The 41,596-nt window shown below is 73.4% G+C and carries 32 protein-coding genes and 1 pseudogene (1 of these 33 running past the window's edge); 17 read left to right on the top strand and 16 right to left on the bottom strand.

Annotated features, from left to right (window positions below; all coding sequences use genetic code 11):
• Window positions 1–90: 90 nt before the first annotated feature.
• The 3 genes from ACZ5FU_RS17330 to ACZ5FU_RS17320 all read right to left on the bottom strand — a co-directional run bounded on the left by ACZ5FU_RS17330 (window position 91) and on the right by ACZ5FU_RS17320 (window position 3,708).
• Complete coding sequence (locus ACZ5FU_RS17330; protein ID WP_451530094.1) at window positions 91–1,356, bottom strand: NAD(P)/FAD-dependent oxidoreductase; 1,266 nt, start codon at window positions 1,354–1,356, stop codon at window positions 91–93.
• A 177-nt stretch (window positions 1,357–1,533) separates the two neighbouring features.
• Window positions 1,534–2,787, bottom strand: a complete 1,254-nt coding sequence (locus ACZ5FU_RS17325; protein WP_451530095.1) for a deoxyguanosinetriphosphate triphosphohydrolase — start codon at window positions 2,785–2,787, stop codon at window positions 1,534–1,536.
• Window positions 2,788–2,877: 90 nt separating this feature from the next.
• Complete coding sequence (locus ACZ5FU_RS17320) at window positions 2,878–3,708, bottom strand: sirohydrochlorin chelatase (RefSeq protein ID WP_469045513.1); 831 nt, start codon at window positions 3,706–3,708, stop codon at window positions 2,878–2,880.
• A 420-nt stretch (window positions 3,709–4,128) separates the two neighbouring features.
• Between ACZ5FU_RS17320 and ACZ5FU_RS17315 the strand changes: the two genes are divergently transcribed.
• Both ACZ5FU_RS17315 and ACZ5FU_RS17310 read left to right on the top strand, forming a co-directional pair.
• Window positions 4,129–4,815 (top strand): SanA/YdcF family protein, encoded by a 687-nt coding sequence (locus ACZ5FU_RS17315; RefSeq protein WP_451530096.1) that lies wholly within the window; start codon window positions 4,129–4,131, stop codon window positions 4,813–4,815.
• Between the two features lie 177 nt (window positions 4,816–4,992).
• The gene (locus ACZ5FU_RS17310) at window positions 4,993–7,326 is read left to right on the top strand and encodes a molybdopterin oxidoreductase family protein (RefSeq protein WP_451530097.1); all 2,334 of its coding nucleotides are present in this window, start codon (window positions 4,993–4,995) and stop codon (window positions 7,324–7,326) included.
• A 109-nt stretch (window positions 7,327–7,435) separates the two neighbouring features.
• Here the strand turns inward: ACZ5FU_RS17310 and ACZ5FU_RS17305 are convergent, their stop codons facing one another.
• Window positions 7,436–9,082 carry a M4 family metallopeptidase gene (locus tag ACZ5FU_RS17305; RefSeq protein ID WP_451530098.1) on the bottom strand — a complete coding sequence of 549 codons (1,647 nt, stop codon included), beginning with the start codon at window positions 9,080–9,082 and terminating at the stop codon, window positions 7,436–7,438.
• A 597-nt stretch (window positions 9,083–9,679) separates the two neighbouring features.
• Here ACZ5FU_RS17305 and ACZ5FU_RS17300 point away from each other — a divergent pair.
• Window positions 9,680–10,222 (top strand): hypothetical protein, encoded by a 543-nt coding sequence (locus tag ACZ5FU_RS17300; protein WP_451530099.1) that lies wholly within the window; start codon window positions 9,680–9,682, stop codon window positions 10,220–10,222.
• Between the two features lie 117 nt (window positions 10,223–10,339).
• Window positions 10,340–10,957: a class F sortase gene (locus ACZ5FU_RS17295; RefSeq protein ID WP_451530100.1), complete on the top strand. Its 618-nt coding sequence runs from the start codon at window positions 10,340–10,342 to the stop codon at window positions 10,955–10,957.
• A gap of 151 nt (window positions 10,958–11,108) precedes the next feature.
• On the opposite strand, the gene ACZ5FU_RS17290 is transcribed toward ACZ5FU_RS17295, so the two are convergent.
• The 3 genes from ACZ5FU_RS17290 to ACZ5FU_RS17280 all read right to left on the bottom strand — a co-directional run bounded on the left by ACZ5FU_RS17290 (window position 11,109) and on the right by ACZ5FU_RS17280 (window position 13,621).
• Entirely contained in the window at window positions 11,109–12,101 is a 993-nt protein-coding gene (locus ACZ5FU_RS17290; protein WP_469045506.1) for a DUF1648 domain-containing protein, read from the bottom strand.
• On the bottom strand, window positions 12,098–12,445 hold the full coding sequence (locus ACZ5FU_RS17285) for a GntR family transcriptional regulator (RefSeq protein ID WP_451776255.1): 348 nt from the start codon (window positions 12,443–12,445) through the stop codon (window positions 12,098–12,100). Before ACZ5FU_RS17285 ends, ACZ5FU_RS17290 begins: the two co-directional genes overlap by 4 nt.
• A 393-nt stretch (window positions 12,446–12,838) precedes the next feature.
• Window positions 12,839–13,621, bottom strand: a complete 783-nt coding sequence (locus ACZ5FU_RS17280) for a sulfite exporter TauE/SafE family protein (protein WP_451530103.1) — start codon at window positions 13,619–13,621, stop codon at window positions 12,839–12,841.
• Window positions 13,622–13,849: 228 nt separating this feature from the next.
• Between ACZ5FU_RS17280 and ACZ5FU_RS17275 the strand changes: the two genes are divergently transcribed.
• Genes ACZ5FU_RS17275 through nirD form a run of 3 tightly spaced genes read left to right on the top strand, consistent with a single transcriptional unit; the run spans window position 13,850 to window position 18,063 of the window.
• Window positions 13,850–15,106 (top strand): NAD(P)/FAD-dependent oxidoreductase, encoded by a 1,257-nt coding sequence (locus ACZ5FU_RS17275; protein WP_468642770.1) that lies wholly within the window; start codon window positions 13,850–13,852, stop codon window positions 15,104–15,106.
• The gene (gene nirB, locus ACZ5FU_RS17270) at window positions 15,107–17,713 is read left to right on the top strand and encodes a nitrite reductase large subunit NirB (protein ID WP_468836001.1); all 2,607 of its coding nucleotides are present in this window, start codon (window positions 15,107–15,109) and stop codon (window positions 17,711–17,713) included. It abuts the gene before it with no gap.
• Window positions 17,710–18,063: a nitrite reductase small subunit NirD gene (gene nirD, locus ACZ5FU_RS17265; RefSeq protein ID WP_451530106.1), complete on the top strand. Its 354-nt coding sequence runs from the start codon at window positions 17,710–17,712 to the stop codon at window positions 18,061–18,063. The genes nirB and nirD overlap by 4 nt, the downstream gene beginning before the upstream one ends.
• A gap of 27 nt (window positions 18,064–18,090) precedes the next feature.
• Here nirD and ACZ5FU_RS17260 read toward each other — a convergent pair whose 3' ends face one another.
• Window positions 18,091–19,011 carry an oxidoreductase gene (locus ACZ5FU_RS17260; RefSeq protein ID WP_451530107.1) on the bottom strand — a complete coding sequence of 307 codons (921 nt, stop codon included), beginning with the start codon at window positions 19,009–19,011 and terminating at the stop codon, window positions 18,091–18,093.
• Window positions 19,012–19,163: 152 nt separating this feature from the next.
• On the opposite strand from ACZ5FU_RS17260, the gene ACZ5FU_RS17255 reads away from it, so the two are divergent.
• Complete coding sequence (locus ACZ5FU_RS17255; protein WP_469045505.1) at window positions 19,164–20,321, top strand: alkaline phosphatase PhoX; 1,158 nt, start codon at window positions 19,164–19,166, stop codon at window positions 20,319–20,321.
• 129 nt (window positions 20,322–20,450) lie between these two features.
• On the opposite strand, the gene ACZ5FU_RS17250 is transcribed toward ACZ5FU_RS17255, so the two are convergent.
• The 4 genes and pseudogenes from ACZ5FU_RS17250 to ACZ5FU_RS17235 form a co-directional block, all read right to left on the bottom strand.
• Window positions 20,451–20,789, bottom strand: coding sequence for an XRE family transcriptional regulator (locus ACZ5FU_RS17250; protein ID WP_451530109.1), 339 nt, complete (start codon window positions 20,787–20,789; stop codon window positions 20,451–20,453).
• Window positions 20,786–21,172: pseudogene (locus ACZ5FU_RS17245) on the bottom strand (type II toxin-antitoxin system RelE/ParE family toxin). The gene ACZ5FU_RS17250 and the pseudogene ACZ5FU_RS17245 overlap by 4 nt, the downstream one beginning before the upstream one ends.
• Window positions 21,173–21,353: 181 nt before the next feature.
• Complete coding sequence (gene ppdK, locus ACZ5FU_RS17240) at window positions 21,354–24,101, bottom strand: pyruvate, phosphate dikinase (RefSeq protein ID WP_469045504.1); 2,748 nt, start codon at window positions 24,099–24,101, stop codon at window positions 21,354–21,356.
• Between the two features lie 551 nt (window positions 24,102–24,652).
• Window positions 24,653–25,873, bottom strand: coding sequence for an ROK family protein (locus ACZ5FU_RS17235; RefSeq protein ID WP_469045503.1), 1,221 nt, complete (start codon window positions 25,871–25,873; stop codon window positions 24,653–24,655).
• Between the two features lie 132 nt (window positions 25,874–26,005).
• Here ACZ5FU_RS17235 and ACZ5FU_RS17230 point away from each other — a divergent pair, with 132 nt between their 5' ends.
• From ACZ5FU_RS17230 to ACZ5FU_RS17220, 3 genes are all read left to right on the top strand, one after another.
• Window positions 26,006–27,505, top strand: a complete 1,500-nt coding sequence (locus tag ACZ5FU_RS17230) for an MGH1-like glycoside hydrolase domain-containing protein (protein WP_469045502.1) — start codon at window positions 26,006–26,008, stop codon at window positions 27,503–27,505.
• The gene (locus tag ACZ5FU_RS17225; protein ID WP_469045501.1) at window positions 27,502–29,439 is read left to right on the top strand and encodes an amylo-alpha-1,6-glucosidase; all 1,938 of its coding nucleotides are present in this window, start codon (window positions 27,502–27,504) and stop codon (window positions 29,437–29,439) included. Before ACZ5FU_RS17230 ends, ACZ5FU_RS17225 begins: the two co-directional genes overlap by 4 nt.
• Window positions 29,440–29,593: 154 nt before the next feature.
• Window positions 29,594–31,411: an alkaline phosphatase family protein gene (locus ACZ5FU_RS17220; RefSeq protein WP_469045500.1), complete on the top strand. Its 1,818-nt coding sequence runs from the start codon at window positions 29,594–29,596 to the stop codon at window positions 31,409–31,411.
• 66 nt (window positions 31,412–31,477) lie between these two features.
• On the opposite strand, the gene dusB is transcribed toward ACZ5FU_RS17220, so the two are convergent.
• A complete protein-coding gene (gene dusB, locus ACZ5FU_RS17215; RefSeq protein WP_468836022.1) occupies window positions 31,478–32,620 on the bottom strand; it encodes a tRNA dihydrouridine synthase DusB in 1,143 nt (380 codons plus the stop codon).
• 81 nt (window positions 32,621–32,701) lie between these two features.
• Between dusB and ACZ5FU_RS17210 the strand changes: the two genes are divergently transcribed.
• Both ACZ5FU_RS17210 and ACZ5FU_RS17205 read left to right on the top strand, forming a co-directional pair.
• Complete coding sequence (locus ACZ5FU_RS17210; protein WP_469045499.1) at window positions 32,702–34,147, top strand: MFS transporter; 1,446 nt, start codon at window positions 32,702–32,704, stop codon at window positions 34,145–34,147.
• 212 nt (window positions 34,148–34,359) lie between these two features.
• A complete protein-coding gene (locus tag ACZ5FU_RS17205) occupies window positions 34,360–35,451 on the top strand; it encodes an endonuclease/exonuclease/phosphatase family protein (protein WP_468836026.1) in 1,092 nt (363 codons plus the stop codon).
• 77 nt (window positions 35,452–35,528) lie between these two features.
• Here the strand turns inward: ACZ5FU_RS17205 and ACZ5FU_RS17200 are convergent, their stop codons facing one another.
• Window positions 35,529–36,911 carry a glycine--tRNA ligase gene (locus tag ACZ5FU_RS17200; RefSeq protein WP_451530118.1) on the bottom strand — a complete coding sequence of 461 codons (1,383 nt, stop codon included), beginning with the start codon at window positions 36,909–36,911 and terminating at the stop codon, window positions 35,529–35,531.
• Between the two features lie 219 nt (window positions 36,912–37,130).
• Between ACZ5FU_RS17200 and ACZ5FU_RS17195 the strand changes: the two genes are divergently transcribed.
• The 4 genes from ACZ5FU_RS17195 to ACZ5FU_RS17180 are packed head-to-tail and all read left to right on the top strand — an operon-like array spanning window position 37,131 to window position 40,276.
• On the top strand, window positions 37,131–38,111 hold the full coding sequence (locus tag ACZ5FU_RS17195) for a metal ABC transporter substrate-binding protein (protein WP_469045498.1): 981 nt from the start codon (window positions 37,131–37,133) through the stop codon (window positions 38,109–38,111).
• Window positions 38,108–38,905, top strand: a complete 798-nt coding sequence (locus tag ACZ5FU_RS17190) for a metal ABC transporter ATP-binding protein (protein WP_451530120.1) — start codon at window positions 38,108–38,110, stop codon at window positions 38,903–38,905. The genes ACZ5FU_RS17195 and ACZ5FU_RS17190 overlap by 4 nt, the downstream gene beginning before the upstream one ends.
• On the top strand, window positions 38,905–39,807 hold the full coding sequence (locus ACZ5FU_RS17185) for a metal ABC transporter permease (protein ID WP_451530121.1): 903 nt from the start codon (window positions 38,905–38,907) through the stop codon (window positions 39,805–39,807). The genes ACZ5FU_RS17190 and ACZ5FU_RS17185 overlap by 1 nt, the downstream gene beginning before the upstream one ends.
• Window positions 39,808–39,865: 58 nt before the next feature.
• On the top strand, window positions 39,866–40,276 hold the full coding sequence (locus ACZ5FU_RS17180) for a Fur family transcriptional regulator (RefSeq protein WP_451530122.1): 411 nt from the start codon (window positions 39,866–39,868) through the stop codon (window positions 40,274–40,276).
• Between the two features lie 84 nt (window positions 40,277–40,360).
• Here the strand turns inward: ACZ5FU_RS17180 and ACZ5FU_RS17175 are convergent, their stop codons facing one another.
• Window positions 40,361–41,215: an isoprenyl transferase gene (locus ACZ5FU_RS17175; protein ID WP_451530123.1), complete on the bottom strand. Its 855-nt coding sequence runs from the start codon at window positions 41,213–41,215 to the stop codon at window positions 40,361–40,363.
• 35 nt (window positions 41,216–41,250) lie between these two features.
• Window positions 41,251–41,596: the final stretch of a DNA repair protein RecO gene (gene recO / locus ACZ5FU_RS17170; protein ID WP_451530124.1), read on the bottom strand. Its footprint extends 401 nt past the window's final position; 346 of the gene's 747 nt are visible here — the last part of the coding sequence; its start codon lies beyond the right edge, outside the window; its stop codon occupies window positions 41,251–41,253.

Below are 41,596 nucleotides of genomic sequence, written 5' to 3'. Positions count from 1 at the left end.
CCACCCGCTACGACAAGACCGCCGAGTCCTACCAGGCAGCCGTCACCCTCGCATCGCTCCTGATGTGGGCGTGACATTTGAAGACAGAACCTAGGAACCGAGGGTGTCCAAGGGGACCCGCGGATCGGCCAGTGCCTCCGTGTCGACCCGTTCGCGGGAACGGACGAGCCGCTGGATCTGCTCTGTGACGTCCCACACGTTCACGTTCATCCCCGCCAGCACCCGTCCCTCCTTCACCCAGAACGCGATGAACTCCCGTTTCCCCGCGTCCCCGCGGATCACCACCTCGTCGTACGTCCCCGGCGGCGCCCACCCGCTGTACTCCATCCCCAGGTCGTACTGGTCGGAGAAGAAGTAGGGCACCCGGTCGTGGGTGACGTCCTTGCCGAGCATGGCGCGGGCGGCGGCCGGTCCGCCGTTGAGGGCGTTGGCCCAGTGCTCGACGCGCAGGGTGGTGCCGAACAGGCCGTGCGGGAAGGACGCCACGTCGCCGGCGGCGTGGATGTGGGGGTCGGAGGTGCGCAGCCGGGTGTCCACCGCGATGCCGCCGCCGTGGGCGCGGTCGGCCAGCTCCAGTCCGGCGGCCTCGGCGAGGGCGGTCCGCGGGGCGGCGCCGATCGCGGCGAGCACGTCGTGCGCCGGGTGCTCCTCGCCGTCGTCGGTGCGGGCGGCGAGGACCATGCCGTCCTGGCCGACGATCTCGGTGAGCCGGACGCCGAAGCGGAAGCGGACGCCGTGCTCACGGTGCAGTTCGGCGAAGACGTTGCCCAGCTCGGGGCCGAGGACGCCGTGCAGCGGGGTGGGCTCCGGTTCGACGACGGTGACCTCCGCCCCGTACTCGCGGGCCGCCGCCGCGATCTCCAGGCCGATCCAGCCGGCGCCGGCGATCACGATGTGGCCGTTGTCACGGCCGAGTGCGGCCAGGACCCCCTTGAGGCGCTCGGCGTGGGCGAGGCGGCGCAGGTGGTGGACGCCCGCGAGGCCGGTGCCGGGGATGTCGAGGCGACGCGGTTCGGAGCCGGTGGCCAGCAGCAGCTTGTCGTAGTGGACGAGGGTGCCGTCGTCGCCGAAGCGGACGGTTCCGGCCGTGCGGTCGACGGCGTCGACGGTCTGGCCCAGGTGGAGCTCGACGTCGTTGCGCGCGTACCAGGCGGGCTCGTGGACGAAGACGCTCTCGCGGCTCTCCTTGCCGAGCAGGAAGCCCTTGGAGAGGGGCGGGCGCTCGTAGGGGTGGTCCCGTTCGTCGCAGATCAGTATCACGCGGCCGGTGAAGCCCTCGGTCCTGAGTGTCTCGGCCGCCTTGGCGCCGGCCAGGCCTCCTCCGACGATGACGAACGTCTGATCCGCGTCGACCACGTGATGCCTCCTCGTAACGGTGCCGCCACCCGAGCGTCCCGCACGCGACAGGCCGGGGGAAGGGGGGCTGACCCGATCAGGCCACGGAGTGTCACCTCCGGGCCCGTCCGGCCGGCCCCCCGACCCGGCCCGCCCGGCTGCCCCGCCCGACCGGTCCGGGGCCCGGTCCCGCCCGGTTCAGGGCCGGGTGGTGAGGCGGGCGTGCAGCGAGCGGGCCGAGGCGTCGGTGAGCGAGGCGATCTGGTCGACGATCACCCGCTTGCGGGCGCGGTCGTCCCCGGCCCGGTCGAACAGGGAGCGGAACTGGGGGTCCAGCCCGTCGGGGGCGCGGGCGGTGAGCGCCTCGGCCAGCTCGCCGATGACCACGCGCTGGTCGGCGCGGAGCAGCTCCTGCTCGGCGCGCTGCATGACGTACCGGTCGGCGACGGCCTTGAGGACCGCGCACTCCAGGCGGGTCTCGCGGGGCACGACGAGTTCGGCGCCGTAGCGGGTGAGGCGTCCCGTGCCCCACCGCGCGCGCGTGGCGCCCTCGGCGGCCAGGCAGAAGCGGCCGATGAGCTGGCTGGTGGCGTCCTTCAGACGGGCCTGGGCCACGGCCGTGCCGTCGTAGCCGTGCGGCCACCACGGCTGGTCCTGGAGGCGGTCGAGGGCGGCGGCGAGTTCCGCCGGGTCGGTGTCCGCGCTCACGTAGCGGCCGACGGCGACGCGGAAGACCTCCGCGCGCTCCGGTTCGGCCTGCAGGCAGCCGGGGTCGATGTGGCCGGCGTGCAGGCCGTCCTCCACGTCGTGCACCGAGTAGGCCACGTCGTCCGACCAGTCCATGACCTGCGCCTCGAAGCACGTGCGCGTGCCGGGGGCCTCCTTCCGGACCCAGTCGAAGACGGGGCGGTCGTCGTCGTAGACACCGAACTTGGGTGACGCCGGGTCGACGGGGTGGGCGCCGCGCGGCCAGGGGTACTTGGTGGCGGCGTCGAGGGTGGCGCGGGTGAGGTTGAGGCCGACGGAGCCCTCGGGGGTGAAGCGCTTGGGCTCGATGCGGGTGAGCAGGCGCAGCGACTGGGCGTTGCCCTCGAAGCCGCCGCAGTCGTGGGCGAAGTCGTTCAGCGCCTGTTCGCCGTTGTGCCCGAACGGGGGGTGGCCGAGGTCGTGGGAGAGGCAGGCCGCCTCGACCAGGTCGGGGTCGCAACCCAGGGCCGCGCCCAGCTCCCGGCCGACCTGGGCGCACTCCAGGGAGTGGGTGAGGCGGGTGCGGGGGGTGGCGTCCCAGGCCCGGGCACGGGTGCCCGGGGTCACCACCTGGGTCTTGCCGGCGAGCCTTCTGAGCGCCGAGGAGTGCAGGACGCGGGCGCGGTCGCGCTGGAAGGCGGTGCGGCCGGGGCGCTTGTCGGGCTCCGTCGCCCAGCGTTGTGTCGACAGCTCGTCGTAGGACATGCCCCGACAGTAAGCGGCGGCGGTGACAATCGGACGCCGTGGGGCCGCCGGGTCCCCGGGGGTGCGCGGCGGCCTTCGTGGCGCGCGTCCTCAGGCGGCGCTGCTGCCGGCGGTCGCCGCGCGTGCCTGGTCGTAGCGGTGCAGGACCAGGCGGGCCATCGCCTCGTGGGGGCCGAGGGGGGCCGCGGCGATCCAGGGCGCGGCCTGCGCGCACTCGGTGGCGAAGCGGCCGGGGGCGGTGAAGTACGAGGCGACGGCCACCCGGTGGCGGCCCCTCGCGGCGAGCGCGCGGACGGCGTCGGGGACGGTGGGCGCGGCCGTGGAGGCGTACGCCGCGACCACGGGGACGCCGAGGCGGGCCGCGAGGAGGCGGGCCGTGCGGCCGGTGTCGACGGCCGAGTCCGGGTCGCGGGAGCCCGCCGCCGCGAGGACCACCGCGCTCGTGCGGCGCTCGGCGTCCGTCATCCGGGTGCGCCAGCCGGCCTCGACGAGACGGGCGTGCAGCGTCTCCACGAGGAGGGGGTGCGGGCCGAGCGGCGCGGCCACGCGCGTGCGCACCCGTGCCGCGGCGGCCGCCTCGGGGATGTCCCGGCGCACGTGGTAGCCGCGGCTCAGGAGCAGCGGCACGAGGACGGCACCCGCCGTGTCCGCGGCGCCCGCCGTGCCCGCGGTGTCCGCCGCGTCGAGGCCGGCGAGGGTGTCCGACAGCAGCGGCTCGTTCAGTTCGATGTGCCCGAGGTGCACGGGCAGGCCGGGGCGCAGGTCGCGGACGCCGTCCAGGAGGGTGCGGACGGTCCGCAGGGCGCGCGGGTCGCGGCTGCCGTGGGCGACGACCACCAGCGCGGGCGGGCCGGGGCGCCGGCGGCGGTCGAGCGGGACGGGGCCGGGCCGGCCGGCGGGCCGGGAGCGGATCCGGTTCATGGGGTGCGCCGTCCTGTCGGGGTGGGCGCCATCGGGCAGCGGGCTGCCGGGGCGGTGGGGGGACTCGTCGTACGTCCCGTCGTACATCTCGTGGTCCGTGGAGGGCGACGCCGTCATGGACCGATCGTGGCGGTGCGAGGTTGCACCCCCGTTGCACGACCGTCACGGGTGTTTTCCGGGGGTTCACGGCGGGCGCGGCCGCGCTGTGAGGTGCCGCGCGGGCGGCGGGCGGGGCGGATGTGACCGGAGTGACGCGCGGACGGCCGAACCGGACCGCCTCCCGTCGCGTCTTTCCCGGGCGGAACCGGCGGAACTGGCGGGGCCGTCCGGGAGAGCCCGCGGGAAGGCGCTCCGGGAGGGTGGTCCGCGCGACCGGTCCGCAAGGGCGGCAAGGACGGCAAGGGCAGCAGGGGGCACCTCATGAGGATCCGTCGACCGCGGCTGCCGCGCACCCGTACCGGGTGGCGGCGGCTGGTGCAGGGGGTGATGGCCGGGTGTGTGCTCGGGCTGCTGCCGGCCACGTGGCTGTTCGTGTCGACGGCGGACCGGCTGGGCACGACGGCCGGCGCGCCGCGCACCGACGTCGCGGTGGTGTTCGGTGCCGGTCTGTGGGACGGGGAGCCGTCGCCGTACCTCGCGCACCGGCTGGACGCGGCGGCGACGCTGTACCGGGAGGGACGCGTCAGGGTGGTGCTCGTCACCGGGGACAACAGCCGTGCGGACTACGACGAGCCCGACGCCATGCGCGCCTACCTGACGCGGCACGGCGTCCCGGACGCGCGGATCGTGAGCGACTACGCGGGGTTCGACACGTGGGACTCCTGCGTGCGCGCCAAGAAGATCTTCGGGGTCGACCGGGCCGTCCTGATCAGCCAGGGCTTCCACATCCGGCGGGCGGTCGCGCTGTGCGAGGCGGCGGGCGTCGAGTCGTACGGCGTCGGCGTCGCCGCCGAGCACGACGTGACCTGGTACTACGGGGGCGCGCGGGAGATCCTCGCGGCCGGCAAGGCGGCGCTGGACGCGGTGTTCGAACCGGATCCGCGCTTCCTCGGACCCGAGGAGCCTGGGGTGAGCCGGGCGCTGGCGTCGGCCGGACGGGACGGATGACGTCCGCGGCGGCTCTCCGCGGGCCCTCGCGCCCGCGGCCTCCGGACCGGGCGGGCCCGGCCCCGCCCGGTCCGGGTGGCGCCTCACGCCGGGCGGGCGGCCGCCGGGAGGGCACCACCACACCGCCGTAACAGGAGGCCGCACGGCGCGTAACACGGCCGAAGCACGCTGACACGCATGGAGACCACCTCGACGCCCACCCACTGCCCGTACTGCGCCCTGCAGTGCGGGATGAACCTGTCGCCCACGCCGGAGGGGGGCGTCGAGGTGACCGAGCGCGCGGACTTCCCGGTGAACCGGGGGGCACTGTGCGGCAAGGGCCGCACGGCGCCGGCGGTGCTCTCCTCCCGGGTGCGGCTGACCTCCCCGCTGGTGCGCTCCGGCGGCGCGCTCGTGCCCGCCGGCTGGGACGAGGCACTCGACCGGATCGCCGGTGAGCTGGGCAGGATCCGGGCGGAGCACGGTGCCGACGCGCTCGGGGTGTTCGGCGGGGGCGGGCTGACGAACGAGAAGGCGTACGCCCTCGGCAAGTTCGCGCGGGTGGTGCTCGGCACCTCGCAGATCGACTACAACGGCCGCTTCTGCATGTCGTCCGCGGCGGCCGGCGGCATCAAGGCCTTCGGCCTGGACCGGGGGCTGCCGTTCCCGCTGGAGGACATCCCGAGGACCGGCTGCGTGATCCTCGTGGGCTCCAACCTCGCGGAGACCATGCCGCCCTCCCTGCGCTTCTTCAGCGAACTGCGCGAGAACGGCGGCACGTTGATCGTCGTCGACCCGCGCCGCACGAAGACCGCCGAGCAGGCCGACCTGCACCTGGCGCCCCGGCCCGGCACCGATCTCGCGCTGGCGCTCGGGCTGCTGCACCTGGTCGTCGCCGAGGGGCGGGTCGACGAGGAGTACGTGCGGGAGCGGACGTCCGGCTGGGAGGAGGCGCGGGCGGCGGCGATGGCGCACTGGCCGGAGCACGTGGAACGGATCACGGGCGTGTCCGTTCCGCAACTGCGCGAGACCGTGCGGATGTTCTGCGAGCCGGAGGCCGCGATGGTGCTCACCGCACGCGGACCCGAGCAGCAGTCCAAGGGCACCGACACGGTGGGCGCGTGGATCAACCTGTGCCTGGCGACCGGCCGGGCGGGACGCCCGCTGTCCGGCTACGGCTGCCTCACCGGTCAGGGCAACGGGCAGGGCGGACGCGAACACGGCCAGAAGGCCGACCAGTTGCCCGGCTATCGCAAGCTGGACGACCCGGCGGACCGCCGGCACGTGGCCGGGGTGTGGGGGGTGGACCCCGACAGCCTGCCCGGTCCGGGGCGCAGCGCCTACGAACTGCTGGACGCGATGGGCACCGACATCCGCTCGCTGCTGCTGATGGCGTCCAACCCGGTGGTGTCCGCGCCGCGCGCCGCGCACGTCGAGGACCGCCTCAGGTCCCTGGACTTCCTGGCCGTCTGCGACGTGGTGCTGTCGGAGACGGCCGCGCTCGCGGACGTCGTGCTGCCCGTCACCCAGTGGGCCGAGGAGACCGGCACGACGACCAGCCTGGAGGGCAGGGTGCTGCTGCGGCGGCGGGCGGTCGCTCCCCCCGAGGGGGTGCGCAGCGACCTGGAGGTGCTGCACGGGCTGGCCGCTCGGCTCGGGGTGGAGAAGGGTTTCCCCACCGACCCCGAGGAGGTCTTCGACGAGCTGCGCCGGGCCGGCGCGGGCGGGCCCGCGGACTACTCCGGGATCACCTACCGGCGCCTGGCGGAGGAGAACGGGGTCTTCTGGCCCTGCCCGGCGCCGGCGGAAGCCGCGACGGCGGGAGCGGGAACGGCGGAAGCCGCGTCGGCGGCGGGAGCGGCGACGACGGAAGCCACGTCGGCGGCGGGAGCGGCGACGACGGAAGCCACGTCGGCGGCGGGAGCGGCGACGACGGAAGCCACGTCGGCGGCGGGAGCGGCGACGACGGGAGCCGCGTCGACGACGGGAGCCGGGGCCGGCGGCCGGGAGGGCACCGGTTCCGGCGTGTTGCCGGACGCCCCCGCGCACGACGGCCCCGGCAGCGTCCACCCCGGCACGCCCCGCCTCTTCCTCGACCGGTTCGCCACCGCCGACGGCCGGGCCCGTTTCGTGCCGGTCTCGCACCGGCCCACCGCGGAGGAGCCGGACGCGGAGTACCCGGTCCTGCTCACCACCGGACGGGTGGTGGCCCAGTACCAGTCCGGTGCCCAGACCCGGCGCGTGGACGAGCTGAACGCCGCCGCGCCCGGCCCGTTCGTGGAGCTGCACCCCCGCCTCGCGGCGCGGCTCGGCGCGGCCGAGGGCGATCCGCTGGCCGTCGTGTCACGGCGGGGCCGGGCGGTGGCGCCGGCCCGGATCACCAGCGGCATCCGCCCCGACACCGTCTTCATGCCCTTCCACTGGCCGGGCGAGGGGCGTGCCAACACGCTGACGAACCCGGCCCTGGACCCGACCTCGCGGATGCCCGAGTTCAAGGTGTGCGCGGTGCGGGTGGAGATCGCCGGGGCGTAGGGCGTGTCGCGGAAGCCCCTCCCCCGCGGGGGGCGCCCCCCGTTCGGCACGCCGGTGGGCGGCACCCTCGCGGGGGTGCCGCCCACCGGCTTTCCCGGTGCGCGAGGGGTCAGTTGACGTTGACCGCGCTCCAGGCGGCCGCTACCGCGTTCTGTTCCGTGCTGCCGGCGCCGTAGAGGTCGCGGGCCGCGTTGAGGGTGGCCGTGCGGGCGCCCGCGTAGTTCGTGGAGGACGTCATGTAGACGGTCAGCGCCCGGTACCAGATCTTGCCGAGCTTGTCCCGGCCGATGCCCGTCAGCGTCGAGCCGTTGGACGTCGGGGAGTTGTAGGTGACGCCGTTGACGGTCCGGGTGCCGCTGCCCTCCGCCAGGAGGAAGGCGAAGTGGTTGGCGACGCCCGAGGAGTAGTGGACGTCGAGGCCGCCGACCGAACTGCTCCAGTAGTCCGCGGAGTTGCCGTCCTTGGACGGCTTGTCCATGTAGCGCAGGGCGTCCCGGCCGAAGCCCGGACGGACGATCTTCTCGCCGATGAGGTAGTCGCCGGCGTCGGAGGTGTTGGCGGCGTGGAACTCCACGAGGGTGCCGAAGATGTCGGAGGTCGCCTCGTTGAGGCCGCCGGACTCGCCCGAGTAGGTCAGCTTGGCGGTCTTCGAGGTCACGCCGTGGCTCATCTCGTGGCCGGCCACGTCCAGCGCCACCAGCGGGCCGAGCTGGGTGCCGTCGCCGTCGCCGTAGGTCATGCAGAAGCAGCTGTCGTCCCAGAAGGCGTTGTTGTAGGCGTTGCCGTAGTGGACGCGGTTGTAGGAGCCCTTCCCGTCGTTGCCGATGCCGTTGCGGCCGTGGACGTTCTTGTAGTAGTCCCAGGTCACGTCCGTGCCGTACTGCGCGTCCGCCGCGACGGTGGCGCGGTCGGCGGTCGTGCCGGTCCCCCAGTGGTTGTCGGCGTCCGTGAACACGGTCGAGGGGGCGCGGCTGATGCAGATGCCGAAGATGCACAGGTCGGTCTTGTTGGCCGCGTCGCCGGTGTAGGTGTTCCCGCGGGTGGGGTCCTTGAGCTGGTACGTCGATCCGGAGGGGGTCGTCTCCAGCGGGACCGTGCCGCCGTACAGCGACGCGCCGTCGCCGGTCGCGGTCTCCAGGGTGTCCCAGGCGTCGATGCGGGTGCCGGTGCGGGCGTCGGTCAGGACGGCGCGGGCGACCGGGTTGCCCCGCGCGTCCAGCGCGACGACGTCCGTGTGCCAGGCCAGCCGGGGCGCGCCGTGCAGGGCGTCGACGACCAGTCGCGGCTTGGCGGTGAGCTTCCTCAGTTCCTCGCCGGGGTGCGCGGCGCGCAGGGCGTCGGCGGCGGTGTCGGCGGCCCTGGGCGCGGGGAGGGCGGGCACGACGGTGGGCAGGGAGATCTCGCTCCCGGTCGCGCGGTCGGCGCCGCGGTAGCCGCCGTCGGGCGCCAGGTGGACCACGAAGTCGCCGCCGAGCACCGGGAGTTTCCGGTAGGTGCGGTCGTAGCGCACGTGCTGGGTGCCGTCCCGGTCGACGATCACGTCCCGGACGGCGGTGCCCTGGGCGGCGGTCAGGCCCAGGCTCGCGGCGCGCTCGGCCAGCACGGCGGCGGCGTTGTCGAGTGCGGTGGCACGGTCCGGTCCGCCGGCCGCGTCGGCGGCGGGGGTGAGCACGGCGGCCAGGAGGGCGGTCGTGGTGGCGGCGACGCAGGCGGCGGCGAGACGGGAACCTCGGACGTGCGGCCGTATCCGGCTCATCGGTCTCCTCGGGATCCTCGGTAGGGCGCCGTGGGGGGCGCGTGGGGATGGCACTGAGGTCGTCCTGAGATTTAAGGGGGCATGACATGTCATGTCCATAGCGCATGCGTGCGGGAGGGGTGAGAGTGCCGCGAGGGAGAAGAATCGTTTCCGTAATCACGCCGCGGTGATCGGAGCGAGGCCGCGGCCGGGGCTGACCCGGCACGGATCCGGGCGCCGCGGCGTGATCACGGGCGCCGTCGGGGCGGACCCGGACGCCGTCGAGGCGGACCCGGACGCCGCCGAGGCGGACCCCGATGCCGTCGAGGCGGACCCCGATGCCGTCGGGGCCGGGCCGGATCACCCGTTCACCCCCCTCCCCGCACTCTTCGGCCCCTTTTCCGCGGACCGCTCCGCGCACCGCGGTGACCTGCGGGAACAGCCGGGGATGCACCCTCGCGGCCGATCCCGCCGGCACCCGTTCACCGCATTCGCGGCGTCCTCTCGGCAAGCGGGTTCGCGTCGCTGCCACTTACCTCGAAGGAGCAGGGGCGCGACTGACGCAGCGGCACATGGGGATGTCGCGGGCCGCCTCCCCGACAGCTCGGAGGAGCACCGATGCGACGTACCGCCGCCCGACTGCTGTCCGGTGCCGCGCTCGCCGCGGCCACCGCGGCCGGGCTCGCCGCACCCGTCCAGGCCGCCGCCTCCGCGTCCGCCTCCGGGGGCGGCAGCCTGGACGTGTACCCCTCCACCGCCGTGCCGGGCGGTCAGGTCAGCGTGAACACGGCCGCCTGCGGCGATCCCGGGGCGGCCGTGGGCGACGCCGGCGCGGTCGGCGCCGGCCCCTTCACGCTCGCGCCGAGCAGCCACGACGGTCAGGCGATCGGCCAGTTCCAGGTGCCGCCGAGCGCGCAGCCGGGGACGTACGAGATCGTCGCACAGTGTGCCGCGGACGGGCGCAGGGTCGCCGGGGACCTGGTGGTCGTGCTGAGTTCCACGCGGGAGCAGATGTACCCGCGCGGAAGCGTGAAGACGGGGGTCGGCGGCGCTCTGGGCCCCGATCCCGTGCAGACCGCGGCCGGGGTGACGGCTCTCGCCGTCGCCGCCGCGGGCGGTACCTGGCTCCTGCATCGCCGGGCGAGAGGCGACGGGATCTGACGGACACCCTCCGCTGTCCGTCCGCCGGTACCGCATGTCCCCTCCCCCTCCGGGTCCGACGCCCCTCGCGGCCCGGAGGGGGGCACGGGGCTCCGTCGGGAGAGGGGTGCTCCACCCATGCGCAGGATCGTCGGAGACATCGTCATAGCCGCCGTCACGGCGGTCGCCCTCGGCTCGGGTGTGTGGCTGCTGCACGGCGCCGGGACGCACGCCCCGCCGCAGCCGTCGGCCGCCGAGGCCCGTCCGGGCGGCGCCGACCCGCGGGCCGCGCCCGCGCTGCCGCCGTCCCCGCCCGACCGTGTCCGCATCCCGTCGATCCGGGTGGACGCCCCGCTCACGGGCCTCGGTCTGACGCCGTCCGGCAGCCTCGACGTGCCGCCGGCCGAGAGGAAGAACCTCGCCGGCTGGTACGAGTCCGGCACCACCCCCGGCGAGACCGGCACCGCGATCGTCGCCGGGCACGTCGACAACGCGGACGGCCCGGCCGTCTTCTACGACCTCGGGGCCCTGCGCAGGGGCGCCACCATCGAGGTGGACCGGCGCGACGGCGGGGTCGCGGTCTTCACCGTCGACGCGGTCGAGGTGTACGACGCCCGCGCCTTCCCCGACCGGAAGGTCTACGGGGCGGCGGCGCGGCCCGAGCTGCGGGTGATCACCTGCGGGGGCGGATACTCGCGGGCGACCGGCTACCGGGGGAACGTGGTGGTGTTCGCGCATCTGACGGGGAGCCGCTGAGGGGGCACGGCGCCGCACGGCCCGCGCGGCCGGTCGCCGCGGAGCGACGTTCCCGGGCGTCGGAGCCGGCGCGTCACGGACGAAGGGCCGCCGGGACGCCGGTGTCGGCCTCCGGGGCCCGGCGCGGGAAGGGCGATCGCGGAGGTCCGCCTCACTCCGAGCGCTTCGCGCCCAGGGAGTTCAGGAGTGCCGCGCCCCGTTCGGCGTCGTCCACGCTCACGGCGAAGTCCCTTCCCCCGGCGCGGACGACGAGGCACGGTCCGCCCCGGAGCATCACGGTGGTTCCCAGCCCGCTCAGCCGGTAGCCCCAGCCGCCCACCTGCGCCGGCGAACGGTCCTCGGCGCGGGCCGACTCGATGTCCTCCACGGCCCAGTGCCGGCTCGGCCGTCCGAACGGTCCGAACGACACTCTCAGCCCCTTCTCACTGACCGTCACCTGCACGGAGGCGCAGCCCAGGACCAGGATCGAAGCGAGCGCGAAAGGCGCGATCAGCGGCCAGTGCGGAGCCGTCAGGCCCGCGAGGGCGGCCACGGCGGCGGCCAGGGCGACGACCCCGGTCAGTGCCGCGGTCGCGTGCAGCCACGGGTTGGAGGCCCGGGAGAACCACATCAACCGTTGACCGGCGGGCAGCTCCGTCCGGGGACCGTCCGCGGACCGGTTCCCCGCGGCAGGACCCCGCCGGCTCGCCGACCGGACGACCAGGCCCGCCGCGAAAGCCGCCACCAGGGTCGCCGCGAGGGTCGCCGCGACCCAGCCCGTCACCGGTCCGGCCTGCCGCCAGTCGGCCCGGTCCAGGTTCGCCCGTACGACCGACGCCTGCGCGCCGACCAGGAGGACACCCCCCGTCAGCAGGGTGACGCCCGCCCATCCCCGGGCCGCACCGCCCGGTCGGCCGTTCGCCCGCCGTGCCGCGATCCCCACTCCCGCGACCAGCGACGTCCACATCAGCGCCGGGAAGAACGCGGCCGCCCACAGGGGCAGGGAACCGTCGGGGGGCCCCGTGCCGCTCCAGTGTGTCGCCAGCCTCTCCGGCAGCCGCCCGCTCGCGGCCGGCGGCATGCCCGCCAGCAACGCCAGGACGCCGACAGCCCAGCCGGCGATGCCCCACACCGCGCCGCCTCCGCGCTCCACGCGCCCGCTCACCGCATCTCCCTGATCATCTCCATGAGGTCCGCCCTGCCGTAGCCCAGGCGCGCCGCGTCGGCCACCAGACGTCCCACGCGCTCCAGCAGTGCGGAGCGCTCGTCCGCTCCGGCGGCGACCGTCACGCCCCGGCCGCGCCGGAACTCCAGGACCCCCTGATCCCGGAGGGCCCGCAGCCCGCGCAGGACGGTGTTGACGTTCACGCCGAGCGCCCGGGAGATCTCGCGTGCCGGGGGGAGCCGGTCCCCCGGCCCGCACTCCCCTTCCGCGACGGCACGCCGGATCGCACCCGCCACCTGCTCGTGCAAGGGGCGGGTGTCGGCGACGTCCAGTCTCAGCAGCATGGTGCCAATGACGCTAGCACCATCCACTTCATCGGTGGTGGGAAACGGCGGGGAAGGACCGTGACGGCCGGCCGCGGCCCTCGGCCGGCGTCAGATCGTCGGGCGCTCGGCGTGGCCGGCCCGAGCACCGCCGCCCGAGCCGTTGCCGACGGGACCGACGGGACCGACGGGAAGAGACGTCGTCGAGCGCGGCGGTCCGCTCGGCCAGAGCGTGCGGCAGGCCGGGGCACGGGGGGAAACCCGGGACAGGAGAACGACGGAGCTCCCGTGCCGATGAGCCGGTGAGCCGATACGCCGAACGCCCCTCTCCGCGGCACGGGAGCCTCGTGCGCTCCCGTGCGTCGCGGACGCCGGCACCGTCCCCCGGTCAGCGGCCGCGTCGAAAGCGCCTCGTCACGCCACCCACTGCTCGTACGCCAGGTTCGCCACCAGCGCGAAGACCACCGTCAGCAGCACGATCCGGACGAAGCCGCTGCCCTTCTTCAGGGCGGTGTGGGCGCCGAGCATGCCGCCCACGAGGTTGAAGGCGGCCATCGGGAGCGCCAGCTGCCACAGGACCGCCCCCTGCCAGGCGAACGTGGCCAGGGCGCCGGCGTTGGTGCAGCAGTTGACGATCTTGGCGGTGGCGGAGGCGGTGACCAGGTCGAGGTGGAGGACCGCGGTCAGGGCCAGGACGAGGAAGGTGCCCGTGCCGGGGCCGACGAGCCCGTCGTAGAAGCCGATGCCGAGGCCCGCGAGGCCGATCGCGGCGAGGACGCGGCGCGGGCCGGCCGGGCCGGTGGCGGGGGCGGTGCCGAAGGCCGGGCGCAGGATCACGAAGGCGGCGACGCCGAGCAGCACCACCATGATCACCGGCTTGAGGACCTCCGTGCTCATCCCGGCCGCGAGGAAGGCGCCCGCGGAGGACCCGGCGAGCGCGGCGAGCCCGATCCGTACGGCCACCCCCACGTCGACCGGCGCCTTGCGGGCGTACGTCACCGCCGCGCCGGAGGTGCCGACGATCGCGACCGCCTTGTTGGTGCCGAGCGCGTGCGCGGCCGGGGTGCCGGCCGGCAGACCCAGCAGCAGGACCGGCAGCAGCAGGAGCCCGCCCCCGCCCACCACGGCGTCGATCCAGCCGGCCGCGAGCGCGGCGAGACAGAGGAAGGCGACCATGGTCAGCGATATGTCGGGCATGATCGCGACCCTAGGGACCGGATACATGGCCCGTCCATCGAACTGAGGCAGTTCTGAGCTTGAGCCCGGTCACACCCGCCCCCGCCGGGCGGCGGGGAAGCTCACGCCGGGCCCACGGCCCGCCCCGGGAACCCTCACATCAGGGCCCCGCCCCCGCTGAGGGCAGCGTTCCTCGCGGGAAACAACGGTGATGCGGCCGGGTAACCTCCGCACCGCACGCTCGGTGTCATGACCTCGAACGAGCGTGTGGTGGTGATCGGAGCCGGCCTGGCGGGCGTACGCCTGGCCCGCCGGCTCGGTGAGCTGGGCACGCCCGCCCTGCTGATCGGCGAGGAGGAGCACCGGCCCTACAACCGGGTCCTGCTCGCCGAGGTGCTGGCCGGCCGGTACGCCCCCGAGGTGATCGCGCTGCCCGCGCCCGCCGCACTGGTCCGGGCCCGGGTCACCGGAATCGACCGCGAGCGGCGCAGCCTGGCCTGCGCGGACGGCTCGGAGATCGCATACGACACGCTGGTGCTGGCCACCGGCTCCAACCCGGTGCTGCCGCCGCTGCGCGGGCTGTTCACCCCGGACCGGGAACTGCCCGAGGGCGTCCACGCCTTCCGCACCATGGACGACTGCCTGGGGCTGTCGAAGGCGGTCCGGCCGGGCGTGCGGGCCGTCGTCGTCGGCGGCGGGCTCCTCGGGGTCTCCGCCGCCCGCGCGCTCGCCGTCCGCGGCGCGCAGGTGGTCCTCGCCCAGCAGTCCGAGCGGCTCATGGAACGCCAGCTCGACCCCGAGGCCTCGCGGCTGGTGCTGCGGCACCTGCGGGACCTCGGCGTCGAGGTGCACACCGAGTGCCGGGTCCGCGACGTGGCCTGCGCCGGCGGCGCCGTCCGCTCGGTGGAGCTGGCCGACGGGTACGCCCTCGACGCCGACCTGGTGGTCCTGGCCTGCGGCGTCCGTCCGCGCACCGGTCTCGCGAAGGAGGCCGGACTCGCCGTCCGCAAGGGCGTCCTCGTCGACGACGAGCTGCGCACCTCCGACCCGCGCGTCCGCGCGATCGGGGACTGCGTCCAGCACGCGGGCGAGGTCTACGGGCTCGCCGCACCCGCGCTGGAACAGGCGGACGTGCTGGCCGAGTCGCTGGCCGGTGACGCCGGCGCCCGCTACACGGGAACCCGTTCCCTCACCCGCCTCACGCTCCACGGGCGCTCCGGCCCCGGGTACTCCGGCCACGACCTCACCGCCCCCGGCGTCACCGCCTTCGACCTCGCCGCGTTCGGCGAGACCGAGGCGCGCCCCGGCGACGACGTCGTCCGCCTCGCCGACGCCACCCGCGGCACCTACCGCAAGATCGTCGTCCGCGACGACCGCCTGGTCGGCGGCGTGCTCGTCGGCGAACTCGGCACCGTCGGCGCGCTCGCCCGCGCCTGGGAGGGAGCGGAGCCGCTCCCCGACGACGGCCCCCTGCTCCACCTGCTCACCAACGACGGAGGCTCCTGAATGACCGCCACCCCGGGGGCCACCCCCACGATCGTCCTCGTCGGCCACGGCATGGTCGGACAGCGCTTCCTGGAGGCGCTCGCCGACCGCGGGCTGACCGCCACGCACCGCGTGGTCGTGCTGTGCGAGGAGCCGCGCCCCGCCTACGACCGCGTCCAGCTCACCTCGTACTTCTCGGGAAGGACGCCCGAGGACCTCTCCCTGACCGACCCGGGGTTCATCGCGGACCACGGCATCGAGCTGCACGTCGGCGACCCGGCGGAGAGCGTCGACCGCGACGCCCGCACGGTGACCGCCCGCTCGGGCCTGGTCGTCGGCTACGACGTGCTGGTGCTGGCCACCGGCTCCTACCCGTTCGTGCCGCCGGTCCCGGGCAAGGACGCCGAGGGCTGCTTCGTCTACCGCACGATCGAGGACCTCCTCGCCATCGAGGAGTACGCGGCGTCGCGGGCCACGACGGGCGCGGTCGTCGGCGGCGGCCTGCTCGGCCTGGAGGCCGCGGGCGCGCTCAAGGGCCTCGGACTCACCTCCCACATCGTGGAGTTCGCGCCGCGCCTGATGCCGGTGCAGGTCGACGAGGGGGGCGGCGCGGCCCTGCTGCGCACCATCGAGGAGATGGGCCTGAGCGTCCACACGGGCGTCGGCACCCAGGAGATCCTGACGGACGCCTCCGGTGCCGTCACCGGCATGAAGCTGTCCGACGGCTCCGAACTGGCCACCGACCTGGTGGTGTTCAGCGCCGGTGTCCGTCCCCGCGACCAGCTGGCCCGCGCCTCGGGCCTCACGGTCGGCGAGCGCGGCGGCATCGCCGTCGACGAGCGGTGCCGCACGGTCGGCGACCCGCGCGTCTTCGCGATCGGCGAGTGCGCGCTGGCCGCCGACGGCCGGGTGTACGGCCTGGTCGCCCCCGGCTACGAGCAGGCCGAGACGGCGGCCGCGGCCATCGCCGCCGACGAGGGCGAGCGGAAGTCGTTCACCGGCGCCGACCTGTCCACCAAGCTGAAGCTGCTCGGCGTCGACGTGGCCTCCTTCGGCGACGCGCACGGCACCGCCGAGGACTGCCTGGACGTCGTGTACTCCGACTCCCGCTCCGGCCTGTACAAGAAGCTGGTCATCGGCCGCGACGGCACCCTGCTGGGCGGCATCCTGATCGGCGACGCGGACGCCTACGGCACCCTGCGCGCCCTCACCGGCTCCGTCCCGCCGGTCTCCCCCGAGTCGCTGGTCCTGCCCGCCGGGGCCGGCGGCGGCGCTCAGCTCGGCCCGTCCGCGCTCCCCGACGAGGCGGTGGTCTGCTCCTGCCACAACGTCACCAAGGGCACCATCCGCGCCGCGGTCACCGAGCACTCCTGCACCACCGTGCCCGAGGTCAAGAAGTGCACCAAGGCCGGTACCGGCTGCGGCAGTTGCGTCAAGGTCCTCGGTCAGCTCGTCACCGCCGAGCTGGAGGCGAGCGGCGTCGAGGTCGACAAGGGCCTGTGCGGCTGCTTCGCGCAGACCCGCGAGGAGCTGTACGAGATCGTCCTGGCCCTGCGCGTCACCACGTACCAGGACCTGCTCGACCGTTACGGCCGCGACGGCGCGCGCGGCGGCGACGGCTGCGACGTCTGCAAGCCCGCGATCGGCTCGATCATCGCCTCCCTCGCCCCCACCATCGGCGCGAGCGGCTACGTCCTGGACGGCGAGCAGGCGGCGCTGCAGGAGACCAACGACCACTTCCTCGCCAACCTCCAGAAGAACGGCTCCTACTCGGTGGTGCCGCGCATCCCCGGCGGCGAGGTCACCCCCGAGGGCCTGATCGTCATCGGCGAGATCGCCCGCGACTTCGGGCTCTACACGAAGATCACCGGCGGCCAGCGGATCGACATGTTCGGCGCCCGCGTGGAACAGCTCCCCCTGATCTGGACCCGCCTGGTCGACGCCGGCTTCGAGTCGGGCCACGCCTACGGCAAGTCCCTGCGCACCGTGAAGTCCTGCGTCGGACAGACCTGGTGCCGCTACGGCGTCCAGGACTCCGTCCGGATGGCGATCGACCTGGAGCTGCGCTACCGGGGCCTGCGCTCCCCGCACAAGCTGAAGTCCGCCGTCTCCGGCTGCGCCCGCGAGTGCGCCGAGGCCCAGTCCAAGGACTTCGGCGTCATCGCCACCTCCAACGGCTGGAACCTGTACGTCGGCGGCAACGGCGGCGCCACCCCGCGCCACGCCGACCTCCTCGCCCAGGACCTCACCGACACGGAACTGATCCGTCTGATCGACCGGTTCCTGATGTTCTACATCCGCACCGCCGACCGGCTGGAGCGCACCTCGACCTGGCTGGAGCGCGTCCCCGGCGGCCTGGACCACGTGCGGGACGTGGTCGTGGAGGACTCCCTCGGCATCTGCGAGGAGCTGGAGTCCCTGATGGCCGCGCACGTGGCCCACTACGCCGACGAGTGGGCGACCACCATCAACGACCCCGAGAAGCTGGCCCGGTTCGTGTCCTTCGTCAACGCGCCGGACACCCCCGACCCGGTCGTCGGCTTCGTCCCCGAACGCGACCAGATCAAGCCCGATCTGCCGCTGCTCTCCATCGGCCACCGTCCCCTGGAAGGGAGCGCCCAGCGATGACCCTGGCACTCGAGACGACCGACCTGAAGGTCCAGCTCCAGCTCGGCGAGGACTGGTTCACGGTCTGCGACCTGAGCCTGCTGGTCCCCGGCCGCGGCGTGGCGGCACTCCTGCCGGACGGCCGCCAGGCGGCCCTGTTCCGGGACCGGGCGGGAGAGCTGTACGCGGTGGACAACCGCGACCCCTTCAGCGGCGCGGCGGTCCTCTCCCGCGGCCTGACCGGTTCGGCGCAGGGACGGCCGTTCGTGGCCTCGCCCCTGCTCAAGCAGCGCTTCGACCTGCGCAGCGGGCAGTGCCTGGACGACGACGCGGTCCGCGTCGCCACGTACGAGGTGCGGGCCGCGGCCTGACGTCCGGCCGGGCGCGCGGGCGCCCGGTCAGCCGTCGAGGCCGTCGTACGACACCCCGGTCAGCCGTTCCGACTCCGTCCACAGGCGGCGGCCCGCCCGGTCGTCGAGGGTCCAGGGCGCCCGCCACGAGGGTGCGGGCGCCCCCCGCCACATGGCGAGGGACGGGCCGGTGAAGGAGTCGGGGCGCACGTCCGGCGCGGTCGCGGCGTACAGGACGGGCAGGGCGCCGACCTCGGCGGACTGGGCGAAGACGCGGTTGCCCGCGGACATGAGCCGCTCGGCGGTCCGGCGGCCCCGCGCGCGGGGCCCGGCCGTCTGGAGGCCGGTCGCCGCGTACCCGGGGTGCGCGGCCGCCGCGATCACCTCGGCGCCGGACGCCGCCAGCCGGCGCGCCAGCTCGTGCGTGAACAGCAGGTTGGCGGTCTTGGAACGGCCGTAGGCGACCCAACGCCGGTATGTGCGTTCGCTGTTGAGGTCGGCGGGATCGATGTTCCCGAGCAGGTGGGCCATGCTGGAGACGGTCACCACGCGGGCCCGGGGCGCGGCGAGCAGCGCGGGCAGGAGCAGTCCGGTGAGGGCGAAGTGGCCGAGGTGGTTCACGCCGAACTGCGTCTCGAACCCGTCGGCGGTCCTGCCGTACGGCATCGCCATCACGCCCGCGTTGTTGACCAGCAGGTCGAGCCGGGCGTACGGCCGGGCGAACTCCCGGACGGAGGCGAGGTCGCCGAGGTCCAGCCGTCCCAGCTCCACGTCCGCGCCCGGCACCTCGCCGGCCAGGCGGGCCACGGCCTCCCGTCCCCGGGTCTCGCTGCGGCAGGCGAGGACGACCCGGGCCCCCTTGCGGGCCAGCTCGCGCGCGGTGACGTAGCCCAGCCCGCCGTTGGCGCCGGTGACGACGGCGGTGCGGCCGCTCCGGTCGGGGATGTCGTGCGTGTTCCAGCCGGTCATGGCCGTGCTCCCTCCGCTGCTGTCCCCAGCCTAGGCATCTCCCCGTCACAGCGTGTCCACGACACGGTCACCCTGCGCTCGTAGTCTCCCTGACCGCACGACCTCCGCGGCCGGCCGGCCGCGGGGTGTCACGACACCCCTTGGGAGTGAGCGTGGAACGTCGTACCCTCCTGCGCGCGGCCGTCCTCGGCGGGTCCTCCGCGGTGCTCGGCGGAACCCTGTGGCGCGGCGCCGCGTACGCCGCGCCGGCGCAGCCCGGCACGAGCCCGTACGGGGTGCTCGGCGCGCCGGACGCCAACGGCATCAGGCTGCCGAGCGGCTTCACCAGCCGGGTGATCGCCCGCTCCGGGCAGACGGTGCCCGGCACGTCGTACACGTGGCACAACGCCCCCGACGGAGGCGCCTGCTACGCGGACGGCACGGGCTGGATCTACGTCTCCAACTCGGAGATCAACCCGTCCGGCGGGGCGAGCGCGGTGCGGTTCTCCTCGACGGGCACGGTGACCGGCGCGTACCGCGTCCTGTCCGGCACGCGGCAGAACTGCGCGGGCGGGAAGACCCCGTGGAACACCTGGCTGTCGTGCGAGGAGGTGTCGCTGGGATACGTCTACGAGACGGACCCGTGGGGCGTGAACGCGGCCGTGCGGCGGCCGGCGATGGGCCGCTTCAAGCACGAGGCGGCCGCCGCCGACCCGGTGCGCAAGGTGGTCTACCTGACCGAGGACGAGACGGACGGCCGTTTCTACCGCTTCGTGCCGACGACCTGGGGCAGCCTGGCCTCCGGCACGCTCCAGGTGATGGTCGCCGGCAGCGCCACGTCCGGCTCCTTCACCTGGGCGGACGTCCCCGACCCGGACGGCTCCCCCACCACCACCCGCACCCAGGTGTCCGGCGCGAAGTCCTTCAACGGCGGCGAGGGCTGCCACTACGCGGACGACACCGTCTGGTTCACCACGAAGGGCGACAACCGGGTCTGGCAGCTGAACCTCGCGGACAACACCTACGAGCTGGCCTACGACGACTCCCTGGTCTCCGGCACGGCCCCGCTCACCGGGGTCGACAACATCACCGGCTCCGCCTCCGGCGACCTGTTCGTCGCGGAGGACGGCGGCACCATGGAGATCTGCGTGATCACCCCGGCCGACGTGGTCGCCCCGTTCCTGCGCGTCGACGGCCAGTCGGGCTCGGAGATCACCGGCCCGGCCTTCTCCCCCGACGGCACCCGCCTGTACTTCTCCAGCCAGCGCGGCACCTCGGGCAGCTCGTCCGGCGGCATCACGTACGAGGTGAGGGGCCCGTTCCGGGCCTGACCCCGTCGGGGGCACCCGCCCCCACCGGCCGGGCGCCCTACGGTCGTCTCCCTGACACCACCGTCTCAGGGAGACGACATGAGCAACCCGTACATCACCGTTGTCGGTCGAGAAGCTTTGCCACACGTCTCAGGCGACGGTGTACTCCGCGTCCCCGAAGTCCGCGACCACACGCAGTCGGCCGCCGAGCGCCTCCACGTAGGCCCGCAGGGTCGCGACCTCCGTACGATCCAGCTCGCCGTGCTCGATCGCGGAGACCCGAGGTGCTGAAACGCCCATCGACGCGGCCACTTGGCGCTGCGTCAGCGCCTGTTCACGCCTGACCTCCGCAAGCTTGTGAGCGCGTACTTCGGCGGTCAGCCGGTCCATGGCCGCTTGCTTCTCGTGAGGCGACCGCACCGGTAGCCCCGAGGCCGCCCGCCGCTCGCGCGCCCTGCGCTTGGTCTCCTCCCAGCCCACGGTGCTCATTCGTACTCCCTGATCTCAAGATCGGCCACATGCGCGCGGTACCGCTGCTCGGCAAGCGGAATGTTGATGTCGTACCAGCGCTGTCAGTTTCCCGCCTTGTCGCCGGCCACGAGCAGTACCGCCCGGCGCACCGGATCGAAGGCGAAGAGGATACGGATCTCGCTGCCCCCGGACGAGCCCGGCCTCAGCTCCTTCAGGTGATGGTTCTCGGCGCCCTTGATCCGATCGACCAGCGGACGACCCAGCGTCGGGCCTGTGACCGCCGGCATGTCGATGGCGTCTTCCACCTGTTCAGCGCTGCTCCAGTCCTCTTCGGCCAGGGCCTCGAACCACTCCGCGACCTCTCCGACAAGAACCACTTCCCATGGAGCCACGCCCCCCATGTTAACGCAAGCGTTAATTCCACAGCTGATGCGCGAGAGGGCGGCACCCCCGCACAGGGTGCCGCCCTCTCTCGGTGCGCCGGAGCCGCCGCGATCGGTGCTGAGGGTCGGGGACCGCGGCGGCTCCGGGTGGGGAGGGAGGTGGGGGCGGACCGTCAGGGGACCGTCCCCCACCCCCGGCTCAGCGGTGGTCGCTGCCCTCCGACCGGGTCGCCGCCCGTCCCGCCTCGAGGCGGGCGACCGGGATGCGGAAGGGCGAGCAGGACACGTAGTCGAGGCCGACCTCGTGGAAGAAGTGCACGGACTCCGGGTCGCCGCCGTGCTCGCCGCAGACACCGAGCTTCAGGTCGGGGCGGGTCGCGCGGCCGGCCTCGGCGGCGGCCTTCACGAGGGAGCCGACGCCGTCCTTGTCGATGGTCTCGAAGGGGGAGACCCCGAAGATGCCCTTCTCCAGGTAGGCGGTGAAGAAGGATGCCTCGACGTCGTCGCGGCTGAAGCCCCACACGGTCTGGGTGAGGTCGTTCGTGCCGAAGGAGAAGAACTCCGCCGCCTCCGCGATCTGACCGGCGGTCAGCGCGGCGCGCGGCAGCTCGATCATCGTGCCGATCGACAGCTTCAGCGACACCCCCGTCGCCGCCTCGACCTCGGCGACGACCTGGTCGGCCTCCTCGCGGACGATCTCCAGCTCCTGGACGGTGCCGACGAGCGGGATCATGATCTCGGCACGCGGGTCGCCCTTGGCGTCCTTGCGCTCGGCCGCGGCCTCGGCGATGGCGCGGACCTGCATGGTGAACAGGCCGGGGATGACCAGGCCGAGGCGTACGCCGCGCAGGCCCAGCATCGGGTTCTGCTCGTGGAGGCGGTGGACCGCCTGGAGCAGGCGCAGCTCGTTCTCGTGCGGCTCCTGGCGGGACTCCGCGAGCGCCACGCGCACCGACAGCTCGGTGATGTCGGGCAGGAACTCGTGCAGCGGCGGGTCGAGGAGACGGATGGTGACCGGCAGGCCGTCCATCGCCGAGAACAGCTCCACGAAGTCCTTCTTCTGGAGCGGCAGGAGCGCCTTCAGCGACTCCTCGCGCTCGGTCTCCGTGTCCGCCAGGATCAGGCGCTCGACCAGCTCGCGGCGGTCGCCGAGGAACATGTGCTCGGTGCGGCACAGGCCGATGCCCTGGGCGCCGAAGCGGCGGGCGCGCAGCGCGTCCTCGGCGTTGTCGGCGTTGGCGCGGACCCGCAGGCGACGCTTGCGGTCGGCGAACGCCATGATCCGGTGGACGGCCTCGACCAGTTCGTCGGCGTCGTTGGCGCCCGCGTGCATGCGGCCCTCGAAGTACTCCACGACGGGGGACGGGACCACCGGGACCTCGCCCAGGTAGACCTTGCCGCTCGAACCGTCGATCGAGATCAGGTCGCCCTCCTCGACGACGTGCCCGCCGGGCACCGTCATCCGGCGGCGCTTGGTGTCGACCTCCAGCTCCTCCGCGCCGCAGACGCAGGTCTTGCCCATGCCGCGGGCGACGACCGCCGCGTGCGAGGTCTTGCCGCCGCGCGAGGTGAGGATGCCCTCCGCGGCGATCATGCCGTCGAGGTCGTCGGGGTTGGTCTCGCGGCGGACCAGGATGACCTTCTCGCCCGAGCGGGACCACTTGACGGCGGTGTAGGAGTCGAAGACCGCCTTGCCGACCGCGGCGCCCGGGGAGGCGGCGATGCCCCGGCCGACCTGCGCGGCCTTGGCCTGCTCGTCGAAGCGGGGGAACATCAGCTGGGCGAGCTGGGCGCCGTTGACCCGCTGGAGGGCCTCGGTCTCGTCGATGAGGCCCTGGTCGACGAGCTGGATGGCGATGCGGAAGGCCGCGCCGGCCGTGCGCTTGCCGACCCGGGTCTGGAGCATCCACAGCTGACCGCGCTCGATGGTGAACTCGATGTCGCAGAGGTCCTTGTAGTGGTTCTCCAGCGTCTCCATGATCTGCATCAGCTGGTCGTAGGACTTCTTGTCGATGGACTCCAGCTCGGCGAGCGGGACCGTGTTGCGGATGCCGGCGACGACGTCCTCGCCCTGGGCGTTCTGGAGGTAGTCGCCGTAGACGCCCTGGTGGCCGGAGGCGGGGTCGCGGGTGAAGGCGACACCGGTGCCGGAGTCGGGGCCGAGGTTGCCGAAGACCATGGAACAGACGTTGACCGCGGTGCCCAGGTCGTGCGGGATGCGCTCCTGGCGGCGGTAGAGCTTGGCGCGGTCGGTGTTCCAGGAGTCGAAGACCGCGTGGATGGCGAGGTCCATCTGCTCGCGCGGGTCCTGCGGGAAGTCCCGGCCGGCCTCGGTCTTGACGATCCTCTTGAAGCGGGTGACCAGCTTCTTGAGGTCGGCGGCCTCCAGCTCGGTGTCGACCGTGACCCGCTTGGCCTGCTTGGCGGCCTCCAGCGCCTCCTCGAAGAGGTCGCCGTCGACGCCGAGGACGGTCTTGCCGAACATCTGGATCAGGCGCCGGTAGGAGTCCCAGGCGAAGCGGTCGTCGCCGGCCTGCCTGGCCAGGCCCTGGACCGACTTGTCGGAGAGGCCGATGTTGAGGACGGTGTCCATCATGCCGGGCATCGAGAACTTGGCGCCGGAGCGGACGGAGACGAGCAGGGGGTCGTCGGCCTGGCCGAGCTTCTTGCCCATCCTCGCCTCGAGGGCGTCGAGGTGCGCACTCACCTCGTCACGCAGTGCCGCCGGCTCCTCGCCGCTGTCGAGGTAGACCTTGCAGGCCTCGGTGGTGATGGTGAACCCGGGCGGCACCGGCAGGCCGAGGTTGGTCATCTCGGCGAGGTTGGCACCCTTGCCCCCGAGGAGGTCCTTGAGGTTCTTGTTGCCCTCGGTGAAGTCGTAGACGAACTTCACGGCCTCAACGCTCGTGGCCGTTCCGGCTACCGGGAGATCTTTGTTTTCCGACACGGGTCTCGACTCCTCGAGGACGCGGTGGCTGCCCTGACGGCCAGGAACATACCCAGATCGAAGGCACCTGGGTACGTCCACTTGTGCGTCATGCGCCCGTAACCAGACGTCCGCCACCGGATCGAAAGTCACGGCATGGCCGACACGGAGCAGCCGATGTCTTCACCTCTTGAACGCATCACCTTCCGCATGCCCTTTTTGGCGCTCATGTGAGCACCCATCGCCACGCTTGATTTCGATCGATGAACGATCAAAGGGTGGCACTGAGTGCCACCCTTTGAGGAAGTGCAAACGAGCGCGCACCGCTCATATGAGCGCTACCCCTATCAAGGGTGGCGAGAATCACGCTTCCACAGGCCGTCGGATTTCACCATCCGGACGCTCTCCCGGACGCGACCCCGGCCTGCCCCGGAACGGAAACACGCTCGTCACGCGCCCGCGGCCCGGCGCCGGCCACACCCGCCGCCCGGCCCTCACCGCCCGGCATCCGGCGCCCTCACCGCCCGGCACCCGGCACCCGGCACCCTCGCCCACCCGGCGTCCGCCTCCGTTCACATGCCCAGCGCCAGCAGCCGCTCCTCCACCCGTGCGGGCGCGTACAGGTGCTCCACCACCAGCGCGCCGGCCCCCACCAGGCCCGCCCGCTCCCCCAGCCGCGAGGTCACCACCTCCAGCCGGGCCGTGGAGCGGGGCAGTGCCCGCTGGTACAGCAGCTCCCGCACGCCGGTGACGAAGGAGGTGCCGGCCAGGTCCCCGGCGATCATCAGCACGCCCGGGTTGAGCAGCGTCACGACGGTCGCCAGCACGTCGCCGACCTGGCGTCCGGCCTCGCGGGCCAGCGCGGCCGCGCCCGGGTGCCCGGCGGCGAGCAGGTCGCGCACGTCCGAGCCGGAGGCCGCGGGCACCCCGGTCTCGGCCAGCCTGCGGGCCACCGCGCCGCCGCTGGCGACGGCCGCGAGACAGCCGCGGGAGCCGCAGCGGCACAGCGCCTCGGAGCCCACCCGGATGTGCCCGATGTCGCCGGCGCCGCCGTCGACGCCCCGGAAGACCTCGCCGTCGACCACGACCCCGGCGCCGATCCCGGTGGACACCTTGACCAGCACGAACGCCGAGCAGTCGGGGTATCCGGTGCGCTGCTCGCCGTAGGCCATGAGGTTGGCGTCGTTGTCGACGAGGACGGGGACGGACGCGGCGCCCGTGTGCTCCGCGAGGGCGCGGGCGAGCCGGCCGCGGATGTCGTAGCCGTCCCAGCCGGGCATGATCGGCGGCTGGACCACCCGGCCGGTCTCGCTGTCGACCGGGCCGGGCACGGCGAGGCCGACGCCGCACACCTCGTGCGCGCCGCGGCCGGTCTTCTCCAGGAGGTGCGCGAACCAGCCGCCCAGCTCGCCGAGGACGGCGTCCGGGCCCTCCTCGACGGCCGGTGTGCCCGCGTGCTCGGCGAGGACCTCGCCGGTCAGGGACAGCACCGCCGCGCGCGCGTGCCGGGTGTCGAGGTCGGCGGCGAGGACGACGGCGTGCGCGTCGTCGAACTCGAGCGTGATGGAGGGGCGGCCGCCCAGCGGGGAGTCGACGGGGCCGCCCGCACCCTCGCGCAGCCAGCCCGCGCGGAAGAGCCGGTCCAGGCGTTGTCCGACCGTGGCCCGGGAGAGTCCGGTGACCTGCTGGAGGGCGCCGCGCGTGGTGGCCCGGCCGGTGCGTACCAGCGTGAGCAGATCTCCGGCGCCGGCCTGGCCTCCGCCCCTGCCCGTCCGTCCGGGCTGTCCGGTCATGCGCACCCCCTTGTGTTTCCTGACTCTGCATTACATATTGAGTTCTGCGTGTTAAATAGACGTAACTCTGCGGTAGCCGCTGCCGAACCGGTCGACCGTGGCACTGTCGTCTCGTTCTTCGGGGAGCCCCGAGTGGATCGCACCGCCCAGCTCGTCACCCGCCCCACGGAGTACCCCTCCGTATACGATCCGACCTCTCCGGCCGGATCGCCGCACCTCAGGGCCATGGAAGTGCTGGACCGCAACTGGACCGGAACCTCGACGGTGCCCTCGCGCGGCCTGTACCCGCACCAGTGGTCCTGGGACTCGGCGTTCGTCGCGATCGGGCTGCGGCACGTCTCCCCGCGCCGGGCGCAGACCGAGCTGGAGACGCTGCTGGACGCCCAGTGGGGCGACGGGCGCATCCCGCACATCGTCTTCAACCCCTCCGTACCGCTCGACGCGTACTTCCCGAGCCCCGACTTCTGGCGCTCCTCGATCGCGGGGCGCGCTGCGGGCGCCCCGCGCACCGTACAGACCTCCGGCATCGTGCAGCCACCGGTGCACGCGCTGGCGGCCTGGCTGGTGCACCGCGCCGACCCCGGACTGTCGCGGGCGCGCGGCTTCCTCGCCCGGGCCTACCCCCGGCTGGCCGCCTGGCACCGCTACCTGCTGCACCGGCGGGACCTGGGGGGCGGCGGCCTGGCGTCGATCGTGCACCCCTGGGAGCAGGGGATGGACAACGCCCCCTCCTGGGACGTGCCGCTCGCCCGCGTCGCCCCGGCCCCGGCCCGCTCCTTCCGGCGGGCCGACCTCGCCCACGGGGCGTCGCAGGACCGGCCGACGGACCTGGACTACGGGCGGTACGTGCGGCTGGCGGCGGACTACCGGGACGGGGGCTACCGGGACGGGCTGGGCGGGGGAAGGGGGAACGGGCTGGGCGGGGGAAGAGGGGCCGGGCCGGGCGGGGGAAGAGGGGCCGGCCGGGCCGCCTTCGCCGTCGAGGACCCCGCGTTCAACGCCCTGCTCATCGCCTCCGAGCACGCGCTGGCCCGGATCGCGCGGGAGCTGGGGGCCACCGGCACCGCCCGGCACGCGCGCGCGGAGCGGCTGACGGCGGCGCTCGTCGAGCGGCTGTGGGACCCCGCCGAGGGCCTGTTCCTCTGCCGGGACCTGCGCGGCGGCGGCCCGATCCGGGAGCGCGGGGTCACCGGGCTGGTCCCGCTGCTGCTGCCCGGCCTGCCCCACGAGATCGTCTCCGCCCTCGTGCGCACCCTGCGCGGCCCGCACTTCGGGGTGGGCGTCACCACCCGTCTCGCCCCCAGCTACGACCTGCTCGGCGAGGCCTTCGACCCGCACCGCTACTGGCGGGGGCCGGCCTGGTTCAACACGAGCTGGCTCGTCGAGCGGGGTCTGCGGCTGCACGGCGAGCGCGCGGACGCGGACGCGCTGCGCGAGGCCGTGCTGGACCTCGCCGACTCCTCGGACTTCGCCGAGTACGTCGACCCGTACACCGGCGAGGCCTGCGGGGCGACCGGCTTCAGCTGGACCGCCGCGCTCGCGCTCGACCTGCTGCACGACACGGAAGGCGTGCCCTGCGGCACGGACATCGTCAGGGACGACAGCTCCTTCGAGGGAGGGGACCGGGGATGACGGACCGGCATCATCTGCTCGTGCACGGCGGGACGTTCGCCGCCGTCGGCGACCGGGGGGACATCAGCGGCGTGCGCGGCGCCGGGTCACCCGACGGGTTGTTCGTCAGGGACGCGCGCCACCTCAGCCGCTGGCAGCTCACCGTGGACGGGGCGGTGCCCGAGGTGCTCGTGCCCGTCGCGGACGGGGACGCGGCGCGCTGCGTGCTGGTGCCGCGCGGTGGCCGCACGGAGCCGCCGCCGTGCACGCTCTTCCGCGAACAGGCGGTGGGCGACGGCTCGTTCGTCGAGTCGCTGCGGGTGGTCGGCAACCGTCCGGTGCCGCTGACGGTCCGGCTGGCGCTCACCGTCGACGCCGACTTCACCGACCAGTTCGAACTCCGCTCCGACCACCGCACCTACGCCAAGACCGGCGCGGTCCGCCACCGCCAGGTCCTCGACGACGGAGTGGAGTTCAGCTACCGGCGCGGCGAGTGGCGGTCCGTCACGACGGTGACCGCCGACCCCGCGCCGGACGGTGTGGAGGAGACCGGCACCGGCGCCCGGCGCCTGGTGTGGACCCTGGAACTGGAGCCGCACGGCTCCGCCGGACTGACGCTGCGGGTGATGGCCCGCCCGCACGGCGAGAAGCGGGCCCTGCGCGTCCCCAGCTTCCCGGCCGCGCTGACCGCGAAGCTGCTCGCGCGGGAGGGCGAGTTCATGGAGGGCGTGGCCTTCCCCACCGGCTGGCCCGAACTGGCGGCCGCCTGCGCGCGGGGCCTCGCCGACCTGGCCGCGCTCCAGGTCCCCGCGACCGGGCCGGACGGCGAGGAACTGCGCGTCCCGGCCGCCGGCGCCCCCTGGTTCCTGACCCTGCTGGGCCGCGACGCCCTGCTCACCTCGCTCTTCGCCCTGCCCTACCGGCCCGCCCCGGCCGCCGCCACGCTCCTGGCGCTGGCCGCGTCCCAGGCCACCGAGACCGGCCCGGAGTCGGTGGCCCAGCCCGGCAAGATCGTCCACGAGGTGCGGCACGGCGAACTCGCCCACTTCCACCAGGTCCCCTACGGCCGCTACTACGGCTCCGTGGACGCCACCCCCCTCTTCCTCGTCCTGCTGGGCACCTACGTCGAACGGACCGGCGACACGGCCCTCGCCCGCCGGCTGGAGCCGCACGCCCGCGCGGCCGTCGGCTGGATGCTCGACCACGGCGGCCTCACCTCGCGCGGCTACCTGGTCTACCGCGCCGACCGGGGCGGCCTCGCCAACCAGAACTGGAAGGACTCCCCCGGCGCCATCTGCTCGGCCGACGGCACCCGCCCCTCGGGCCCGGTCACGGCGGCCGGGGCCCAGGGCTACGCGTACGACGCGCTGCGCCGGACCGCGTCCGTGGCGCGCACGGCGTGGCGGGACGAGACCTACGCGGCCCTGCTCGAACAGGCCGCCGCCGATCTGCGCGACCGCTTCCAGCGGGACTTCTGGATGCGCGAGCACTCCTTCCCGGCGCTCGCGCTGGACGGCGAGGGCCGCCAGGTCGACGCGCTCGCCTCGGACGCCGGCCACCTGCTGTGGTCGGGGCTGCTGGACAAGGAGTACGGCGAACTGGTCGGCCGGCGGCTGCTGGAGCCGGACTTCTTCTCCGGCTGGGGCGTGCGCACGCTGGCGGCCGGGCAGCCGGCGTACCACCCGCTGTCGTACCACCGCGGTTCGGTGTGGCCGCACGACAACGCGCTGATCGCCCTGGGGCTGGCCCGCTACGGCCTGCACGACGAGGCCCGTGCCGTCGCGCACGGGCTGGTCGACGCGGCCACCGCGACCGGCCACCGGCTGCCCGAGGTGCTCGCGGGCTACGGTCGCGACACCCACGCGGAACCGGTGCCGTACCCGCACGCGTGCGTGCGGGAGTCCCGCTCGGCGGCCGCCCCGCTGGCCCTGCTCACGGCGGTGGGCGGAGCGTAGCGTCGCGCTTGACCGGGCGTTTGCCCGGTGTTTGCCGGCCGCTCGCCGGGAGCGGTGAACACCGGGCCCGGGCACGCCGTACGGAACGGTGGCGGATCCGGTCCCACCACCGGATCCGCCGATCCGCCCGGATTCGTACGGAAGGACCCCTCGGGTGCCTGTCTTCACACGGTCTCGTGACCTGCCCGCCTCCCGCGACGGCTCGCCCGGGGGTGCCGGCGACGCCGGGGCGGCCGTGGAGGCGGGGGCGCCGGAGAGCGGGGCCGTGCCGCGGCGCGGGATCGTCTCCCTCGTCGCCTCCCGCGTCGCGTACGGGTGGGCCTGGCGGGGCCGGCATCCGCGGGCGGCGCGCGCGCTGTGGTGGACGACGACCGTGCTGGCCCTGGTGCTCGTGCTCGGGGCGATGGTGCTGCCCAACCAGGTGCACCTCCTGCGGGCCGACCGGCTGCTGCGGCTGCCCGGCGAGGCGATCGTCTCGGCGGCCGTGCTGCTGTCGCTGCCGCGCCGCCCCCGTCTGGTGGCCGCGGTGGCGCTCGGGACCGGCCTCGCGGCGCTGACCGTGGTCGACGTCCTGGACATGGCGTACTCCGAGTACCTGGGCCGCGGCTTCAACCTGGTCCTGGACTGGGGTCTGCTGGACGACGCGCAGTCCTACGTCGCGGACTCGATGGGCGCCGCCACCGCCCTCGCCGCCACGATCGGGCTGCTCCTGCTGGTCGCCGCGCTGTTCGTGGTGATGGCGCTGGCGTCGGTGCGGCTGAGCGAGGTGCTGGCGCGCGACGTCCCCGCGGCGACCCGCGGCACGCTGGTCGCCGGCACGGTCTGGATCACCTGCTCCGTCCTGTCGGTCCAGTACGCCGGACAGCCCCTCGCCTTCCACCGTGCGGTGGACGCCGTCACCGTCAAGACCAAGGAGGTGCGGCAGACCCTCGCGGACGAGGCCGCGTTCGCGAAGGAGGCCCGCGCGGACGCCTTCGGCGACACCCCGCCCGACCAGCTCGTGCCCGACCTGCGCGGCAAGGACGTGATCTTCGCCTTCATCGAGAGCTACGGCCGCAGCGCGATCGAGGACCCGGTGATGTCCCCCGGCGTCGACCGGACGCTCACCGCGAGCACCGCCGCGCTGGCGAAGGCCGGCTACCGCGCGAAAAGCGGCTGGCTGACCTCGGCGACCTTCGGCGGCAGCAGCTGGCTCGGCCACTCCAGCACGCTGTCCGGGCTGTGGATCGACAACCAGCAGCGCTACCGCACGGTCATGAACAGCGACCGCCTCAGCCTGCCGAAGATCTTCCAGAAGACCGGGGCCTGGGACACGGTGGGGGTGATGCCCGGGATCCAGAAGGCGTGGCCCGAGCAGAAGCACTACGGCCTCGAGAAGGTCTACAACGCCTTCCAGATGGGCTACCAGGGGCCGAAGTTCAGCTGGTCGACGATGCCCGACCAGTACGCGCTGGAGGCGTTCCAGCGCCTGGAGCACGGCAGGGCACGCGACAAGCCGCTGATGTCGGAGATCATCCTGACCTCCAGCCACCAGCCGTGGGCCCCGCTGCCAAAGATGGTCGACTGGAACGAGGTGGGCGACGGCTCGGTCTTCGACGGCATCCAGAAGGCCGGCGAGAAGGCGTCCGACGTCATCGCCGACTCCACCAGGTCCCGCGAGGCGTACGGCAGGTCGATCGAGTACTCGGTGACGGCCCTGACCCAGTGGCTGGAGCGCTACGGCACCGAGGACACCGTCCTGGTCTTCCTCGGCGACCACCAGCCCATCGCCCGGGTCAGCGGCGACGACGCCAGCCGTGACGTGCCGGTCTCGGTCGTCGCCAAGGACCCGGCGGTCCTCGACAAGATCGCCGCCTGGAAGTGGACCGACGGCCTCAGGCCGGCCCACGACGCCCCGGTCTGGAGGATGGACCGCTTCCGGGACCGCTTCCTGACGGCGTACGGATCGACCCCGCATCCGTCGGAGGGCTGACCCGGACCCGGCGGGGCGCGGGAGGCGGGGGGCGGAACGCGGTGCCCCGCCCCGCCGTCGGGCGTCTCAGCCGCCGGAGGTGTCCAGTTCCGCTTCCTCGCCGACGCCCGCGCAGTCGTAGGGGTCCTTCAGCCAGCCGTCCGGGAGGACGACCCGGTTGTTGCCGGAGGTGCGCCCGCGGGGGCCGTCGGCGCCGGTGGGCCAGGGCTGGTCGAGGTCCAGTTCGTCGAGTCCGGCGCGGAGTTCCGCCAGGGAGGAGGTGATCGCCAGACGCCGCCGCATGTCGGAGCCGACGGCGAAGCCCTTGAGGTACCAGGCGACGTGCTTGCGGAAGTCGACGACGCCCTTGGACTCGTCGCCGATCCACTCGCCGAGGAGGGTGGCGTGCCGGACCATGACGTCGGCGACCTCGCGGAGGGAGGGCCGCGCGATGTCGTCCGTACGTCCCTCGAAGGCGGCGACCAGGTCCGCGAACAGCCACGGCCGGCCCAGGCAGCCGCGGCCCACGACCACCCCGTCGCACCCCGTCTCGCGCACCATCCGCAGCGCGTCCCCGGCCGACCAGATGTCGCCGTTGCCGAGGACGGGGATCTCCGGGACGTGCTCCTTCAGGCGGGCGATCGCCTCCCAGTCGGCGGTGCCGCCGTAGTGCTGGGCGGCGGTGCGGCCGTGCAGCGCGATGGCCGTGACGCCCTCCTCGACGGCGATGCGGCCGGCGTCGAGGTAGGTGATGTGGTCGTCGTCGATGCCCTTGCGCATCTTCATGGTGACGGGGAGGTCCCCGGCGCCGGCGACCGCCTCGCGCAGGATGGCGCGCAGCAGGTTGCGCTTGTAGGGGAGGGCGGAGCCGCCGCCCTTGCGGGTGACCTTCGGGACCGGGCAGCCGAAGTTCAGGTCGATGTGGTCGGCCAGGCCCTCGTCGGCGATCATGCGGACGGCCTTGCCGACGGTCGCCGGGTCCACGCCGTACAGCTGGATCGAGCGCGGCTTCTCGCTCGCGTCGAAGTGGATCAGCTGCATGGTCTTCTCGTTGCGCTCGACCAGCGCCCGGGTCGTGATCATCTCGCTCACGAACAGGCCCTTGCCCCCGCTGAACTCACGGCACAGGGTGCGGAAGGGCGCGTTGGTGATACCGGCCATGGGGGCGAGGACGACCGGCGGCCGGACGATGTGCGGGCCGATCCGCAGGGGGGAAACGGGCGTGGACATCCGCCCATTGTCACCCATCGACGGCCCTCATGTAACGGTCATTAGTTAGCCGCACTATCGAAGTCGGCGTACGATGACCTCATGCCCGAGCTGAGCCGGCGACGACGTCTCCTCGTCCTCGCGATCTGCTGCATGAGCCTGCTGATCGTGAGCCTCGACAACACGATCCTCAACGTCGCCCTTCCCGCGATGGAACGCGACCTGCACGCCGGCACCTCCGGTCTGCAGTGGACGATCGACGCCTACACCCTCGTCCTCGCCTCCCTGCTGATGCTCGCGGGGTCCACCGCCGACCGGATCGGCCGCAAGAAGGTCTTCCTCGCCGGTCTGGTCGTGTTCTCGCTCGGCTCCCTGCTCTGCTCGCTCGCCCCCGACCTCGAACTGCTGGTCGCGGCCCGCGCGGTGCAGGCCGTCGGCGGCTCGATGCTCAACCCGGTCGCCATGTCGATCATCACCAACACGTTCACGGACCCGCGCGAGCGGGCCCGCGCCATCGGCGTGTGGGGGGCGGTCGTCGGCATCTCCATGGCCGCCGGGCCCCTGATCGGCGGCCTGCTGGTGGAGTCCGTCGGCTGGCGCTCCGTCTTCTGGGTCAACCTGCCGGTCGGTCTCGCCGCCCTCCTGCTGACGCTGCGCCACGTCCCCGAGTCCCGCGCCCCGAAGGCCCGCCGCCCCGACCCGGTCGGCCAGCTCCTGGTCATCGCCTTGTTCGGCTCCCTGACGTACGCGATCATCGAGGCGCCCGAGGCCGGGCTCGGCACCAGCCTGCCCTTCGCCGCGGTCGCCCTCGCCGCCCTGGTCGGGCTCCTGCGCTACGAGCCCCGTCGCGACGAACCCCTCATCGACCTGCGGTTCTTCCGGTCGGCGCCGTTCAGCGGGGCGACCGTGATCGCGATCAGCGCCTTCGCCGGACTCGGCGGGTTCCTGTTCCTGTCCACGCTCTACCTCCAGAACGTCCGCGGCCTCGACGCCCTCCACGCCGGTCTGTGGATGCTGCCGATGGCCCTCCCCACCTTCCTGTGCGCCCCGCTGTCCGGGCGGCTCGTCGGCAGCCGGGGGCCACGGGTGCCCCTGCTGATCGCCGGCCTCGCGATGACCGCGAGCGGCGTGCTGTTCGCCGCGTTCGACGCGGAGACCTCCGACACCACGCTGTTCCTCGGGTACGTGCTGTTCGGCATCGGCTTCGGCTTCGTGAACGCGCCGATCACGAACACGGCGGTCTCGGGGATGCCCCGCGCCCAGGCCGGGGTCGCCGCCGCCGTCGCCTCCACCAGCCGGCAGCTCGGCCAGACGCTGGGCGTCGCGGTGGTCGGCGCGGTCCTGGCGACCGGCGTGAGCGCCTCGGCGTACCGCGACACCTTCGTCTCCGCCTCCGTCCCCGGCTGGTGGATCCTCACGGGCTGCGGACTCGTCGTCCTCGTCCTGGGGGCCGTCACCACCGGAGCGTGGGCACGGGGGACGGCGGAGCGGACCGCGCGGCGGCTGGCGGCCCCGGAGGTCCGGGAAACGACGGGCGTCAGCGCCTGAGCACGCTCCCGGCGGTCCCGGCGGACGGCGGCTCCGGGGCGGGGACACCCCGAGCCCGTGGACGGACCCGGCACCGTGCTCCTCGCCGCCGCCCCCTGCGCCGACACGACGGCAGCGCCCGGACCCCGGACAATGGGAAGTGCCGGCGTGCGGTCATCCCGGCGGCGCCCGCCGTCGGCCGTGCGGCTCTGCGCCGCCGCGGGAGGCGCGTCATGACCATCCGTATCGGCACCTTCAACGCGGAGAACCTCTTCCGCCGCCCCAGGGCCTTCGCCCTGGAGAGCGACGTCCAGCGCGACAAGGTCCTCGCCGACTTCGGCGACCTGGTGGCACTCCTGGAGAAGGACAGTTACTCGGACGACGACAAGGACCGGATCCTCGCGATCGTCCAGGAGCACCACGCCCTCGACTCCGCGCCGGACAGCCCCCGGCCGTTCTTCGTCAACGAGCTGAAGGGGACGGGCGGCAGGCTCTTCGACGAGGACCCCACCCTCACGATCGCGGCCGCGGGCCGCGGGGACTGGGCCGGGTGGGCCCAGCTCGTGCGCGACGACCTCGGCTGGCCGGCCGTCCAGAACACCGGCCGCGTGGTGGCCGAGGTGAACGCGGACATCCTGCTCATGGTGGAGGTCGAGGACCGCCTCGCCCTGGAACGCTTCAACGAGAACGTCCTCGGCGAGACCCTGGGGCACCAGCCGTACCCCTTCAACCTGCTGATCGACGGCAACGACCCCCGCGGCATCGACGTGGGCATCCTCAGCCGCCACCCGATCACCTCGGTGCGGTCGCACCTCTTCGACCCCGGGCAGGGCGGCCGACGGCTCTTCAGCCGGGACTGCCCCGAGTTCGAGATGGACCTGGACGGCACGCCCCTGTGGATCCTGGGCAACCACCTCAAGAGCAAGCGGGGCGGCGGCGGTGGACTCCGCGCCCGCCAGGCCCTGCGCGTCCGGGAGATCTACGAGGCCGCCCTCACGCGGTCGGACCACGTCGTCGTCGCCGGCGACCTCAACGACTTCATGGCCAGCGCCCCGGTCAGGACGCTGCTGGACGCCGGCCTGAAGGACGTGATGACGCATCCCGGCTACACGGGAGACCCCGGCACCCACGGACCGGGCACGCAGGACGAGGAGAAGATCGACTACCTCCTGCTCCCGCCGGGGCTGTTCGACCGCGTCGAGCACGTCGAGGTGGAACGGCGGGGCATCTGGGCCCCGAAGACCTTCAAGTCGTTCCAGACGGTCACGTCGAGGGCGACCCAGGCCTCCGACCACGCGGCGCTGTACGCGGACCTGGACCTCTGAGACACGGCGGCCCCGCACCCCGGGAAGGGGGTGCGGGGCCGGTGCCGGCGGGTCGGCGGTCGATCGGAGTCAGCGGGTCAGCAGCCGACCAGACGGCCGGCCAGGTAGCCCTCGATCTGGTCGAGGGAGACGCGCTCCTGCTTCATCGTGTCCCGCTCGCGGACGGTGACCGCGTTGTCGTCCAGCGTGTCGAAGTCGACGGTGACGCAGTACGGCGTACCGATCTCGTCCTGACGGCGGTAGCGGCGGCCGATCGCGCCGGCGTCGTCGAAGTCGATGTTCCAGTTCTGCCGCAGCGCCTGGGCCAGGCCCTTGGCCTTGGGCGACAGCTCCGGGTTGCGCGACAGCGGCAGCACGGCGACCTTCACCGGGGCGAGGCGGTGGTCGAGGCGCAGCACCGTGCGCTTCTCCAGCTTGCCCTTGGCGTTGGGCGCCTCGTCCTCGACGTAGGCGTCGAGCAGGAACGCCAGCATCGCGCGGCCGACACCGGCCGCGGGCTCGATGACGTACGGCGTCCAGCGCTCGCCGGCCTCCTGGTCGAAGTAGGAGAGGTCCTGGCCGGAGGCCTTGGCGTGGGCGCCGAGGTCGTAGTCGGTGCGGTTGGCGACGCCCTCCAGCTCACCCCACTCGTTGCCGCCGAACTGGAAGCGGTACTCGATGTCGGCGGTGCGCTTGGAGTAGTGGGAGAGCTTCTCCTTCGGGTGCTCGTACCACCGCATGTTCTCCTCGCGCAGGCCGAGACCGGTGTACCAGTTCCAGCGCTGCTCCATCCAGTACTCCTGCCACTGCTCGTCCTCGCCCGGCTTGACGAAGAACTCCATCTCCATCTGCTCGAACTCGCGCGTGCGGAAGATGAAGTTGCCGGGCGTGATCTCGTTGCGGAAGGACTTGCCCATCTGGGCGATTCCGAACGGCGGCTTGCGGCGGGAAGTGGTCTGCACCTGGGCGAAGTTGGTGAAGATGCCCTGGGCGGTCTCGGGGCGCAGGTAGGCGATGGAGCCGGTGTCCTGCGTGGGGCCGAGGTGGGTGGAGAGCAGGCCCGAGAACTGCTTGGGCTCGGTGAACTGGCCCTTGTTGCCGCAGTTCGGGCAGTTCACGTCCGCCAGGCCGTTCTCCGGCAGGCGCTTGTGCTTGGCCTCGTAGGCCTCCTCCAGGTGGTCCGCGCGGAACCGCTTGTGGCAGGAGGTGCACTCGGTGAGCGGGTCGGAGAAGGTGGCGACGTGGCCGGAGGCGACCCAGACCTCGGGGGCCAGGATGACGGACGAGTCGATGCCGACCACGTCCTCGCGCGACGTCACCATGTAGCGCCACCACTGGCGCTTCAGGTTCTCCTTGAGCTCGACACCCAGCGGTCCGTAGTCCCAGGCGGCACGCTGGCCGCCGTAGATCTCACTACAGGGGAATACGAAGCCACGGCGCTTGCTCAGGCTGACGATGGTGTCGATCTTGTCGGCGGCCACGGTGCTCTCTTCATAACGACGACGGGCGACGAAGCGAGATGCTTCCAGCGAATTGACCCAGGGTACCGGCGGGGCCTCCCCCTCGGCCAAATCGGTACCCCTCCAAGCCCCCGCGGACGGCGGCGGACCCGGCGGCGGGACTTCCCCCCGGGCGCCCGCGCCGGCCGCCGCCCACGACTTTGTTGACAACGGTTTCCATATTTGTTGAAAATGACTGTCATGAACGTACGACGACACCACATATCCGGGATGGCCCTCGCGGCCGTCACCGCCCTCGGCCTCGGCACCCTCTCCGCCTGCTCGTCCGACAGCGCGGCCGCCGGCGGCACCGAGAAGTTCGACGTCGTCGCGTCGTTCTACCCGATGGCCTTCCTCGCCGAGCGGATCGGCGGCGACCACGTGGAGGTCACCAGCCTGACCGAGCCCGGCCAGGAACCGCACGACCTGGAGATCAGCGCGCGGCAGCGCGCCCAGCTGGAGGAGTCCGACGCGGCCCTCTTCCTCAAGGGCCTGCAGCCCTCGGTCGACGAGGCCGTCACGCAGTCCGGGATCAGGACGAAGATCGACGCCGCGACCCTCACCACGCTGGAGGAGCACGGCGACGAGGTCGGCGGCCACGCCGACGAGCACGCCGGCGAACACACCGACGAGGACGGGCACGAGCACGAGGAGACCGGCGGCAAGGACCCCCACGTCTGGCTCGACCCGGTGAAGTACGCCGAGGTCGCCGAGGGCGTCGGCAAGGCCTTCGAGAAGGCCGACCCCGACCACGCGGCCGACTACAGGAAGAACACCGCCGCCCTGGTCGCCGACCTCGGCGCCCTGGACACCGAGTTCGAGAACGGCCTGGCCGCCGCCGGGTCCAAGGTCTTCATCACCACGCACGCCGCCTTCGGCTACCTCGCCGAGCGCTACGGCCTGACCGAGGAGGCCATCAGCGGCCTCGACCCCGAGTCGGAGCCCAGCGCCGCGCGCGTCAAGGAGCTTGAGAAGATGGCGAAGGCGGACGGCGTCACCACCGTGTTCTACGAGACGCTCGTCAGCGACAAGACCGCCAGGACCGTGGCGCAGGACGCGAACCTGAGGACGGACGTCCTCGACCCGGTCGAGGGCATCACCGACAAGTCCCGCGGGACCGACTACTTCGCGGTCCAGAGGGCGAACCTCAAGGCCCTGCAGAAGGCCCTGGGAACCGCATGAGCTTCACGGAGGGCGTGATGGACACCAAGAGCGAGCCCGTCATATCGCTGCGCGGTGTCCGCGCCGAACTGGGCTCGCGCCCGGTCCTGCGCGGCATCGACCTCACCGTGCACCGCGGTGAGGTCGTCGCCCTGCTCGGCGCCAACGGCTCCGGCAAGTCGACCGCGGTGCGCAGCGTCATCGGCCAGGTGCCGATCGGCGCCGGGCGCATCGAGCTGTTCGGCACCGACCGGCGGCGGTTCCGGGACTGGCCGCGCCTCGGCTACGTGCCCCAGCGCACCACGGCCGCGGGCGGCGTCCCGGCGACCGTCACCGAGGTCGTCTCCTCCGGGCGCCTGTCCCGGGCCCGCTTCGGCTTCCTGCGCAAGGCCGACCACGAGGCCGTACGCCGTGCGCTGGACCTCGTCGGCATGGCCGACCGTGCCGGGGACTCCGTCGACGCCCTCTCCGGCGGCCAGCACCAGCGGGTGCTGATCGCCCGCGCGCTCGCCGCCGAACCCGAACTGCTGATCATGGACGAGCCGATGGCGGGCGTCGACCTGGCCAGCCAGGAGGTCCTGGCCGCCACCCTGCGCGAGCAGGTCGCCCAGGGCACCACCGTCCTGCTCGTCCTGCACGAACTGGGCCCCCTGGAGCCCCTCATCGACCGGGCCGTCGTCCTGCGCGACGGCTGCGTCACGCACGACGGGCCGCCGCCCCGGGCGCTCGGCCAGCACGCGCTGCCCGGTCACGACCACGTACACCCGCACGCTCCGGCGGGCACCGAACCGATCCGCACGGGACTGCTGAGCTGATGGAACTCCTCGACTACGCCTTCATGCAGCGGGCGCTGCTCGCCGCCGTCCTGGTCGGCATCACCGCCCCCGCCGTCGGCATCTACCTCGTCCAGCGCCGCCAGGCCCTCATGGGCGACGGCATCGGCCACGTCGCGATGACCGGCGTCGGCCTCGGCTTCCTGCTGTCGTGGTCCCCGGTCTGGATGGCCACCGCCGTCTCCGTCCTCGGCGCGGTCCTCATGGAGCTGATCCGCTGGTACGGCAGGACCCGCGGCGACATCGCCCTCGCCATGCTCTTCTACGGCGGCATGGCCGGCGGCGTGATGTTCATCAACCTCGCGCCGACCGGCTCCAACGCCAACCTGACGTCGTACCTCTTCGGCTCGCTGTCGACGGTGTCGGAGTCGGACGTGACCGCGATCTGCGCCCTGGCGGCCTTCGTGGTCCTCGTCACCGTCGGGCTGCGCCGGCAGCTGTTCGCGGTCAGCCAGGACGAGGAGTTCGCGCGGGTCACCGGACTGCCGGTGCGCGCCCTGAACCTGCTGACGGCCGTCACCGCGGCGGTCACCGTCACCGTCGCCATGCGGGTCGTCGGCCTGCTGCTGGTGTCGGCGCTGATGGTGGTGCCGGTGGCGGCGGCCCAGCAGCTCAGCCGCAGTTTCGCGGCGACCTTCGCGATCGCCGTCGCGATCGGCGTCGGCGTGACGATCGGCGGCACGGTCACCTCGTACTACCAGGACGTCCCGCCCGGCGCGACGATCGTGCTGCTCACCATCGGCGCGTTCCTCGTGCTGACCGCCCTGGCCGCCCCGCTGGCCCGGCGCCGCGCCCGCGCGGCCGCCGCCGCGCGACCCGCCGGCGACCCGGCGGAGTGCGCGATTCCGGCCGGCCGCACGAGCGGCGACGGAGCCGGAGTCTGACCGGGCGCGGCCCGGGCTGGCACAATGGCCCGGCACAGCGTGACGCGAGGAGGCAACGGTGACGACCGCTGGATCGCCCGTGAAGGGCCGGGCCACCCGGCAGCGTGCCGCCGTGGCGGCGGCGCTCGACGAGGTCGAGGAGTTCCGCAGCGCTCAGGAACTCCACGACATGCTCAAGCACAAGGGCGACTCCGTCGGGCTGACCACGGTCTACCGCACCCTGCAGACCCTCGCCGACGCCGGCGAGGTCGACGTGCTGCGCACCTCCGACGGCGAGTCCGTCTACCGCCGCTGCTCCACCGGCGAGCACCACCACCACCTCGTCTGCCGCGCCTGCGGCAAGGCGGTCGAGGTCGAGGGGCCCGCGGTGGAGAAGTGGGCGGAGGCCATCGCCGCGGAACACGGGTTCGTGAACGTGGCCCACACGGTGGAGATCTTCGGCACCTGCGCGGAGTGCGCCGCGGGCTGAGCGGGCTCCTGGCGCCGGTGGGTCACGGGGTCGCCCGGGGGCTCTGCCCCCGGCCCCCCTTCTCCGGTCCGGACGGCCTCGTCCTCAGACGCCGGACGGGCCGTCCTCCTCCTGCCGGCCCTCCATCGCCAGGAGCTCCTCGTTCGGGATCGCGCCGCCGAAGCGGCGGTCCCGGGAGGCGAACTCCAGGCAGGCCCGCCACAGGTCGCGGCGGTCGAAGTCGGGCCACAGGACGTCCTGGAAGACCATCTCCGCGTAGGCGCTCTGCCACAGCAGGTAGTTGGACGTGCGCTGCTCGCCGCTCGGGCGCAGGAACAGGTCCACGTCCGGCATGTCCGGGTAGTACATGTACTTCTGCAGGGTCTTCTCGTTGACCTTCGACGGGTCGAGCCGGCCCGCCCGCACGTCCTCCGCGAGGGCCTGCGCCGCGTCGGCGATCTCCGCGCGTCCGCCGTAGTTCATGCAGAAGTACAGCGTGAGGCGGTCGTTGTCCTTCGTCTGCTCCTGCGCGATCTGGAGCTCCTTGGCGACCGACCTCCACAGCTTGGGCATCCGGCCCACCCAGCGCACCCGGATGCCCAGCTCGTCGAGCTGGTCGCGGGACTTGCGGATGAAGTCGCGGTTGAAGTTCATCAGGAAGCGGACCTCTTCGGGCGAGCGCTTCCAGTTCTCGGTGGAGAAGGCGTACAGGGAGATGTTGCGCACGCCGATCTCGACGCCGCCCTGGAGGACGTCCAGCACCCGCTCGGCACCCACCTTGTGGCCCTCGGTGCGCGGCAGGCCCCGCTCCTTGGCCCAGCGGCCGTTGCCGTCCATGACGATCGCCACGTGCTCGGGGACCAGCTCGCCGGGGAGCTTCGGCGCGCGGGCGCCGGACGGGTGCGGCTCCGGCGCCTTGTACTCCCGACGCTGCCGCCCCAGGAACCCGCGTACGGCCATGTGCTTCTCGTCTCCTCTTGCGTTTCGGCTTGCTTCTACTTCTCGACGTACCGCAGGGAGCGCAGACCGCGCTCCAGGTGCCAGTGCAGGTAGGCGGACACCAGCCCGTTGCCCTCCCTGACGTACCGGGCCTCGCAGGCGTCCGCGGTCTCCCAGTCTCCCGTGAGCAGCGCCGCCAGCAGTGCGAGGGCCTGCGGCGAGGGTACGACGCTGCCGGGCACCCGGCAGTCGACGCAGACGGAGCCGCCGGAGGCGACGGAGAAGAACCGGTTGGGGCCGGGCATGCCGCACTTCGCGCAGTCGCCGAAGCTGGGCGCGTAGCCGTTGACGGCGAGGGAACGCAGCAGGAAGGCGTCCAGGACCAGGTGGGGGGCGTGCTCG

Source organism: Streptomyces sp. NPDC031554 (genome assembly GCF_055580685.1).
This window is presented reverse-complemented; position numbering and strand designations above follow the sequence as displayed.

What these genes read in the sequence shown, in the direction of transcription:
- ACZ5FU_RS17315 (WP_451530096.1), top strand. Translation starts at nt 4,129, where the DNA reads ATGAGGATCCGTCGACCGCGGCTGCCGCGCACCCGTACCGGGTGGCGG.
- dusB (WP_468836022.1), bottom strand. Translation starts at nt 32,620, where the DNA reads ATGTCCACGCCCGTTTCCCCCCTGCGGATCGGCCCGCACATCGTCCGG.
- ACZ5FU_RS17275 (WP_468642770.1), top strand. Translation starts at nt 13,850, where the DNA reads ATGACCTCGAACGAGCGTGTGGTGGTGATCGGAGCCGGCCTGGCGGGC.
- nirD (WP_451530106.1), top strand. Translation starts at nt 17,710, where the DNA reads ATGACCCTGGCACTCGAGACGACCGACCTGAAGGTCCAGCTCCAGCTC.
- ACZ5FU_RS17310 (WP_451530097.1), top strand. Translation starts at nt 4,993, where the DNA reads ATGGAGACCACCTCGACGCCCACCCACTGCCCGTACTGCGCCCTGCAG.
- ACZ5FU_RS17320 (WP_469045513.1), bottom strand. Translation starts at nt 3,708, where the DNA reads ATGAACCGGATCCGCTCCCGGCCCGCCGGCCGGCCCGGCCCCGTCCCG.
- ACZ5FU_RS17325 (WP_451530095.1), bottom strand. Translation starts at nt 2,787, where the DNA reads ATGTCCTACGACGAGCTGTCGACACAACGCTGGGCGACGGAGCCCGAC.
- ACZ5FU_RS17285 (WP_451776255.1), bottom strand. Translation starts at nt 12,445, where the DNA reads ATGCTGCTGAGACTGGACGTCGCCGACACCCGCCCCTTGCACGAGCAG.
- ACZ5FU_RS17175 (WP_451530123.1), bottom strand. Translation starts at nt 41,215, where the DNA reads ATGGCCGTACGCGGGTTCCTGGGGCGGCAGCGTCGGGAGTACAAGGCG.
- ACZ5FU_RS17225 (WP_469045501.1), top strand. Translation starts at nt 27,502, where the DNA reads ATGACGGACCGGCATCATCTGCTCGTGCACGGCGGGACGTTCGCCGCC.
- ACZ5FU_RS17205 (WP_468836026.1), top strand. Translation starts at nt 34,360, where the DNA reads ATGACCATCCGTATCGGCACCTTCAACGCGGAGAACCTCTTCCGCCGC.
- ACZ5FU_RS17210 (WP_469045499.1), top strand. Translation starts at nt 32,702, where the DNA reads ATGCCCGAGCTGAGCCGGCGACGACGTCTCCTCGTCCTCGCGATCTGC.
- ACZ5FU_RS17260 (WP_451530107.1), bottom strand. Translation starts at nt 19,011, where the DNA reads ATGACCGGCTGGAACACGCACGACATCCCCGACCGGAGCGGCCGCACC.
- ACZ5FU_RS17305 (WP_451530098.1), bottom strand. Translation starts at nt 9,082, where the DNA reads ATGAGCCGGATACGGCCGCACGTCCGAGGTTCCCGTCTCGCCGCCGCC.
- ACZ5FU_RS17280 (WP_451530103.1), bottom strand. Translation starts at nt 13,621, where the DNA reads ATGCCCGACATATCGCTGACCATGGTCGCCTTCCTCTGTCTCGCCGCG.
- ACZ5FU_RS17185 (WP_451530121.1), top strand. Translation starts at nt 38,905, where the DNA reads ATGGAACTCCTCGACTACGCCTTCATGCAGCGGGCGCTGCTCGCCGCC.
- ACZ5FU_RS17295 (WP_451530100.1), top strand. Translation starts at nt 10,340, where the DNA reads ATGCGCAGGATCGTCGGAGACATCGTCATAGCCGCCGTCACGGCGGTC.
- nirB (WP_468836001.1), top strand. Translation starts at nt 15,107, where the DNA reads ATGACCGCCACCCCGGGGGCCACCCCCACGATCGTCCTCGTCGGCCAC.
- ACZ5FU_RS17300 (WP_451530099.1), top strand. Translation starts at nt 9,680, where the DNA reads ATGCGACGTACCGCCGCCCGACTGCTGTCCGGTGCCGCGCTCGCCGCG.
- ACZ5FU_RS17235 (WP_469045503.1), bottom strand. Translation starts at nt 25,873, where the DNA reads ATGACCGGACAGCCCGGACGGACGGGCAGGGGCGGAGGCCAGGCCGGC.
- ACZ5FU_RS17190 (WP_451530120.1), top strand. Translation starts at nt 38,108, where the DNA reads ATGAGCTTCACGGAGGGCGTGATGGACACCAAGAGCGAGCCCGTCATA.
- ACZ5FU_RS17195 (WP_469045498.1), top strand. Translation starts at nt 37,131, where the DNA reads ATGAACGTACGACGACACCACATATCCGGGATGGCCCTCGCGGCCGTC.
- ACZ5FU_RS17250 (WP_451530109.1), bottom strand. Translation starts at nt 20,789, where the DNA reads ATGAGCACCGTGGGCTGGGAGGAGACCAAGCGCAGGGCGCGCGAGCGG.